The organism is Sphingosinicella xenopeptidilytica (genome assembly GCF_042676985.1).
Classification (GTDB): Bacteria; Pseudomonadota; Alphaproteobacteria; order Sphingomonadales; family Sphingomonadaceae; genus Sphingosinicella; species Sphingosinicella xenopeptidilytica.
In genome coordinates, this window is the sequence record NZ_JBHTIK010000008.1 from 225,909 (window position 1) to 283,579 (window position 57,671).

Below are 57,671 nucleotides of genomic sequence, written 5' to 3' on the forward strand. Positions count from 1 at the left end.
CGTCATCGGAAAGCCGATCGGCGAGGCTTGAGAACGATGCCGGCCGGCTGGCCGGAAAGCTGAAATGGAGGTGGCGGCGTGTGGCTCAGTGAGAAACAGAAAAAGGCACTTGTCGGTGCGGATGAAGTCTCGTCGGGATACCCGATCCCGACCCGCATGATCACCAACGGCGAGTTCATGCCGATCGAGCAGACCGACGACCAGAAGCGCGTCGAACGGGAAATCGAATCGCTGAGCGAGACTTTCGCTTCGAAGAACCACATGCCGCGGCGCTCGTTCCTTGTCAGCGCGGCGGGGATGGCGGCCTCGTTCCTCGCGATGAATCGCGTGTTCGGCGACTTCTTCAATGTTTCGACGGCGGAGGCCGCCGATCTCGGTGAGGCGCTGCAGGTACGCGAACGCTACCGCGACCAGATGATCGTCGATTCGCAGCTCCATTTCGTGCGCAGCGATTTCAAGCCTTCCGAATCCCTCATTGCGCTCGGCGAGTATGCGAAGAAATGGAATCCGATTCTCGAAAAGGAAGGGATCACCAACGATCGCTTCAAGCTCGACAACTTCGCCAAGGAAGTCTTTTTCGACAGTGACACCAAGATCGGCCTGATCAGCGCGGCGCCTGCCGAACATGGCGACAACGTCTTCATGGACAATGCCGCGCTGGCGGCGACGCGTCATGCCTTCAACCGCGTTTCGGGATCACGCCGGATGCTTTGCCATTCCGTGATCTGGCCGGGGCAGGACGGCTGGCTGGACGCGATCGACGAGGCGATCGAAGTGCACAAGCCGGACGGCTGGAAGGGATACACGCTCGGCGATCCGTTCGTGAATTCCAAGTACCCGTGGCGGATGGACGACGAGAAGGTGATGTATCCGGGCTATGAAAAGATGGTCCGGTCCGGAATCCGCACGGTCTGCGTCCACAAGGGCCTCCTGCCGGACAATTACAAGGATATCTTCGACCACTGGCACCACGCCAAGGTCGATGACGTGGGCAAGGCCGCGAAGGATTGGCCGGAGCTGACGTTCGTCATCTTTCATTCGGGCTTTCGTCCGCTGCTGAGCTCGCCGGAGCCGGAACTGCAGCGCTTCGAAAAGGAACAACGCATCGACTGGGTCACCGATCTGGCGGAGATCCCCGAGAAGTACGGCGTCAACAATGTCTATGCCGAGCTTGGAACCACATTCGGCAGCTGCGCCGTCACACATCCGCGGCTCGCGGCCGCGATCCTCGGTCAGCTCATCCAGAAAATGGGGTCCGACCGCGTTATCTGGGGCACGGATTCGGTCTGGTACGGTTCGCCGCAATGGCAGATCGAGGCGCTGCGCCGCATCGAGATACCGGACGATATGCAGAAAGCGTACGGCTTCGCGCCGCTGGGCGCGGCGGACGGACCGGTGAAGCAGGCGATTTTCAGCGGCAATGCCGCGCGCGTGTTCAATCTGGGGAACGACATCGCGAACGGGGCGTGGCGGAACGACAGGCTCAGCGCCGTCAAGACCGACTACCTCGCGAATGGCGGAACGCCGTCCAACACGTTCTACGGTTTCGTTCAGAACCTGAGGAGCGAAGGCGCCCGCTGATCCGCATCGGGCGCTTTCCGGAATTCCGCAAACGGTCAGCCGGCTCAGCCGGTGAATGAAGGGCCTGACCTGCCCGAAAACCAAAGTTGGGGGGAGAGACTATGAAGACTGGAACCATGCCATCCCTGTTGAAGTCCGCTGGCTATGCGGCGCTGCTCGTCGGGGGTGCCCTGTCCGTCTCCGGGCAGAGTTTCGCGCAGACGAACGATACCGTTGATACAGTCGGCCTCGAGGATATCGTCATCACGGCGCAGCGCCGCGAATCCAGTCTTCAGGCGACCGCCATGGCCGTGGCTTCGCTTTCCGGCGATGATCTTGCGCAGCGTTCGATTGCCGACATCGAGGCGCTCGGCCAGCTGTCGCCGAGCATGAACGTCGCCTTCTATCAGGGCGAGGCGCAGATCTTCATCCGGGGCATCGGCTATGCCGGCGTGATCGGCGGCACCGACAGCTCGACCGCGCTCCATGTCAACGGCGTCTACCTGTCCCGCTCGTCGGCCGCCGTGCCGGGCTTTTTCGATGTCGAGCGCGTGGAGACGGTGCGCGGACCGCAGGGCACGCTTTACGGGCGAAATGCCACCGGCGGTTCGGTCAATGTCATCTCGAAGATGCCGACCGACGAATTCAGCATGGATGCATCGCTGCTCGTGGGCAATTACGACCGGTATCAGGTCTTCGCAGCGGCGAGTGGGCCGATCGTCGAGGACAAGCTGCGGGTGAGGGCCGCGGTCCAGCTCGAGGATCGCGACGGCTACACCGTCGTCACGCGGCCTGGCGGCTCGAAGGACCGGATCGAGGACAAGAGCGATATCACCGCGCGCCTGACGCTCGATTACAAGGCGTCGGACACGCTCGATTTCCTTCTGATCGGCGACTATTACAGGGCCGACGATTCCGCGATCGTGTGGTTCTACAACGGGCCGGGCGCTGCCAACAATCCGTTCTATCGCGACTATCTCGCCGACAACGGCGGCGCGCTTCCGGCGCCGGGGTCGCGCCATATCTCGTCCGATATCACGCCGTTCAACAAGCTGGAAATCTGGGGTGTCAGCCTCAAGGGAACCTTGCAGCTGGGCGACTACACGCTGACGTCGCTGACGGCTTACAAGAAGACCAATCCGTACAATTTCAACGACACCGACCTGACGACGGTAAACGCCTTCACGCAGCTGAAGGAGGAAGACCACCGGCAATGGAGCCAGGAGTTTCAGCTTGTTTCTCCGGATACCGGAAACTTCAGCTGGATATTGGGTCTCTACTATTTCCACGAGAAGAACGACATTCGTAACGAGTATTTTCTGAATCATGTCGATGCCCTGTTCGGGTTCCCCGATGATCCGGAGTGCTGCCTGCTGCGCCTGAACGGATCGACCAAGACTGATGCGTTCGCCGTGTTCGGAGAGGCCGAGTACGGTTTGACGGACCGATTGAAGCTGGTGCTCGGCGGCCGCTACAGCACCGAGAAGCGCGACGGCAGCAATGACCTCGTTTTCGTGGACTTCCTGACGCCGGCCCTGGACAACGTGGCACCGTTCGACGCGAAGACGTTCAACGCCTTCACGCCGAAAGTCGGCCTCAACTTCCAGGCAAACGATGAGGTGCTTGTCTATGCCTCGGCATCGCGCGGTTTCAAGAGCGGTGGTTTCAACGCGGGCAGTTATCAGAACACGCCGTTCGATCCCGAGAAGATCTGGGCTTACGAAGCCGGTATCAAGAGCGACCTGTTCGACCGGCGACTGCGGATGAATCTTTCCGCTTTCTATTATGACTATACCGATCTTCAGGTTCTCGATGTCGAAGGCCAGAACACGATTCTGCGCAATGCCGCCAAGTCGGTGATCAAGGGGGTCGAGCTGGAAGGCAAGGCGCTGCTTACGCCTGAATTCGAAATCGATTTCGGCGCGACCTATCTCGACGGCGCGTTCAAGGATACCTGCCTTGCCGATCCCAAGTATCCGCTTCCCGCGCCGGAGCCGGGATGCACGGCGCCAAATCAGAGAAATCTCGACGGCTCTCCGCTGCCGCGCGCGCCGAAGTTCAAGATGGTGCTCGGTGCGCAGTACACGGCCGACCTCGGCGATGCGGGCCGTGTCATCCTTCGCGGCGACTACAGCCTGCAGTCGCGGCAGTACTTCAATGCCTTCAAGATCGAGGAAATGTCGCAGAAGAAGTTCGGCTGGCTGAAGGCCAGGGTGACCTATGTCGCCCCGTCGGAGACATGGAAGATCGCGGCCTTCGTGGACAATATCACGAACGAGAAGGTGAAGACCAGCATGACCTACTGGGCCGATCTCGCCGATGGCATCACCGCGAGCGTGCTGGCACCGCCGCGGACCTACGGCGTGCAGGCCAGCCTTTCGTTCTGATCGGATAGACGGCGGAGCAAGGCGCATCCGGAAGGGAGATTCCTGTGCAAGCGGGTGAAGCGATCGGCGAAGAATGCGAAGGGCCGCTTCACAATCTGGCCGGGAAGCTGGTTTTCCCCGAGGGGCCGCGCTGGCATTCGGGCCGGCTGTGGTTCTCGGACATGGAGGACATGCGCGTCCGGTCTGTCGGCCCCGGCGGCGATGTCCGCGACGAACTCGTGCTCGACGATTATCCGTCCGGCCTCGGCTGGCTGCCCGACGGCACCTTGCTCGTCGTATCGGTGAAACGCCGGCAGGTGCTGGCACTGGCGAACGGCGAGGTCCGCGTGCATGCGGATCTCGCCCGCCATGCGCTCTCCTATGCGAACGATATGGTCGTCGACAGCAAGGGCCGCGCCTATGTCGGAAGCATGGGCTTCGACATCTGGGCCGACCCGGAATTCAAGCCCGGCAACATCTGTCGCGTCGATCCTGACGGATCGGTGCGGGTCGTCGCCGACCGATTGGCCTTCCCCAACGGCAGCGTCATCATGCCGGACGGCCGGACGCTGATCGTTGCGGAAAGCCTGGGCGGAAAACTGACCGCATTTTCGATCGCGGAGGACGGCTCGCTCGGCGAGGCACGTACGTGGGCCGAAATGGAGGGAGAAACGCCGGACGGTATTTGTTTGGATGCCGCCGGCGGAATCTGGGTGGCAAGCGCGATTCCCGGGCGTGTGCTGCGCTACGAGGCGGGCGGGCGGGTGACGCACCACGTTCGCCTGCCGGAAGGCCGCAGCGCCTTTGCCGTCGCGCTCGGCGGCGTTGATGGGCGCGACCTATTCCTCGCGATGTCGTCCGTCCACGGAGACACGCGCGAAGCGCGCCTGTCGAACCGGCCAGGCAGCATCATGGTCGCCCGCGCACCTTATCCGGGCGCGCAGTCCGAATGAGTGATGCGTCCTGAGGCAGGTTGTTGGTTTAAGCGAACCGCCGCTGATCGAGAAGCCGACCGGCGCGATGCTGGCGGAAGCACAGCCGCTTAAAGCAATGGCTCTCTATCGAAAACCTGCTCATCGTTTTAGCGGGCACGCCATGTCCAACGCCCGATGGTATTATCGGTCATTGAACATGGCAGAGAAACCAGCGCGGACGATTAAATTTTCGAAATGCAGGCCCTCAGCGCGGCAGCTGCAGCCACCATGTTGACCAGCGCCGGTTTTACGTCTTCCCATTTTCGAGTCTTGAGACCGCAATCGGGATTCACCCATAGCTGGCTTGCGGACAGGCTTTCGCTTGCCTTGACGAGAAGCGTTTCCATTTCGGCCGTCGAAGGTACGCGCGGTGAGTGGATATCGTAGACTCCCGGCCCGATCTCGTTGAGGTAGCTGTAGGCGGAGAATGCACCTAGAAGCTCCATCTTCGATCGCGCCGTCTCGATCGAGATCACATCGGCATCCATCGCGCCGATGGCGGCGATGATGTCGTTGAACTCCGAATAGCACATGTGCGTGTGGATCTGGGTTTCTGGTTTCACGCCCGATGCAGCGAGGCGAAACGCATCGACCGCCCAATCGAGGTAACACTGCCAATCGACACGGCGCAGCGGCAGGCCCTCGCGTAGCGCCGCTTCGTCGATCTGCACGATCTTCGCCCCCGCGGCTTCAAGGTCCACCACTTCGTCGCGGATGGCGAGCGCGATCTGACGACAGGTATCCGCACGCGGCTGGTCGTCGCGCACGAACGACCATTGCAGGATCGTCACCGGGCCTGTCAGCATCCCCTTCACCGGCTTGTCGGTCAGCGACTGTGCGTAGCGCCACCAATCCACCGTCATCGGCTTCGGCCGCGCGACGTCGCCGTAGATGATCGGCGGCCGCACGCAGCGCGATCCGTAGCTCTGTACCCAGCCGCCGCGCGTGAAGGCGAATCCCGAAAGCTGCTCGCCGAAATACTGCACCATGTCGTTGCGCTCGAACTCGCCGTGGACGAGCACGTCGAGCCCGATTTCCTCCTGCCAGCGGATGGCGCGCTCCGTCTCCTCGCGGAGGAACGCGTCATATCCCACGTCGTCGAGCAAGCCCTTGCCGTGTGCTGCGCGCGCCTTGCGCACCTCTGCTGTCTGCGGGAAGGAACCGATGGTGGTCGTCGGCAGCGGCGGCAGATCGAGGATCGCCCGTTGCGCCGCGATACGCTCGGCGAACGGCGTCGCCCGCACGGACCAGCCCGCGTCCACGCTCGCCAGCCGCGCGCGTACCGCCGGGTCGCGCACCAGCGGCGAGGCCCGCCGCGCGGCGATCGAGGCCGCATTCGCCGCCAGCGCCTCCGCAACGCTTTCGCGCCCATTGTTCAGCGCCTTGCCGAGCAGCGCGAGTTCCTCCAGCTTCTGCACGCCGAACGCCAGCCAGTCCTTCACTTGCGGATCGAGCTTCGTTTCGAGGTCGAGATCGATCGGTGCGTGCAGCAGCGAACACGAAGGCGCGATCAGCAGCTTCGTGCGCCGCGCCGCGACCGGAGCGATCCGGTCGAGCACGGCGGCGAGATCGGTCTTCCACACGTTGCGCCCGTCGACGACGCCGAGCGACAGCGTGAGGTTCGCGGGCGCCTTTTCCACAACGGCATCCAGTTGCTCCGGCGCGCGCACCAGATCGACATGCAGACCCGCGACCGGCAGGCCGACCGCCGTATCGAGATTGTCGCCGAGCCCGCCGAAATACGTGGCCAGCATCAGCTTCAGCCCGGAAACGCGCTCGGCGAATTCGGCATAGGCGGTGCGGAACGCCGCGCGCGCCTTGTCATCGAGGTCGAGCACCAGCGCAGGCTCGTCGATCTGCACCCAGTCCGCACCGGCATCGCGCAGCCGCGACAGCAGTTCGACATACACCGGCAGCAGTTCGCCGAGCAGCGACAGCGGTTCGAATCCTTCCTGTGCGGATTTCGCGAGCAGCAGCCATGTCACCGGGCCGATGATGACGGGCCGCGTGTGGATGCCGAGCGCTTTCGCTTCGCGGAATTCATCGACCGGCTTCGTCGTGGTCAGTTCGAAGCGTTGGCGCGGGCCGATCTCCGGCACGAGATAATGATAGTTGGTGTCGAACCACTTGGTCATTTCCTGCGCGGGCACATCGCCTTTCCCGTGCCCGTTTCCGTGCCCATGCGTGCAGCCGGTGTCGCTGTTCCCCGCCTGCGTGCCGCGTGCCATCGCGAAATAAACGTCGAGCGAATCCGGCGCGCCGAGCGGGCGATAGATCGCGGGAATCGCGCCCAGCATCACGCTGGTATCCAGCACCTGATCGTAGAACGAGAAATCGCCCGACGGCACGACATCGAGCCCCAGCGCCTGCTGGCGCTGCCAGGTCGCGGCGCGCAGCTCTTTCGCGGTGCCGAGCAGCGCCTCGCGCGTGGTCTTGCCGGACCAGCAGGATTCGAGCGCGGTCTTCAGTTCGCGGCGTGCGCCGATGCGGGGAAAGCCGAGGTTGCTGACGTAAACGGGCATGGGAAATCTCCTTCCGGCAAGGCGCTCCGCCTGCCGGTTTCTGGTGTGCGAAAATGCTGCTGGGGAAATGGCGCGCCGCGTCAGCGGGACGCAGCGCGCCTGCTCATTCGGACGGAAAACATCGGACGGGTCATCGGTTCACACCTGCACTATGGGCAGACACACCGATGGGCGCGCGAGGCATGGACCAGCGGCCCGTGCACGGCATCTCGCGCGATCCACCGGGGCACCCCGCCCGAGGAAACGTATCGCGACGAGGCAGGTCTCCTGGCTCGCGGGTCATCGCTGCGGCTCCGGCCTTCCCGACGCAATCACGCGCCAGTGGCATGAAAGGAACCGCCGCTCGCCGCTTACAGTTGCGGGGGCAGCGCCGGATTCCACCTGCACGCAGGCGCCACCGGCTTCCCGTCTTAGCCCGGCGCGCTTGCGCACGCCGGGAACCTCGACCCATGCACCTTACCGTGCCCGCCGCCGGTGTCAACACGAACATAAAGAAATCTTTATATCCTTATTGCGATGGCAGCACCGTCCTCACGATCGAGGCATCCAGCGCCTCATAATCGTGAAGACCGATCGTCTCGTAGAGTTCGGCGCGCGTCTGCATCTCGCCGATCATGTTGTGCGTGCCGCCGTCCTTCGCAATGGCGGCGTAGAGCTTCGCCTGCGCCTTGTTGGCAGCGCGCAGGCTGGAAACCGGCCAGATCACCATCCTGTAGCCCATCTCCTGGAATTCGGAGGCGGTGAAAAACGGCGTCTTTCCGAATTCGGTCATGTTCGCGAGCAACGGCACGCCCGGCATGGCCTTCGCGAACGCCTCGAACATCTCGCGCGTCACCAGCGCCTCGGGGAAGATTGCTTCGGCCCCCGCTTCGACATACAGCTTCGCGCGCGCCACCGCCGCTTCAAAACCTTCGACCCCCGCCGCATCGGTGCGCGCGACGATCACCATGTCCCGCGCGGCCCTTTTCGCGGCGGCAACCTTGGTGGCCATGTCGTGTGCATCGGCGAGTTTCTTGCCATTGAGGTGCCCGCATTTCTTCGGCAGGATCTGGTCTTCCAGATGCACGGCGCCCGCGCCCGCCTCCTCGAAGCTGCGCACCATGTGCATCACGTTCAGCGCCTCGCCATAGCCGGTGTCGCCGTCCACCAGCAGCGGCAGGCCGGATGCGCGCACGATCTGCCGGATGAAGAACGCCACCTCGTCCACGGTGATGATGCCGAGGTCGGGAAGCCCCATGCTTGCGGTCATCGCTGCGCCCGAAAGGTAAAGACCCTCGAACCCGGCCGCCTTCGCCTGCAATGCGGCGTGGCCGTTGTGGGCGCCCGGAAGCTGGAAAATTTGCGGCCGTTCCAGAAGCGCGCGGAACCGTTTCCCCGCACTTTGCTTCGGCAATTCGTCTGCAATCAGATACGGCATATTCGCTCCTTACGCGGCCGGGATCTCGCCGCGCCGCGCGAGCGGCACGAAGGCGAGATTCTCGGGGCCGATATAGTTCGCCGACGGGCGGATGATCTTGTTGTCCTGCCGCTGCTCGATCACGTGCGCCGCCCAGCCGGATGTGCGCGCGATGACGAACAGCGGCGTGAACATCGCCGTCGGCACGCCCATCAGGTGGTAGGAAACGGCACTGAACCAATCGAGGTTGGGGAACATACGCTTCGCATCCCACATCACCTGCTCGATGCGCTCGGCGACCCTGAACTGCCGGTGTGCGCCCTGTTCGTCGGCGAGCGCCTGCGCGACACGCTTGATGACGACATTGCGCGGATCGGCCACCGTGTAGACGGGATGGCCGAACCCGATGACGACCTCCTTCGCGGCGACGCGGCGGCGGATATCGGCCTCGGCCTCATCGGCATTCGCGTAGCGCTTCTGGATCTCGAAGGCGACCTCGTTGGCGCCGCCGTGCTTCGGGCCGCGCAGCGCGCCGATCGCGCCCGCGATGCACGAATACATGTCGGAGCCTGTACCCGCGATCACCCGCGCGGTGAACGTGGAGGCGTTGAACTCGTGTTCCGCATATAGGATCAGCGACGTGTGCATCGCGCGCACGAAGCTGTCGGATGGTGCCCGCCCGCGCAGCAGGTGCAGGAAATGCCCGCCGATGCTGTCATCGTCGGTTTCCACCTCGATCCGCCGCCCGTGGTGCGCAAAGTGATACCAGTAAAGCAGGATCGATCCGAGCGATGCCATCAGCCGGTCCGCGATATCCCGCGCGTCGGGCAGGTTGTGGTCGTGCGTCTCCGGCAGCATGCAGCCGAGCGCCGAGACGCCGGATCGCATCACGTCCATCGGGTGCGCGGCGGCGGGGATCGCCTCCAGCGCCGCCTTCACCGATTGCGGCAGGCCGCGCAGCCCCTTCAGCTTTGCCTTGTACGCGGCAAGCTGCACGGGCGTCGGCAGTTCGCCGTGAACGAGCAGGTGCGCGATCTCCTCGAATTCGCTCGTCTCGGCGAGATCGAGGATGTCGTAGCCCCGATAATGCAGATCGTTTCCCGTACGGCCCACCGTGCAGAGCGCGGTGTTGCCCGCGGCGACGCCCGAAAGCGCCACTGACTTCTTGGGCTTGAACTGGGCTCCCATTTTTTTCTCCGGTTCAGAAGATGCCGGCCGGTGCGGCCGCGCCCAGCCGCTCGGCCGGTACGATGAAATTGAGCTGCGCGACCTCGGCCGCGCTCAGCAGCGGCAGGCGCTCCACGAGGCCGATGAAGCGATCCTGCTCGGCCCGCTCGACGATTCCCTCCGCCAGCGTGCGGAACTTCTCGATGTATTGCGGGCGTGCGAACGGCCGCGCACCTGCCGGGTGGGCATCGGCAACACCGAGTTCGTCGACGATCGAGCGGCCGTCCTTCATCTTGATGATGACCTTGCCGCCGAACGCCTTGTCGCTGCCCTTGGCGTGATAGCGCGCGGTCCACGCCGGGTCCTCCTCGGTGGAGATCTTGTGCCACAGGTCCACCGTGTCCGGTCGCTGCGCGCGTTCGGGGGCGTAGCTCCGCGCGTGGTGCCAGCCGCCGTCCTGCAGCGCGACCGCGAAGATATACATGATCGAATGGTCTAGTGTTTCGCGGCTCGCCTTCGGGTCCATCTTCTGCGGGTCGCTCGCGCCGGTGCCGATCACGTAATGCGTGTGATGGCTGGTCTTGATGAGGATGCTTTCCACATCGCCGAAATCGCCGACCTTCGGCCCCATGCGCTTCGCGAGGTCGATCAGCGCCTGGCTCTGGTATTCGGCTGAATATTCCTTGGTGTAGGTGTCGAGGATCGCGCGCTTCGGCTCGCCCGGCTCGGGCAGCGGCACCTGATAGCTGTGCGCCGGGCCGGAAAGCAGCCACGCGATGAAGCCGTCCTCGCCTTCATAGGCGGGCGAGGGGGCGCCTTCGCCGCGCATCGCGCGGTCCACCGCCTCGATCGCCATCTTGCCCGCGAACGCGGGAGCATAGGCCTTCCACGTCGAAATCTCGCCCTTGCGCGATTGGCGCGTCGTCGTCGTCACGTGCAGCGCCTGCTGGATCGCCTGATACGTCACTTCGGTCGAAAGCCCGAGCAGCGCACCGATACCGCCCGCCGCGCTCGGCCCCAGATGCGCAATGTGATCGATCTTGTGCTCGTGAAGGCAGAGGCCTTTCACCAGATCGACCTGGATTTCATATCCGGCCGCGATGCCGCGCACGAGTGCTGCGCCGTCCAGCCCCTTTGCCTGTGCGACGGCGAGGATCGGCGGGATGTTGTCGCCGGGGTGGCTGTAATCGGCGGCGAGGAACGTGTCGTGGAAATCGAGTTCGCGCACGGCGACGCCGTTCGCCCATGCCGCCCATTCGGGGCTCACCTTCACATCCGGCGGCAGGCCGAACACCGCCGCGCCGCGCGCCGCCTGATGGCCGAGCGCCTGCGCCCGCGCCGAGCGAATCGGGCCGCGCGCCACGGAAGCCGCCGCGACGGCGGCGTTGTCGATGATGCGGTTGCCGATCATCTCGATCACGTCCGCTTCGACGGCAACCGGATCGGTCGCGACGGCGGCAAGTTTCCACGCGAGCTGGTCCTCGCGCGCCAGCGGTTCGGCGGATTTATAGGTGCGGACGGTGTGCAGCTTCATGAATTCACGCTTCCTTCGTTGCGGGGTATTCGGGATCGACAGGTACCGGCCTGCCGTTCGCGTCGACGGCGACCATCTCGAACTGGCCGCGCATCGCCGGTTGTCAGGGTTTCGACCGTCACGGCGACCTCGACGGTCATCGAGGTACGGCCGACGCGGGAGACGTGCGCTGCCAGCTCGACAAGCTGGCCAACCGCGACGGGCATATGGAATGCGACCTTGTCGGAGGTGGCCATCACGACGGTTCGGCGGGCGCGGCGGCTGGCGGCGACGAACGCTGCCTTGCCCATCAGGCTGAGCGCGGTGCCGCCGAACAGCGTGCCGTAGTGGTTCGCCTGCTCGGGGAAGACCATCTCCACGAAGCGGGTCTCGTCCGACCGATCATTGTGCATCCGCATCGCGCTCCTCCGCCGGACGCTTGCCGTCGCAGCAAATTCGCAATATTCACACTCTCGGTGAGTCGATAAGTCCTGAATTTGCAAAGATTTGTGGACGATTTCGACGGAATTGCAAAAATTGCGAAAGAGTCGAAGCGTGCGCAAGGTGTTCATGGGTGTCCGGCTGCAGCGGCTGCGGGAGGAGCGGAACCTCAAGCAGATCGAACTCGCCGCGGCGCTCGGTATCTCCACGAGCTATCTGAACCAGATCGAGCATAATCAGCGGCCGCTGACGGTGCCCGTCCTGCTTCGCATCAACGCCGTGTTCGGCGTTGACGTGCAGCTCTTTTCGGAAGCCGACGAGGCGAGGCTCATCGGCGACGTCCGCGAGGCGCTGTCCGACGAAGCGCAGACCGAGCACGTCTCTCTTGCCGAAGTTCGCGAGCTTGCGGCCGGGATGCCGGCGATGGCGCGCGCGTTCGTATCGCTGCATCATCGCTACCGCGAGGTCGTGGAGCGTGCGGAGGCGATGGCGGCGCAGCTCGGCGACGACTGGACGGGAGATGCGCCCGCGCGCACGCCGTTCGAGCAGGTTCGCGATTTCTTCTACGCGCGCCGCAATCATATCCCCGAGTTGGATGCAGCGGCGGAACGGCTTTACGCCAAAGCCGGTCTCGGGCCGCATTCGGTCCATGCCGGGCTCGTCCGCTGGCTCGATCAGCGGCACGGCATCCGTGTCGTTCCGGACGACACCGATGCCTTGCAGCGCCGGTTCGATCCGCGCGCCCGCACGCTCCATCTCGCCGCGCATCTGCGCCAGGGTCAGCAGGCCTTCCAGATGGCGACGCAGCTCGCCTTCCTCGAACTCGGCGACGTGATCGATACGCTTGCGTCCGACCCCGCGCTCGGCACCGAAGAGACGCAGAGTCTCTGTCGGATCGGTCTCGCCAACTATTTCGCCGGCGCCCTCCTTCTCCCCTACGCCCCCTTCCTCCGCGCCGCCGAAGACGGGCGCTACGACATCGAACGGCTCAGCCGACACTTCGGCGTCGGCTTCGAAACCATCTGCCACCGCCTCTCCACCCTCCAGCGCCCCGACGCGCGCGGCGTCCCCTTCTTCCTCATCCGCGTCGACCGTGCCGGCAACATCTCCAAGCGCCAGTCCGCTACCGACTTCCACTTCTCCCGCGTCGGCGGCTCCTGTCCCTTGTGGAACGTCTACGAAGCCTTCGCCCAGCCCGGCCGTATCCTCACCCAGATCGCGCAGATGCCCGATGGCCGCACCTACCTCTGGATCGCCCGTACCGTGGGGCGCGGCGGCACAGGCTACGGCGAACCCGGCAAGACCTTCGCAATCGGCCTCGGCTGCGACATCCGCCACGCGGACCGGCTGATCTACTCGAAAGGCCTCGACCTGAAAGATTCGAGTTCAGCCACACCCATCGGCGCCGGCTGCAAAGTCTGTGAACGCCCATCCTGCCCACAGCGCGCCTTTCCGCCAATCGGACGATCTCTCGCCTCAGACCTGAACAGAAGTGGGCCCATACCCTATCTTTTCAAGTGATCGCACCAAGGCGAAATGAGGCTTGGAACGAGCGTGGGATATCGTACGAGCAACGTTCGAAGTGCATACGACCGGAGCGGCTGACGCTAACAATTAAGACGTTCAGGGGTGAAATTGCAGCCGCTGATACCTGCCCCTCGTTCACCTTACATGATGCAGGCCACTTCGCGCTTCACGACGGGGGTTAAATGCAGCGTTTTTCGTTCTAAAAAGCGTCTATCGCGCGGACCACGTGCTAGTCTCTTTTGACGGACGATGCGGGGCCATCAGGCATTCGGTAAACCAATCGCGACGACATGCCATGCCGAAGCGGACAGCACACCATCCTCATCGCGTAAAGAATTCGACGGGAATAGAGAGCTCAACGATATCGGGCCTGTCTTCCGAGATCGCCGGAAGTGGCTGCGCGCGACGCAGAGCCGACATGTCTATGTGATGATGAAGCGCAAAGGCTAACAGGTCGGCAAGAACATCGTTTATAGGCTGAACCGTGAGGAAGGCCTAGTTTTGCGTGCAAAACAGCTGCGCAGGCGCAAGATGGTCGTGCATCGGCAAGCCCGGCCCACGCCGCAGCGGCCGAACGGAGCATGGAGTCTGGACTTCTTCTACGACCAACTGAGTGATGGGCAGAAGTTCCGAATGCTGACGGTGGTGGATGTGTTCATTCGCGAGGCGCTGGAGATCGGGGTGGGGCCGAGCATGTGGTCGAGGCTCTCAACCGTCTGGCTCGGCAGCGTGGAGCACCCAAATATTTGTTTGCTGACAACGGAGCAGAATTTACCGACCGCTTGGTGGATTTATGGGCTTACGACCATAGTGTCCGGACCGACTTCAGCTGCCCCGGCAAACCGACAGATAATGCCTATACCGAGACTCGGGCGGGTCGCTCCAAGATGAATGTCTGCCAAAGTGGTGCTAACTACGTAATCGGACCAGTCGTCACGGGCAGTCCAGACCGCGATATTCACGCAGCATCATATATTCTGGAGAGTGACAAATGTTTCTGCGGAGGCCTTTGTCGAAAAGGCCGACAATAACCACCCTGTCGGCGTTCATCCAGTTTTAAATGATTTCAGGTCGCTTTCGGCTCTCACATAGTCCATTGAACAAGATTTCTATAATGGAATCCTCTAAAGAATCTGCATTCTCCTCAGAATTAAGGTCGATGCCTTTCGTTGTATGGGTGACATTCCCTTGAGATACTACTGTGGCGGCGACAGCTGTTATGATCGCACTGACATTGTGAAAGGGAAGGTCTTTAATCGTCTTGTCTTTGAGGGCGTCAGCCAGCATGATGCCGATGACGTCAAAGCCTCTCATGAGATGGCGGTCGAGAAGCCATTCCAGCCTGGGGCTGATCGTGACGGCCTCATGGAGGATTATGCGCGTGAATTGCGGGTTTTGAAGATTGGCGCGAAAGAGACGGCGAACCAGTATCTTCAGCCTTGATACCGCGTCGATGTCCTTTAGATCGTGAGGAACCGTACCGAATACGATGCCTCGGCGTTCGACGATATGGTCGACCGCCGCTTTCCAAAGCGCTTCCTTTGACCCGAAATAATAGTGAACCATCGATTGCGTGAGCCCCGCGGCCTTGGCGATCATGGTCGTGCTGACGGCCGCATAGCCATGCGAAGCAAAAAGTTCAGCGGCCACCAATAGCAATCCGTCACGGGAGCGGTTGGTGTCGGTCAACACGGGTTGCGCCGCAATGTCGGATCGAGACTTTTTCCCGCGGCGAGGCGGCACGCGCTGTGCCTCACGCTGATCGGCGGCCTTGGCCCCCTTTGCCTTTGCCATATCTTCCCCTTGCGGAAACAGAACAACTATGCGGTCATTTTGACCGCTATCGCTTACGTCTTCGATATTCAACCTCTGGGGCCTTTCAGCTTGATCGTCAATTCAGTCGATAGACCTCTCGGCTTCGTGCTGCAGTCTTCTGGCAATTCCAGTTGGCGCTGATCCGATATCACAGTGATTCCGAGCGCCAGTGCGCCTTGCCCTCGACGCGCTACGTACGGCCTGCTTCTCAAGCAACGGATAAATACATCGAATGTGCCGATAAATCTAATGATAAAACGGACAATATGTCAAAGATTCATATGGGAGCGTCCGGCCTGATTGATGGAGCGGAGCCTCTAAACCCAACGCACATACCGTCAAAGGTGCCTAAGTATTCGGCGAATATGCTGAATAATCTTGAGATTGAGAATGGGTGGAAGTCTCGTGCAATCTAGCGCATGGGTGGATGATTGAAGGGCAAATAGGTCTATTGACGATGCGCAGATAGTGATATAGCGTCCGCCCCGAAAAATTAATCAGTCGCACGTGTTTCGGGCGTCGAATCGGGAGAGGGTCCATGGCTGTTACTGAAAAGGTTATTCTGGCGTCCGGAGACGGGCATGTGGGCCCTCAAACCAAGGACTACAGGCCTTATGTCGACCCCGAGTTTCGGGAGGATTTCGACGCGTATTTGGCCAAACATCAATGGATGTGGTCGCCGGCGGAGCCGACGTCGATGCTTCCGGCAAAATGTCATGATAAGCTGCGCATCGACGAAAGCTTCATTCCAGGTGTGGGCAGCCCGGTTGCTTGGGACCCGAACCTGCGGCTTCGTGCCTATGATGAAGAAGGTATAGTCGCCGAGGTTCTGGTGCCGGACGATCAGAACCGCAATGATCCCCCATGGGGTTCTGGGCTTGCTACGAGCGCCGTCGCCAGAAGCAAAGGCGAGAACTACTCGCCCGAGTGGCAGCGGCGTGGTGCCCGCGCCTATAATCGTTGGCTGGCGGATTTTTGCTCTACCGATCCACGCCGTCTCCTCGGCTGCATCATTCTGGGTACGCTCGAAGATGTCGACTGGGCTATCGAAGAGGTTCGGCGCTGTTACGAGGGCGGTCTCCGCACGGCCGTGATGCTTCCGCTCGACTATTATCTGCCCCTTTATCATCACCCTCGCTACGATCCGTTCTGGAGGGTTTGCGAAGAGTTGGATCTCACGATCAATATCCACCTCTCGAAGGGCGGGCCGGATTGGGTTGGCAATAGTTTGAATACGATATCCCTGCTCTGGTTCACGGAAGCCATGTGGTTTGCGCAGCGTCCGCTTTGGTGCGCGATGTTCGGCGGCGTTTTCGATCGTTTCCCGAAGCTGCGTTTTGTTTTCTCGGAAATCGGAGCGGACTGGGTTTCGCCCCTGCTGAGGGACCTCGACGGCTTGGTCACGAATCCGGATGAATTGTTCACGCGCTTTCCCAACGAAAGCGCTCCCGAACTGATTCCTTCAGAATATTGGGCGCGTAATTGCTTCCTGTGTCACTCGGCGACCAATTTTGTCCTTCGGGATGGCCTGGAATCGGGCTTGCTCGACCGTGTCCCCAACGTGATCTGGGGCGCCGATATCGGCCACGGCGAGGGTTTTTGGCCGCAAGGCCGCGAAGTTTTGAGACCCGTGATCGAGCGGCTGCCTGCTCCGAAACTACGGCGCTTCCTGGGTGAGGACTTGCCGCGAGCCTATCCGGCGGCCGGCAACCTGCGGGATATTGTCGATCGTATTGGCCCGACGGTCGATGAACTCGGGCTTGCAGCCTGATCCTATGGCAAAAACGGTATCCAGCGTGAGGTCAGTCGCGCTGGATACCAGCCTTGTGGAGGTGCGAATAATGAATGCAGTTCTTGATGCCGAGGGACGTTCCGCGAAGAAGCCCGGACCTCCTGGCACGCTTCTGTTCGAGAATGCACAAATTCGGATCTGGGAACTCATTCTGGGGCCAGGGGAATATTGTCTTTGGCATGATCACCCGTACGATCATCTCCTGATTGCATACGACGGTGCCAAGATCGAAGGTGTGTACGCGGATGGGGAACGGATCTGCCTGGATGTCGACGACAGGCAAGCTTACTACATACCCAAGGGCGCTCGCACGGAAGCAGCGCGGAATGTCTCCGAGGATAGAACGCTCAGAGAATTGATCGTCGATCTCAAGGTGCCTGCACTCGACAATAACGCTGTTGCGATCGTGAACTTCTTTCGTCCCGAGACACCAACCACCGCGACGGCGACTCCCACGTTCTGACATACGGGCCGTTCTCACTGACACAGGCACTGGGATTTCAGGATAGGCACTTGCATTCGGTCGGACGGGATCGGGCCTGTTCTGACTTGGCTTGAGGCAGCCACCCTAAAGCCGACACTCCTACCATAGGCTTGTGACGAGCGAGGGTCAGTCACCTGCCGCGATCTCGTTTTTATCCGGGGGACGGGGGCCGCGAGTGCTGCCGCTGATCTGGGCACCGATGGGATTGTCATTTTCAGTCATGGAGGTCGGTAGCTTGGCGGTGTTCCCTCCACTCTGTGTACACTGCCGGGCGTGCTTAAGCCTATGCTCCGGCGGGTGGCGGTACGGTGGGCGTCTTGTCATATGTTGCGTCTGGTCGGTGAAGAAATGCGCAGCACCATGTCATTGACGGAAGCGATGTCAGGAATCTAGTGACCGCTGCTTGAGTAACTGCTGAAGGAATAGCTGTTCATGAAAGCATACATCCTGGCCCGTGCGGCGATCTCTGATGCAAATGGATATGCGACCTATTCGGCGGATGTGCCCGAGGTCGTTCGCCGCTTTGGCGGACGTTTCCTTGCCCGTGGTGGCCGGACGGTCGGCCTGGAGGGGGCCGTCTTCGAGGGCCGGGTCGTTATCATCGAATTTCCCGATATGGCGGCTGCTGAGGGCTTCTATAATTCACAGGAATATCAGATATTGAAGAAACGCCGTGCGCCATTTAGCTCGGTGGAGCTTATCGCCGTGGAAGGTGTTTGATGCGGCATCCGATAGCGATACTGCGCAGTTCTTCCTGATGGCCGGTAGTCAGTTCCGAGCAGTTGTGCAAACAGGATATGGCAATTCTTCTGTCCTCGAACTGCGGATGATAAATTCCAGTGATCCTGGGCCAAGTGAAGTGCGTGTACGGCATAGTGCGATTGGCGTGAACTTTCATGACATCTACGTTCGGACGGGTTTGTATCAGACGCTGACGATACCCGGCGTCCCCGGCATCGAAGCGGTAGGCGTAATCATCGCTGTTGGGCCGGGTTCCGGCGATTGGCGTGTCGGCCAGCGCGTCGCCTATGTAGATCGCGGCTATGGTGCCTATTGTGAGGAACGGAACGTCGCTACTTCGCTTCTTGCCGAACCGCCGGAGAGTCTTTCGGACGGCGTTGTGGCGACATCGCTCGTTCGCGGCCTGACCGCCGCGATGCTGTTGGAAGAGGTGTATCAGGTGCGGCCGGGCGATCGCTGCCTGATACATGCGATCGCCGGCAGCATGGGCCAAATGCTGGCGAGCTGGGCCCGGCATATCGGTGCCGCGGTGGTCGGAACGGTAGGTAAGCGGTCGGTTCCTCCCGAGATCGCAGCTGTCTGCGATAACATCTATTCCTATGTCGAAGACGGCTGGAGCGAGCGGCTGGTGGCCGAACAAGGCGCGACATTCGATTATGTCTGCGACTCTGTCGGCACTCCCACTTTCGGCACATCGCTCAAGGCAGCGAAGTCCTGCGGCCATATTGCGCTGTTTGGTCAGTCAGGTGGAAAGGTGGAGCAGATTGACGTCGACAGGTTGGCTGTAAAGTCGCTCACGATAACGCGCCCCATCCTATTCGACTTTATCGCCGACGCCGTTCGGCGTGGCTCGATGATGCGCAGTCTCACAGATATGGTCAACGCCCGCGTGCTGCGCTTTCCCGATCCCCTCTGCCTTCCCCTCGCCAAGGCAGGGGAGGCACAGGCCATGCTCGAGGAACGATCCGTCACGGCACCCATCGCTCTCATTCCGTAGCCGGCCGATTGGCTGTGATATCGTCAGAAGTATCAAGCATGTTCGACACGTCGGATATGGCCATCATTCGTTGGTGTCGGGAGTTTTCATATAAGGCACGGCAATGTCGAATCGGACCGCCGTATACGTATTGACCGGCCGAACGCGTGTTGACACGATCGACCGCAGCTGTTTGGTCGAGCCGCACCATCGCCCATCGCGGTGACTTGAACTATTCCTCTCCAAAAAAGCGCCGGGTGTCTGCGTAGGTCGCCAGATGAGCCGTCGTACCTCCGTCCGCATGGATGATCTGCCCGGTCAGATGCGCGGCGTCGGAGGATGCCAGAAAAGCGACGATCCGGGCGATATCGTCCGGATCGGCAATTCGCCCCGTCAACGAGGCATCCTCGTTGATAGAGATGAAGGCTTCCGGAACCGCGGCCTCGAGCATCGGGGTCCGCACCATCGACGGAGCGATCGCATTGCAGCGGATTCCGCGCCGCCCAAAGCGCGTGGCGACATGCTGCGTGAGAATGTGAATGGCGCCCTTGGAAACGCTGTATGCGGGCATCCTGTTGAACGCACTGACGCCGTACATCGAGGTGGTGTTGATGATCGCGCCGCCGCCGGTCTTCAGCATTTCGATCACGCCGTACCTGCAGCCCAGCATGGTGCCTCGCAGCGTCCCGGCCATGACGGCATCCCATGTCTCGGTCGAGATCGAGAGGATGTCGACATCCTCGCCAAGAACGTGGGTCGGCGCGTAGGCGGCGTTGTTGTGCAGGATATCGATGCGGCCGAACCGTGCCACGGTGGCCTCAACGGCCGCCTTGATGTCGGCTTCCACACGCAGATCCATGTGGATGCTCTCCGCTCTGCCTCCCATCGCGTGGATTTCAGAGGCAACCGCGGCGCCGGCGTCTCGATTGGTTCCCGCAATCATGACGGCCGCGCCACGTTCCGCCATCAGCAATGCCGTGGCACGGCCGATGCCGGATCCCCCACCGGTGATCAGTGCGATTTTGTCATGCAGAGACGACATAATGCGTGTCACCGGTGGGGGAGGGGGGATCAGAAGCTGACGCCGAGCGTCACGCCGTAGGTCCGTGGCGGTGCGGCCCGATCGATATCCGCATTGCCGACTTGTTCGGAGCGTCCGATGTAATACAGCGAGTCCGTGAGGTTGCGGCCCCACACACTTGCCCGGTAGCGCTCATCGGCCGATGTCCAGGACAGCCCCACGTTGAGGACGGCATAAGACGGCTGCCGAATGCGATTGTCGGGATAGTAGTAGAAGCCATCGTTGTAGGAGACGGAAACGTTCGGCGTGAAGGTGCCGATTTCACTTTCGATCTCGTATTGCACGGCCAGATTCCCGGTGAACTTCGGTGTGCTGATCGTCCCGTTGCCGGTCGCGGTTGTCGGCGGCGGGGCCAGTACACCACTGCTGTCGACGTAGGGAGCGTCCGGATAGGACAGATATTTCCCGTCCAGATAGGCGAGACCACCGGTTATCCGGAGCGCGCTGGAAAGCTGGGCTTCGAATTCACCCTCGATGCCGCGAATGCGTGCCTTCGGACCGTTGAGCACCGTGGTGCCTCCGGGAACCGGGATCTGCGCCTGGATATCGCGGTAGTCATACCAGAACGCTGCGAGGTTGAGGCGGAGCTGCCTGTCGAACAGCGTCGATTTCAGACCGACTTCATAGGCATCGTTCGTTTCCGGCTTGTAAGGCGCGTCGGCGGGTGCGGCGACGTTGTAGCCGCCACTTTTGAAACCACGATTGTACGAGGCATAGGCCATCACGTCGTCGTTCAGCTTCTGGTCGAGCGAGACACGCCAGGTGAGACGATTGAAGCGCTGGCGCGCATCCGGCACCGGAATCTCCGCGCCGCCCACACTGAACATGTCCGTGACGAACTTCTGACGTTCCGACGTGTAGCGCAGGCCGGCGGTCACGCGAGTCCCTTCGAAGACTTCATAGGTCGCCTGGCCAAACCCGGCATAGGAGCGGGTCGACTGGGAGTCGTTCAGAACGATGAGCGTGCCGGCGAGGTCGACGGTCGCATCGTCAAAGCCCGCCTTCGCATCGTAGTAGTAACCGCCGACCACCCAGTTGAGTTTGTCGGTGTCACCGCTGAGCTGAAGCTCCTGGCTGAACGTCCTCACCTTTTGCGGGAAGACATCTTCCGTCAGCATTGCCGGCACGCCGTCTTGATTGAGGGACCAGGTTGATTTCAGTTTGCGATAGGCCGTGATGCTGGTCAGCGTTATAGCGCCGATCTCCTGATCGATCCTTCCCGATATGCCGCCGGACTTGCTGCGGGCGAATTCCGGGAAGTTCGAGTTGGCGTTGTAGCGGCCGGGGAATACCGAGCCATCCGGGCCCACGACACCCTTGGCCAGACGATAGGTGTTGTTATCGAATGCGTAGGCATAGTCGCCTGCGATCACGATCTTCGTCGTATCGGTCGGCTCGATCAGCAGTTTGGAACGCAGCGCAATATTGTCTTTGGCCTGCTTGCCGACTTCCTCGCCGTTGAACAGGTTCTTGCCGAAACCCTTGCCCTGATTGGCATAAGATACCGCCAGGTCGATGGCGGCCTTGTCCCCAAGGCCGGTCGTGCCGTAGAAATTGGCTTCGAGAGTATCGTAGTTCCCATATGTGACCTCGGCATTCACCGCCGGGACCATGGATGGGTCCTTTGTGATGATCTGGATGACGCCGCCCGTCGTGTTGCGGCCGAACAAGGTTCCCTGCGGACCTTTCAGAACTTCGATACGTTCAATGTTATTGAAGCTGAACACGCTGGCCTGCGGCGACGCATAGTACACGCCGTCCACATAGATCGCGACGGCCTGTTCGACATTGGGTCCGACCAGATTGGTGCCGACACCGCGCAGATAGACGTTGCCTTCGTTGCCTGTCCTGTTGAAGGTCAGGGCGGGAATGGTAAGCGTCAGGCTCTGGGTGCCGGTCACGCCGGCAACCGCGATCTGGGAACTGGTCACGGCGGCGACCGAGATCGGAACGTCCTGTAGCCTTTCGCTGCGACGCTGTGCCGTCACGACGATCTCCTGGACGCCGAGGTTATTGTCGTTGTCCACGACATTCTCCGTCTGGGCGGCCGCGGCCGACGCGCCGCAAAGCGTGAGTGCGATGGAACTCGCGCCGATCAACGGAACCAGGCGCGGAGACCGGTTCGACCGAGATGCGGTGTCTGTTCGATATCCCTTCAACATATATATCCTCCCCTAAATATTTAATTTTGATACTATTTGTAGATTTGGCCCGTTCGTCTTACCCGGAAGTTCAATCCTGTTTCGGGCTGGGTAGGCCCTTTCCAAATTCCAGATTCAGCCAATGCAATTCCCAAGGGGCATCGATGACCGTGAGAAGGTCCTCGAGAGCCTTGTCATGCGCGGCACTGCTGGAATGAACCTCGAACGCGCTGTCGTCTGCGTAGCGTTCGTAGAACCAGATCGTATCGGGATCGGATTCCGGCAGGTGCATGATGTAAAGAAGCGCGCCGGGTTCCTTGGCGACCTGGCTGAACATTGGCTTCAGCATCTCGATCGCTTCCGCCCGCCGCCCGGGGGCTATCTTGAATTTCGCGATATGTCCGTTTGTCCGTGCCATTTTGTGTTACCCTTGGGAGACGGCCGCTGGGCGTTGCTGCGAGGTGAGTCCGGTGAGTGCGGCGTAGAGTTCATCGAGACCGAGAGTTCCGGGCTTGGAACCGTCGCGAACCATTCGCTGCACGGTCTCGTGCAGAAACAGATTGATCGGCGTCGGTATGCCCAGCTCCCGCCCGATCAGTACGACCTCGCCATTGAGATAGGCCACTTCGCTGCTGGTTCCGCGTGCCATGCTCTGCCAGGATGAGCCCCCGGGAAAGGGTTGCCCGTCGATCGTGCTGAAATTCAGCACGCTGCCAAGGCGCGCTATGACCTGATCGGAAGGAACGTACGAAAGCAAGGCGGCGTCGAGGCACGTCTTGCCTTCTTCACCCGCCAGTCTTGCAAGGTCGACGAGTTCGGCAATCGTGGAGCCGGATACGGCCTGAAGCCCATTGTTGAGGTTCATCAGGAGCTTCGCACGCTTCCAGGCCATGATGTCCGGGCGGGCCACGGCATCGAAGCCGGCCGCCTGGAGATCGCGCGCGATCTGATCCGCCGTGCTGTCCGCCCCACCCGGAACGCGACCGATATCAAGAATGCCCGGCGATGAGCCCGTATAAATATCGACGTGACCGGGTTTCATATGGGCCGAGGCGATGAATACGAAGCCGCCATAGACCTTAGAGAACTGACGAAGCGCCAGTCGTTCGTTCTCAACGCCGTTCTGCGCGCACAGGATTATCGTGTCGGGTACCGCCACGACGAGTTCCTGAAGCGCCGCTGCGGTATCCTGCGTTTTCACCGCCAATACGACGATATCCTGAGCGCCGATGTGGGCTTCATCCGGGCTCCCGACGACATCGACCTTCAGGCGATCGTCGCTGGACGGTGTACGCAGGCGCATACCACCTTCCTTCAGCGCCCGGAGATTGGCGCCGCGGGCGATAAAGGTGACGTCCGCGCCGGCCTGCAGGAGCCGACCTCCGATCGCGCCGCCGATCGCGCCTGCGCCATAAACGATATAGCGCTTCACGATGGCGTTCCCTCGCCGCCACCAAGCCCCTTGTTCTCGATGACAAGAAGATTGGTTTCCTCGACAGCGCTTGTGACCTGGGGCAGAAGGTCGGTCAGCTTCGCATAAGCTGTGCTGGAATGATGGCGAAGACGGGATTCCTCATCGGCGAAAACCGAATACAGCCAAATCGTATCCGGCTTTTCCTGATCCGAATGCACCAGAAAAACAATTGTGCCCGGCTCTTCCGCCTCAACATAAGCGTGCAGATCGCGCATCGCGTCGAGCAATGGCGCACGCCATTCCGCTTGCAGTCTGAAAGACGATATTTTCCCGATCAACGACATATTATCTCAAGACCTCCACGATCTCATGAAACGAGATTCTTTTTGATGAATTGTTCGTCCAGAACGAGCCCATGCCCCGGTGCTTCCGTCAGCACCAGCTGACCGTCTTTCAGCGCTGGCCGTTCAAGGAAGAGATCCTCCGTCCAGGGCATGCCTTCCACGATCTGCCCATTGGGAATGCCGGCGATACAATGGGCATAAACCTCCGGGATGATGTGGCTGGCGATCTGGATTCCAAAGGCTTCCGCCAGTGCGGCAACCTTGCGGAACTGCGTGATTCCGCCAACCCTCAGCAGGTCGACCATCAGGATATCGACAGCGCGCGCTTTGAGGAGCCGAAGCAGGCTGGGCGCGTCATAGTGATACTCGCCCGAGCAGATCGGCGTCGACAGCGCTGCCGCGATCTCCGCCTGACCGTCGATGTCGTGCATCAACGTCGGGTCCTCGATCCAGTGGAGATCGAGATCCTCGAGGGCGCGGCCCATGCTGATCGCGCGGCTTGGCGACCAGGTCTGATTGATATCGTACATGAGGGCGATATCGGGCCCTATGGCATCGCGCACGGCGCGAACCCGGCGAACGACATCGGCCACGGGGCCGAACCGGTCGTTGCCCGGCCTCATCTTCATGGCCTTGTAGCCTGCCTTCACCGATGCTTCCGCCGCGCGTTGCAGTGCGTCGAGATCTTCGGCCAGCAGGCTGCCGCTATCGTAGACGGGCGCAGCGTTCGAGGCTCCGCCCAGCAGCCGCCAGATCGGCTGGCCATAGTCTTTGCCAATGATGTCCCAGACCGCGATGTCGAGGGCTGCGCCGGCGATGTTGAGAAGCCCGCCGGGGCCGATCCAGTTCGCCGGATAGTACATCCGGGCGACGATCTGTTCGGGCTGGCGCGGATCGAGTCCGATCAGGAGCTGGCCGAGTTCTTCCGTGATCTTGCAGAGCGATCCATGAAATTCCGGGTTGAGCGTCAGCGTGTGGCCCACGCCTTCGATCCCGGCGTCGGTGCCGACGCGCACCACCACGGCAGCCAGCGGCACGCTCAGCGCTGCCCGCAAGCTGTCTGGCAAGGACGCAGGCATCGGGCGGGGTACCGCCACGGCCCTGACATCGACACTTGTAATCTTCAATGGACAAAACTCCCCAATACGAACCGCACCAGACAGATGAAGCAGCACATCGACAGTCCGCCAGAAACCCCGCCGGGCCTTCCGCAGAAATCCTCGCCAATGGAATGTCATGAATCGTTGCGCTGAGGTCTGGTGGCCTCATGGCCGCCGCGAAGAGGAAGTCCTTCGCCTTCGGCCGGGTGCAACTGCTCAGTGCACGACAGACTGCCGCGCCAACGCCTCCCCATTCTCCATAGGCCGCCTTGTGGTGGCCGAGCTTATGGGGTGCAGCCTATACTTGCGATCGAATGCATGTCAATAGAACTATCTATATGGCAAATTATGATATCGATAGAGGCTGGAATCGTCTTCCGGAGGCACAGTCGCTCTGCGTTTTCGGCGGCCTTGGTGTGGCGGGCACATATCCCGGCTCCGCGGACGGCATTATCCGGCGCGTGAGACCGTTTATGGTGATTTGACGGGGGCGTCATTCGGAATGTCAATCGGGTTGGCGGCGTATATCCCGCTACTCAGCGCTGCGCCCCGTTCAGATATGTCGGTTCAATAAATCTATTGATACATATGTCTTTCCGCGTTGACAGGGGTCGATCCTCCCCATATTTTCCGTGACTTCAGGCAGTCAAAAATCTGCCTTGTTCAATATCATCATTGGGGAGACGGTGCTGTGAACGCAAAATGGCTCGATCATTATCTGGGCGGCTGGTCTCGGCATTGTGACGGCCAGGATGCGTCTGCCTCTGCCATGGTCGAGGGCGCGAGTCCCGGTATCGTGTATGGCGACATCAATCTGGCCGACGCCTTCGAAGGGCATGAGGGCGTCCGCCAGATGTGCGCCCTGGCATCGGGCCTGCTCCCCGGGGCGTTGATGGTGGTCAAGGAGCGGATCGTCGCCGATGATGCCTGGGTCGTCCGTTGGGAGCTTCAGGGCCGTGCCGCGGAGCAGGATCGCACCTATGCGATCCATGGAACCTCCTGGGGAAGCCTGGATGCCGACGGGAAGGTTCTGTCGCAAACCGACTATTGGAACCCCGGACACTATGAAGTGCAGGTCGGCAAGCCGCTCTTTTGAATGCAAAGGGTTCGCACATCTAAGAGGCCGTTTCTGCCCTGATACTCTGGCGACTTCGGTGCTGCGCACCGTGACGGATTATTCCACACGAATACACAACTCGAGTCCGATCTATCCGAGGTTCGGATGGTTGAGCGGGGCTGAAGGTCACGGCCGAGAAGTACTACTTCGTGTCGGAAGCTGCGGTTTGCTACCTTTGACGCCGGCGACCTGATCAATGATCCCGCTGATGTCGTGATCAAGACAACCGTGATCAAGACAACGACGTCTGGCATCACCCCCGGACAGGCCAGGACTCCGCTAATTTAAGCTGCGAGTTGTGCCGTATCTTCTGACGATGGATACTGCCTGGATTGATTTTGAAGGGGAGAGGAAGATGACGGCTTTGAAAGCGCTCTCGACGAGTGACCTGTCAGCCGAAGCGAGGGCCGCGCTCGACGGGCGCTTTGGAGAGCGCGTTAGCTATTCTGAGGCGATCCGGTTGCAGCACGGCCAGAGCGAGGCTCACTATGCCGCGCGACTGCCGGACGCCGTGGTGTTCGTGGAGAGCAGCGAAGATGTAATTTTCGTTACCCGGCTCTGCACAGAACATGATGTCAAGCTCACTGCATACGGAGCGGGCACCTCGATGGAGGGCAATGCGATACCGCTTAGCGGCGGTATATCGCTCGACATGAGCCGAATGAATCGTATCCTTCGCGTCAACGCAGAAGATTGCGACGTCGTTGTCGAGCCTGGCGTGACCAGAATCGCACTCAACAATCACCTGCGCGATCAGGGACTCTTCTTTCCTGTTGACCCCGGTGCTGACGCAACGATCGGTGGTATGGCTTCAACCCGTGCTTCGGGAACCAATGCCGTCCGATACGGTACGATGCGCGAGGCAGTGCTCGGCCTGCGCGTCGTCATGGCCGATGGTCAGGAAATCCGCACAGCGCGCCGCGCGCGCAAATCCGCCGCCGGCTATGATCTAACCCGCTTGTTTGTCGGTTCAGAGGGCACGCTCGGCATCATAACCGAGTTGACCTTGCGCCTTCACCCGATCCCTGAGGTGATCTCGTCGGCAGTCTGTAGCTTCGAGACGCTCGAAGGCGCAGCGGCGACCGTGATCCAGTCTATCCAATGCGGGGTGCCGCTTGCTCGCGCTGAAATACTCGACGACGTTACGATGGGGGCGGTCAATCGTTGGGCGAAGCTTGACTATCCTGAGAAGACAACCCTGTTCTTTGAGTTCCACGGGTCGCCATCGGCAGTTGCAGAGCAGGTCGAGACTGTGAAGAAACTCGCCACTGGAAACGGCGGTGGCGGTTTTCAGTGGTCCAATCTTCCCGAGGAGCGGGCCCGACTGTGGAAGGCGCGGCACGAAGCTTATTATGCGGCGGTCAATCTGCGTTCTGGCGCGGTCGGCTGGTCGACCGACGTTTGCGTGCCGATCAGCCGACTTCCCGAGTGCATCGCGGAAACAAAGCGCGATCTGGAAGCAGCATCCATTCCGGCGGCGATCCTGGGACATGTCGGCGATGGAAATTTCCACGTAATTTTTTCGCTCGATCCTTCCGCACCCCAAGAAATGGAAGAGGCGGCCGCGATTAACGCCCGCCTGATTGGTAGGGCGTTGTCGATGGACGGAACCTGCACCGGCGAGCACGGTATCGGCCTAGGCAAACAAAAAGCTCTTGTGGACGAACTGGGCGATAGCGTCGATATCATGCGCCGCATAAAGCACGCTCTCGACCCGCGAGGGATTCTGAATCCCGGCAAAATCTTCTTCGGTGAGAAAGGTGGCGCCAATGGCCAGTATCCGGGCGATCGACGGCCTTGAGGTTATCCATAGCCAGCTGCGCGTTCTCAGCTCTGTATCGAACAATGCAGTCGTGCCTTGGAGGTGGTTCTGGGCGGGTAAACGGCGCCTAGATCTTGAGATGGGTTCCGCAGACATAGCCGTCATTCCCTGCTTCGGTTTAGCCCGCCATAAGCTGCCCCACCTTCAGGCACTTGCCGGGGAGGACAACGACGGATTAGAGGCATATCTGCTTATGGGCAAAGTCCTGAAAACCAGACCTCGGATGGCCAATCGTTTCATTATGCTCCGTCAGCCCGTACGAGTCTCTAGGCCGACGCAACTAGGGCAGATAGAAATGACTGCTCTGTGAACTCTGAGAAGTGATCGGAAGCCAAAATTGCTTATTGCAACAGCTTGCCACCTTCACGAGGTTGCGCTTGAAAGATTTCGAGAGCCGATACCACGAAGGCCCATCTGTCAGAGACTTCTCAACAAGAAGCGTTGAACTTTTCCACTTGGTGTCTTCGGCAATTCGCTCACGAACTCGATTTCGCGAGGATAGGCATGGGCCGAAAGCCGCTTACGAACATGCTGCTTCAAACTTTCAGCCAAAGCTGGAGCGGGTTCTATTTCCGGCTTGAGGACGACAAAAGCCTTTACAATCTCGGTGCGCTCTGGGTCTGGTTTTCCGATTACAGCCGCTTCAAGGATTGCCGCATGCTCCGCCAAGACGCTTTCGACGTCGAACGGGCCGATGCGATAGCCAGAAGACGTAATTACGTCATCCGTACGCCCGACGAAGGTCAGGCTTCCGTCTGAACACCACTCGGCAGCGTCCCCTGTACGATAATAGCGGTCGGGACTTGGCGGTGCCTCTCTATAGCCTTGAAACCAGAAAAGAGGCGACTGCGAACGGTCGATCGCCATCTCGCCTGGAACTCCTATTCCCACTTCGCTCCCTGCATCGTCCAATACTGCGACACGATAGCCTGGGGACGGAAATCCAGCCGAACCAGCGCGAGCGAAGCGATCGAAAGCATTGTGATTTGCTACAACCATGCCGAGCTCAGTCTGACCGTAATGATCGTGAATGGCGACCCCAAGATGCTCCTGGAACCAGCGATTTATCTCTGGAGGCAATGGCTCGCCCGCGCTCGAGATCATCCTGAGTTGATCTTTAATTGGCATTACCGCTTCAGCGCCCGCCACCATAAGAAGCCTGAATGCTGTTGGCGAGCCTGCAAGATTAGTGATACCTCTCCGGCGGATGACCCGGATTGTTTTTTCCGCGTCAAACGCGCCGCTGTAAAACGTCGTGGAATGGCCGAGCAGCAAAGGGCCAATCAATGCGTAGTACAAGCCATATGCCCAGCCTGGATCCGCTAAATTCCAGAACCTGTCCTCCGGCATAAGCTCAATGCCCTCACGCATATAGCCGGCAAATGCAACCAGGGCGCGTAGCGGGACATCGAGCGACTTGGGCTTTCCGGTGGTGCCCGACGTGAACATGCGCAAGAATGGGGATTCTGGCATTAAGCCCACGGGTTCGAGGCGAGGCGAAGCTGCATTCAGCTCCGTCCAGAAGTCAAAATCTCCATCTCGCGCACCGGATTTCGAAACTGTGATGACCGTCGGGAGATGGTCAAGGCCGTCTAGTTTGTTCCGGTTGCCCTCGTCCACCAGCAGCAGTCTCGCCTGCGCATGTCGAAGACGATGATCGATGGCGGTGTCGCCGAAAGCCGTGAACAAAGGCAGGAACACAGCGCCCAGGCGCCATGTCGCAACGGCAGCGATCATCAGTTCACAACCACGCGGAACCAGCGCGGCTATGCAATCACCGGGCGCTATATTCTGCCGGGCAAGAAAGTCGGCAAACCTTGCCGATTTGGTCCACAACTCACCGAAAGTGAGGGCGGTCGACTGATCATCGCTTTCGTAAAACAGCGCCGGCGCATCCGGCCTTACCGTCGCATGCCGGTCGCAACATTCGAAAGCGGCGTTGATGCCGGGACGCAAACCATTCGACAGAACATCCGCTGCGATTGCGAGATCAAACGCCTCATAAGCTGCTTTGTAACTCATACGACTCATCTTATGGCTCCACCTCTGGGGCGCGGAAGCGGAACCAGCCGTCCCATGTGATGTCGGTCTCGCTCACAGATTCTGGAAGACGGGTTGGCGACCTTCGGCAAATGCCTCGATGGCCTCTTTGTGCGTCGCGCTGCGAAGCGTCACTGTCTCATAAGCCATGGACGCGTCGAGAATCGAGTGCGCGAGCTGACGCAGCCCGATATTGACACTCACTTTGGTCCACCTGATTGCGTCACGAGGCCCATCGGCGAGACGCTGCGCCATTTTTCGAACCGCATCGTCGAGTTCGGCCGCTGGCAGTACGTGATTGACCAGCCCCATCCGCGCAGCCTCCGGCGCCGTGATCTGATCTCCGGTCATAAGGTATTCCTTGGCACGGGAATATCCGATGAGTTGCGGCCAGATGATCGCACCACCATCGCCGGCTACAACGCCGACACTGACATGCGGATCGGCTATCACAGCATGGTCGGCCATGTAGGTGATGTCGGAAAAAAGCGCGATCGTGGCGCCCAACCCTATCGCGTGGCCATTCACCTTCGCAATGACGGGCTTTTCGAGGTCGAGTAGCCCGTAGACAATTCGCTTCGCGTCGACACTGCTAAGATAATGGCCCGGCGCTCCATAATCCTCGGCATGACGCTGCATGGCCTTGAGATCGCCGCCTGCGCAGAAGGCTTTCCCTGCCCCTGTCAGTACTACGACGGCTGCATTGTCGTCCAGCGCGACATCGTAGAAAATGTCGGCAAGCTCGCGATGCAACTCATGATGTATGGCATTATATTGTTGCGGCCTATCAAGAGTAATGTTCAAAATATCCCCGTCTCTCTTGACGGAAATATATTCGTACCTGTCGTAGTTTACGTTCATACCCAAACCCTTCTATATGAAATATTTAGTTTAGAACTTATACCCTATTGTCACGCCATAGGTCGCAGGCATGCCGGTCAGACGCGCGACGGTGTCGATGACGTGGGTTACACTCTGCAAGTAGAATTTATTCGTCACATTGTGCCCCCATATCTGAGCGCGCCAACGGCCCTTCGTGATACCGGCGCGCAGATCGAGCAGCCCATAGGCGGGGAGACGGAAATCGGGACTGCCTCCGAACGAGGCTACGCTGTCGGATCGATGTGCATAGGACGCGCCGACATAGGCTTCACTGTCGGCAGTGAGCGGAAACATATATTCGCCATCAATCGAATATTGCCATTTCGGTGAGTTGGGAAACTCTTCCCCGCCAAGGTTAACGGAGTTTGCAAAGGGATCATTGGCCAAGAAGTCACCGCGCACCCTGGTTCGAAGATATATTCCGTTGGCCGTGATGGTTATGCCATCGACAGGCTTGAATACGCCGTCGATCTCCACACCAAGCACATCGGACTTGGGGATGCTTATCAATGCCGGGACCTGGCCGAATGCGCCATCGATATAACCGATCAGCTGTTTGCCGCGGTAATCGTAATAAAAGGCTGATCCCGAAAGCTGGACCTTCCTGTCGAGCAGTGACTGTTTGATGCCGACCTCATAGGCTAGGACCGATTCCTGCTCCACGGGATTGAACTGGTCCGGCACGAAGGCAGGTACGGTCGGGAAACTGCCGGCCTTATAGCCCTTGGTCACGTTCGCGTAGAATAGCTGGTTCGATCCCGGCTTGTAGGTCACGCCGAGACGCCAGGAGAGATTATCTTCGCGGAGCGACTTGTTGACCACGGGTACAGCCGTGAAGGTTGTCGGATCGATGGTGACGCAGCTCCCTTCGGAAATGGGGGCAGCAGCTATCAGCGAGAAGGCCGCGGCCAGGAGGCCGTCACCGGTATCGTACAAGCATCCGCTAAAGTTATTGGTCGACGTCGTATAACGTACAGACGCCTGCACGCCGAGCCGGTCGGTCAATGCGACATCAACACTTCCGAAGCCCGCATAGGTCCGCACTTTCTGGCGGTTGCTGTTGATGAATTCCACGAACCGCAGAGGGCCGATACCCGAACTCGTCCCGACATAGTGGCCGGTTTGATTGTCGCTAGAACTGTCGTCCTGAAAATTGCCTCCCACCATCCAGCGGATGCCGCCATCGAGAGTCTTTCCCGATAGCCGCAGTTCCTGGGAGAAGGAACGAATCTTTGCGCGGATCGTCAGCAAGAAATCGTTGACGTTCACTCCGTCTGGATCAATCGGCGCGTTCTGCCGTAAATCCGAATAGGCGGTGATAGAAGTGAGGGTGACGAGGTCCGAAATATCCAGATCCCCCCGCACAGAGCCTTGAAAGAAGCGGTCATCCCGTTGCAGGTTCGTACCGGGATCCCAATCGGCCATTCGAGCGTTGCGTGGCGCTGGCGCATAAGCGGTCAGGGCCGGAACGAGGTCCTGGTAACCGTTGGCGACCGCAGGCGCGAAGCGGACGAACTGCGCCGCCTGGCTATCGCTCTTGTCGCGCCATCCATTGATATTGAATTCGAGGCGAAGCGTGTCGGTCGGCTCCGCATCGATCAGAAAGCGACCAGCGAGGAAATTGCGCGATCCAAGACCATCATCCCGTGTGGCGCTGCGCTGCCATGCGCCACGCTGCTCCGTGCGAACCGCGAGTCTTGCGTTGATTCCGGACGATATGGGGCCGCTTACAAATGCCTGACCATCCAGCTGGTTGAAGCGCCCATAGCTGCCCTCGATCCCCACCTCGAACGATGATGTCGGTTTGGCAGCGATGAAGTTGATAGCTCCCCCCGTGGAGTTTTGTCCAAAGAGCGTACCTTGCGGTCCTTTCAAAATCTCGACGCGCTCAAGGTCTAGAGCGGCGCCGGGGGTCATCGACGAATAAGGAAGGGGCACCTGATCGACATAGACGCTCACGGCGGGCGCGACCGCAACGGAGATGTCCTTGAACCCGATGCCCCGGATGGTGAATACGGGAGAGCCATAGTCGCTAGGCTGGAATGTGAGACCCGGCGCAATCTTGGCGAGGTCAGCAACGTTGGACACGCCCCGCTTGTCGAGCTGCTCACCCGAAGCGGCCGTGATGGACATCGGCACATCGGAAAGCCGTTCTGCCCTTTTTTGTGCGGTGACGATGATCTCGTCGGTTTCCGCAGAAGCAGGGAATGCTGCACCGCGCTCGGACACGGGCTCGGCAGCCTGTGCCGCGCCCGCCGCGAATACACTCGTGGACGAAATTAGAACTGTCGACATCCCTTTTGCAATTTTCATAAGATTCTCTCCCCAACTCCGTCCCCATGGTTGTTCGGGACGTCTTGTTTGTGCTGTTATGCTTATTGCGGCGCATTGCGGCGCGCGCCGCCGGGCCGCTCGATTCCGGCCGGTGCCGTCAAGCCACCTCATGGCGGATTGCAAGATCCTTCAAAATGGAATGCACGGACTCCGTTACGGCGGCATCAGGCTTCGCACCGAGCAGGACGCGAACCACAAGCCCGTGCACGGGATCGTCCAAAACCCGAATCTCGTGTTCGGCCTGGTCGAGAACCGGCGCGAGAAGGTCGACACAGGCCCGGCGCGCGGCGTCGAGGCGAAGCGTCGGCTTGAACACCTTTCCCACCGCGGTCAGCGGTAGGGTGTCCACAAAATATATGTTGGCGGGTGCAGCGGGCCGCTCGGCAACCCGTTCGCGCGCGTAGGCTTGAAGCTCTGCTTCGGTCACGTCGTGTGCCGCGCTCCGGACGACATAAGCTACGGGTAGTTCGCCGGCGTAGCGGTCGGGCTTGCCCACCGCCGCCACGGCAGCAACGGCGGGATGATCAGCAAGAGAATTTTCGACGATGGCCGGATCGATGTTATGCCCACCGCGAATGATGATATCCTTCTTCCGCCCGGTCAGAAACAGGTAACCGCTATCGTCCATGCGGGCTGTGTCGCCCGTGTTGAGCCAATCAGGCAGTGGCCAAGCCTTTGCGTTGGCAGAATGAGGAAGATAGCCTGGCGTTACATTTGGTCCTCGAAGCAGAAGGATCCCGGGTTCGCCAGCATCCGCTTCACGGACGAAACCGCCTTCATCGTCGAGTATAGCGATGCGGACGTCCTGATACGGCGCTCGGATGCCGATCGTCCCGATTCTCTGCTCGCCATTCCGCGGATTTGCGACGGACGTCGAACAGGATTCGGTCATCCCGTACCCTTCGAGGATCGATGCTCCCGTCTTTTCAAGAAATGCGGAAATGATGTTGTTTGGCAACGGCGCGGCACCGCAGATTCCGAAACGCAGGCTGGAAATATCCTGTTGCTGGATCGGACTGTCCAGCAGTGCGGAATAGACCGTCGGCACGGCACAGAAGATAGAGACCCGATAGCTGGCAATGATATCCCAGAAATTCGTGATGGTGGCTGCAGCTCGAAACCCATCGGGACCGCCCATGACAACATGCGCGCCAGCCGCAAATGGAGCCAAGCTCAACAGGATTGTTCCCGTGACGTGGAACAGCGGGGCTGCGTTGAAGATTGTATCGTCAGCGGTATATCCGAACCCGCAACAGCTCTGCCAGGCATTGGCAATCTGGTTGCGATGGGAGTGTGTAACAAGCTTGAGCTCACCAGTGGTACCGCCAGTGTGATAAAGTGCTGCGATTTCCCCGCCGTTTGCCGGCGGCGAAAAATCGAGGCTGTCGCCATTGCAACACGCCAACTCGGCGTGGAATTCGACAAGTTCGCTGTCCAGCGGAGCGTTCGAAACGCTCAAGATGATCACGTCTTGCGGACACCCGGCCTTTGCCTTTTCGTACAGGCCGGATGGGTGCCCCGGCGGCAAGGTGATGACGATCCGGGTTTTCGCGGCGCGGATGATCGCACCGATGGCCTTTGCATCGAGCAAAGGATTTATGGGATTGCCCCGCCCCGCCGCCTCAGCCCCCCATAGCGCAACCTGAAACTCGGGGATGTTTGGCAGCAGGATTGAAACGGACTCGTCCGGCTTTAGACCAAGCCGACGGAACAGGTTGGCTGCCCGGGTGATCTTTTCGAACAGCTGACCATAGGTCATGGTCACGTCGGCGTCCGACGGTCTGCCCAGCGGAAGAGCCGTCAATGCGGGCCGATCCGGAAGCCGTTTGGCGGTGGCTCGGATCACGTCATAAGTTGTCGAGAATGGCATGCGTTCGTCGATCGGCACGCGCTCGATCTCCTCGACGTCGCCGAGGCAGCGCAGAGGGTTCCAATCTCCGTCCAATGCGCCGCTTTCGGGGGTCGTGCCCATCGTCAATCCCAACCTGGCCACGAGAATTCGCCATCCATGGCCTTGCAAAGCCTTAGAAGTATGTCGTGGAATACCTCGCCTGTGCTGTGGCCTTCCATGAAGGCAACATTATCGAGCTCGTCTAGAATGAGGGGCGGAACGCCCGGCATAAGAACCGACTTCGACTGGGCCCATTTCTGGGTCTGATTGCGAAAGCGCTCCGTAATGACAGGCTGAACCGCATAAAATGGATCGCTCATGGCTTCTTCGAGCGATATGAACTCGACCCCGGCGGCGGCAAAGGCGTCGAGAATCTGGCCCATGCATTCACCCGCGATCGGCGATCCGTGCGCCAGCCAGATCTGCGGCGGAATGCGCCCGAACATCGCATGGCCAGCTGCAGTGTGAAGGCGCAACTGATCGATGGCAGTGTCCACGAAGCTTTTGCGAAGAAACGCCAGCGCCTGCTGGTCGCCAAGCTTGTGGGCCCGCCAGAAGGGCACGATCCAGGCATGGTCGTAAAACCAGGCACTCAGCGGACTGGAGGTGAAGCCCTCGCTTTGGAGAAACGCCTCCACGCCGTCCCGTTTCTCCCGGCTGTTACCCCACATATCCATGCAGTATCTGAAATACTTCGTCGGGGCCTGTGACGACCATCTGCCGATAAGCTTTTCGGTTCGTTCGATATCGGCAATATATTTGGGAGCGTCGACCCAGTTGAGACTGCCATGGAGGTGGGTGTGGTTGGCTACATGGTGCCCTTGTTCCACCCAATGATCGAATACCTGATACAGCCTTGGATCGCTCTCCGCGGGCGCCGTGCTCGAAAAACTGTAGACTCCCTTTATACCATGAACTGCAAAGGCTGCGGTCATTTCGCGAGCCGTGCGCGCAGGCGATCTTCCGTCAGGTATCGGTGTCCCATCCCAAAGGAATAAATCATCGATTGTGACAGCCACTTTGACCGGACCATGAGGTGAAATCGGCTGCACTCTCGCTCCCCTCGACAATATGACGTTTTCCGCCATGCGCTTGTTGTGAGGATGCTAAGCTTGACCGCGGCAATTAGCTTCCATGTGAACGCACGATTGTTTTCGCCCGGGCGCACAGCGATTGCGTGAGCGGTAGCTGCGTCTTGGCGGCTCTTATCGGGCGAGCATCCCGTCGCCAGTTGACACTTTCAGGCGGAGAGGTACGTTTGAAGGTTAGCGGAGGCAGGTGGGCAAGAGGCAGAAGATAGCGTGATGACCGCAGTCGGTCGGACCTTCAGCACGTCAGAAGTGGCGCCGGAGGCGCGCACCCAGGCATGGTGCCAGGCCGTCGAGTCATTACATTTTGCAATGTCATTCGAAGCACATGTTCAGACGCCTTACAGAGGAGCTCTCAAGTCCTACGCTACCGCTGATTTTCGCCTCATATCTTTTGACGAGGAGCAGTGTAGTTTCCGCCGCGAACCTGCGCATATCAGGGCTGATCCAAGCACTGATATTGAATTGGTATCGCCGACCTCTGGTGAATGCACTGTCGAACAATTCGGATATGTGGCCGACTGCCGTGCGGGCCAGTTTGTTCTCCTTGATGCAAGCGCGCCATTTCGCATAGTTCAGCCAAAGCGGATGTCGGCATTGATGCTGAAGGTCTCCAGACCGGAAATCGAACGTCGCTTTCCCGATGTCGAAGCTATCTGCGGTCGGCCGATCACATGCTTAGCTGGACTGCCGCGCCTGGCTATCGACCTGTTTCAATCCATCGAGCGCGAGAGCAGCAGCATGGATAATGCGGAATTCCACTCCTCCTGCCATCACCTCGTCGATCTCCTCGCGCTGGCTATCGAAGGCGGGCAGCATGGCTCAAAATCCAATAGCGCGGTCCGTATGGCGACCTTCAAGCGTATCAAATTCCTCATACGTGAGAAAGTCTTCAGCGCAGAGTTCACTGCCCGGGATATCGCAGCTCAGCTAAACATATCCGAACGTTATGTTCAGTCGCTTTTTCAGGATTCAGGAACGACGGTGCGCGACTATCTCAGATCGCTCCGATTGAGCCGCGCTCAAGAGATGCTAAGCAGCCCGCGCTATAACCGCAAATCCATAACTGAGATTGCGTACGAGTGCGGCTTTCCGAGCAGTGCGTATTTCAGCACAGCGTTTCGTGAGCAGACGATGCAGACTCCGACCGAATACAGAAGATCGTTTTGGCGAAATGGAAAACGCCCTTGAGGTGGCCAAAAGTTCGTCGATAGAGCAAGCTTGGCAAGTTGAACCCACTTTATCAGTCGGTTCAAATCGATGTCGTCGTCCGGAAGCTCGAACATTTAGGTATCATTCATTGCGAGCGATCCTTCATCGATCGCGACAAAACTGTGTGCCGTTTTGACGGCAGCTACAGTTTCACCGAGTCCAGCCAGTCTAAATCGCCGCTATTAGTTTCGAAATAGGGCTCACCACTGACTTAGATTCAAGCGCGAGGTTGCCGGCGATCGTCCTCCAGTCGAATGTCTGCTTTCAGATGGTATGGACGGACCGACCATCTGAATGGCCAAGATAGGCGCGAAGCTGATAGGAGCGGTCGCCGCCGGAATGTTCGCTAGCCCGGTCGGCGCCCTTGGAAGGAGGCATTCCGGAGTGTCGAACGAAGCCGTCGTTATGTCTGTTTGCAGAGGAGTTCGATGGCTTCGGCGATGGTGGTGACCTCGGTTGCGATGTCGTGGATTTGTGCGGCGAGGTCTGCGGCCGTGTCGAAGGTCACTGCCTTTGCCTGTCCTTGGGCGGCGAGCATGGCGGCGTCTTCGAGCTGTGCGGTGAGGACGGCGAACAGTCTGCGGATGCAGTTTCGTCGTTCGTCGTGGCGCGCGTCGTCCATATCCTGACGAAGCGTTATGCCGTGCATGAAGTCCATATGCAGCATTTGCGCTGAGTGCAGATTGAGACTGGACTTCCGGTCGGAACAGAGCGTTCTGGGCTCCGTGAGCTGGCGGGGAGAACCCTGCGGCTCCGGCCCCGGCTGAGAACGCCCGGGGCTTCGGCTCGTGGGACCGCCTGCACGGTGCAGGCGCCCTAACGAGAAGGAGCTCCAAGTCATGTCCAGTGTTCGTAAAGTCGTAGCGGTCACCAAGACGGCGGCTGTGCAGAAGATGCTGCGCCGTACCGGCGGCGCGACGCTTGCCGAGATCACCGGCGTCACCGCGTGGCAACCGCACAGTGCTCGCGCATATCTCTCCGGTCTCCGGAAGCGGGGAGAGCTGCTTCGGCGCGACGTCCGCAAGGATGGCACAACCTGCTACCGGCTCGGCGAGGCGGCGGCCTGACCATGGAGAGGATGGGGAGCAGACTGGACCGGCTGGAGACCCTGTCTCCAGCCGCGCTCCGCACCGCATGGCAGGAGCATGTCGGCATGCCGCCGCCACGCCTGCCACACGAGCTGCTGCTGCGGGACCTTGCGTACCGCCTGCAAGAGAAGCGTCATGGTAGCCTTCCGGCGGCAACGCTCCGGGCGCTGCAGCGGACCAGGGAGGGACGTCCCTCAGTCCCTGTCGCCGCGGCGATGGGGGACGGCACACAGTTCGTGCGGACATGGCACGGCCACACCATCGTCGTCACGAAGCAGGGCCGGGACTATGTGCATGACGGAAGGCATTACGACTCGCTGACGCAGGTCGCACGCGAAGTTACCGGGGCACGCTGGTCGGGTCCACGCTTCTTCGGCCTCGTGAAGCGGGGCAGCAAGCCCGCGACGACCATGATGGCTGATGGGAGCGCGGGCTGATGGCAAGGCGGGGCAAGACGTCTGACGGACGGGCTTCGGCGAGGGCGCGTGTGCGCTGTGCGATTTACACACGGAAGTCCACGGAAGACGGCCTCGAACAGGATTTCAACAGTCTCGACGCGCAGCGAGAAGCCTGTACCGCTTATATTCTGAGCCAGCGCCACGAAGGCTGGACACTACTCCCAGGCCTGTATGACGACGGTGGCTTCTCGGGTGGAAGCATGGACCGACCTGGCTTGACGCGCCTGCTGGCCGATGTTGAAGCCGGCAGGGTGGACGTCATCGTGGTTTACAAGGTGGACCGTCTGACCCGAAGCCTTGCCGACTTTGCTCAGTTCGAGCGCGAGGTGACGGGTGAACGTATCCGCGACAAGATCGCGGCCTCCAAGAAGAAGGGCCTGTGGATGGGTGGCCCTGTTCCCCTTGGCTACGAGCTCAAGGATAGAAAGCTCATCATCAACCCTGTGGAAGCCGAGCAGGTCCAGCACATCTTCCGTCGCTACGCGGACCTTCGCTCGCTCCGTGCCTTGGCCGAGGAACTGGAACGGGACGGTCATCGCACGAAGCGGCGCCCATACCGGGATGGACGGATCGTCGGTGGTATCCCGTTCACGGTTGGACCGCTCGCTTACCTGCTGCAGAACCGCATCTACCGCGGCGAGGTCGTGCACAAAGGCTCGGCCTATCCTGGCGAGCACGGCGCCATCATCGACGAAGACCTCTGGAACACGGTACAGCAGAAGCTGGCATTGCGTGGTCCCGGGCTGTTCGCTGGCGAGCGTCGCGCCGGAGGCTCCCGCTGATCGGCCTGCTGCACGATGGTGTCGGGCGCCGCATGACCGCGACCCACGCGAAGAGGGGCAACAGACGGTATCGCTACTATGTGACGCGCGAGCCATCGGGCGAGGAACCGGCGTGGCGCATCGGGGCTCGTGACATCGAGGTGATTGTTGAGGACCGGGTCAAGGCGCTCCTGCTGGACGCAGACCGCGTCCGGCGCATGGCGATCGGTGCCGATCCGCGACAGGCGGAGATAGCGGCACGCGCGGCTACGCAGCTTGCAAGCGCAGCGCTGCTCCCGAGGCTCTTACATCTTGGTCTCCGGCGTATCGATCTCCATGAGGACAGGATCGACATGGTGATCGGGGAGCGGGCGTTACTCGGGGCCTGCAGCATCTTGGTTCCCGATGATCATGACGCGGTGATCGCGATCATGGCTCCGGTCACCCGTGTACGTCGGGGGAGCGAGTTAAAGCTGGTCGTTCCGGGACTCGGCACCATGCCATCACGGGCGCCGGACCCACAGCTCGTTGGGCTCGTCGCGGAAGCCTTCGCCTTGAGGGAGACGATGCTGAAGACCGGCAAGCCGGTGAGCGTGATCGCTGCAGAAGCTGGCAAATGCCGCAAGCGCATGATGCGGTTGTCGCCGCTCGCGTGGCTCGCGCCCGACATCGTTGAGGCCATCGTGCAAGGCTCTCAGCCTGCCACCCTCACGCATCAGAAGCTGCTCAGCACGGTGCTTCCAATCCAGTGGCAAGAGCAGCGTGTGGTGCTGGGGTTTGCATAACGCTTGAACCACAGCTTCAAGGAGATGAATGGCGCCTTCGGGCGCTGTTCTCGTTGCAACGCCGCCCCATCAACCTACCATCGCGTATCCCGCAAATGGGGTCTGAAACATCGCTGACAGAGACGCCGGGGATACTTAGGCGCAGCCGGCCTGAAAGCAGAGACGCTCTCGCCCCAGGGCAGAATGGCCGCATACCCAAAGCCCGCAGAACTGCGCCAGTCCTAGCGCCATTCCGAATCTAAGTGATTGAATATGGGCAATTTTAAAATGGGTGGTGCCGCTTAGGTGACTCGAACACCTGACCCCATCATTACGAATGATGTGCTCTACCGGCTGAGCTAAAGCGGCTTGATCCCGGAAACGGCGGTCCCCTTAACAGTGCTTGCGGGTCAAGACAAGCGCCAAGCTGTGTGCCGGCTCATGCAGCGAGGCTGGTGGTGAAGCTGTGCACAGCCTGCTGGAGCGCGGCGAGGTCGTCGTCGACGCTGCGGAACGAGGTCTCCACCATGTCCATTTCCGAGGCCATGGCTTCGGTCGTCTGACGGATGCGGGCGATGGCGTGGGACATGGCGTCAGCGGAAAGTGCGGTTTCGTCGACCGAACCGCTGATCGTGGTGACGGTGGCGGCCTGGCTGTCCATCGCGGTGCGGATGCTGTCGGCGGAAACGCGGACGCCGTCCACGGTGCGCCGGATGGCACCGTTGGCGTTCACGGTGTTGCGCGTCGCTTCCTGAATGGCGGCGATCTTGGCGGCGATTTCGTCGGTAGCGCGCGCGGTCTGGCCGGCGAGCGACTTCACTTCGGAGGCGACCACGGCAAAACCACGGCCGCTTTCGCCCGCGCGTGCTGCCTCGATCGTGGCGTTGAGCGCGAGGAGGTTCGTCTGCCCGGCGATGTCGCGGATCAGGCTAACGATCGATTCGATCGCCTGCCCGTGGCTTTCGAGCATGGAAACGGTGGTTGCGGCGGCGTCGGCCTGCGCGGTCGCCTCGTTGGCGATGCCGGTGGTGGCGTCGACATCGCGGCGGGTTTCTTCGATGACGCGAATGAGGCTCGCGGCGGTTTCGGCGGCCTGACGCATCGCGACGGCGGACTGCTCGGCGGCTGAAGACACTTCGGCGGCGCTGCCCAGCATCTCGCGCGTGCGTCGCGCGGCGGCCTGCGAGCGTTCACGAAGCGCGCGGCTCTGTGCGCCTGCGCGCTCGACGACAGCGGCGATCTCTTGCCGGAAACGGTTGGCCTGTTCGCGGAGCAGCGTGTCGACACGCGCGCGTTCAAGGTCGTGAAGCGCGGCGATAAGGACGCTCGCTTCGTAGGAGGCAAGGCGCATCAGCGCCGTCGTGGCGCGTAGCAACTGTGCGGGCGTGTCGGCGAGGGCGACGGTCAGGTGCCGCAACACGGCCTCGTCGCTCGCCTGATAGCTGGCCAAAACGACGTGGTGTGGGATGCCGCGCCGGTCGATGGCACGCGCGGCGGCGGCGAGCCGCTCGCCGAACGCTGAACCGAACGGGTCGCACCATTTCTCTCGTGCGTAGGCGACGCCCTCAGCGAGTTTGCGGCCGTGCGGGTCGTCGGCGCGGGCATGGCCGGGGGCGAGCCGGGCGAAATGATCGATGTAGGTGCGCACGAACGCGTCGATCTGCGGCTCTACGTGCGGCCAGAACTCGGCGAGCGTGGCAACGAGCGTGCCCTCGGGGTCGATCGCCTGTCGCCGGTCCGCCACGTTGAGCTGTGGTGTCGACGGTGCCGATACGATCACGCCGGCCCCGCCCGATTTCGCCCAGTCCTGAATAGCCCGTGTCACCCGCTGCGCCCCTGAATCACCTGATGGGCGGACGCTAGCGGAGATTTCTTAACGAGGCTTTGACCATGCGGCGGATGGGGGCGGCGAAACAGGCTGTTAACCATTATTCAACGGCTTCGCGGGCATGGTCCGTACTGTTCAGCACAGCGGGGCGAATTGGGTTCGAAAATGAGCGACATGAGCGAAGACTTTCTCGATCTTTCCGAGCCGGATTTCGAGGCGCCGCCGATTTTCGCCGATCAGGACGAGCGGCGGATGCACGTGCGCGCTTACAACTACTGGGCGTCGCTGCTGCGCGGGCGCGAGTTTCCGAGCGTGACCGACCTTGATCCGGCGAGCCTCGACGATTTCGGACCGCACTCGATCCTGCTCGATTTCACGGAAGACCGCGAGAACCCGCGCCTGCGCTACATCGGGACGCTGCTGCGCGAGGAGTGCGGGCTTTCGAGTGCCGACATCGCGCTCGACCACGTGCCGAGCCGCTCGCTCGTCTCGCGGCTGACCGACCATTTCTTCGAGATCATCGCCAATCGCGCGCCGATCGGCTTCGAGGCCGAGTTCGTGTCGCAGCGCGGGAACAACACGCTGTATCGCGGCATTCTGATGCCGCTCTCATCGGACGATGACAGCATCGATTTCATATACGGCGTGATCAACTGGAAAGAACTGGCGGGCGCTGAGTTCGAGGCGCAGCTGGCGTTCGAGGCACATGAAGCCGACGGTGACGAACCGATCATCGTGCAGAAGGCCGAAGCCGCGGTCGTCGAGCTGGAGCCGGGCGATCTTGCGGGCCGGCTCGCGGTGGCGCGTGCCAATGCGGCGGCGGTGCAGACGGCGGACCAGCGTTCGCGCGCCGCGCTCTATCGGGCGCTGGGCAATGCTTATGATTTCCACCTTGCCTCTGAGGAGGATGCCGAGGGTTTTGCGAGGCTGCTCGCCGAGGCCGGGCTCAAGGTTCAGGCGCGGGCGCCGTTGACGGCGGTGGCGAAGCTGGTGTTCGGTTCGGACTATGACAAGACGCGGCTTACCGAGTTCGCGTCTGCATTGGGCGCGGCGGTGCGTGCCGGGATTCCGGCGGGTGGGTTTATTGCTTTTGTCGTGAGTGCCGAAGGCGGGCTCAAGGGGCTGGTGCAGCGGGAGCGGGCGGCGAAGGCGAAGCCGGCGCCGATCAAGACGACCGAGACGGTGCGGGCACGGCTGCGTGCGACCGAGCCGCTTGCGCATATCGATCTGCAGTCGGACGAGGAGTTTGTGTTGCTCGTTGCGAAAAAGAGCGATTCGGGCGGAATTGATGTGCTGGAAGCGGTTCCGCACACCCAAAATCTGCTCGAAGTGGCCCTGAAACGCCTCGCCGCGCACTAAACTTGCCTCGCGGGAGGCAAAATCGCATAAGGCCATTTCATTCTCTATCCGGAGTGTTGAGATGGCGACCGCCGCGGCGACCAACGAAGCGCCGAAACCCAAAGTTTCCCGTACCCTATTGAAATCACTGGAAAAAGCTCTCTTCGACCACGCGCTTCCGGGCGAAACCGAAGATTTGGGCAAGGGGGCTGCGAGCGCCATCGTCGATTTCGCGGCCGGGCTGTTCGACGCCCGTACGCCGGGTACGCCGGTTATCGAGATCGCCTCTTCCGACGGTGAACCGGGCCGCCGCCGCACATGGATTGGCATCCTCAATGACGACATGCCGTTCCTCGTCGATTCCGTTTCCGCCGCGCTCACCCGCAGCGGCATCACCATCCACCGGCTGCTGCACCCCATACTCGCGGTCGAGCGCGACAAGGCCGGCAAGCTGAAAGCCCTCGCGCCCGCGCGCGGCGAGGCCGACGGCAAGCTTCGCGAGTCCTTCATCTATGTGGAGGCCGACCGCGTCGGCGCGCGCGGGCGCACAGCGCTTGCCGAAGATCTCGCGCGTGTGCTCGCCGAAGTGCGCGTTGCGGTCGAGGACTGGCGGGAAATGCTCACCCGGCTCGGCGATGCGCGCGCCGAACTCGGCCGGTCGTCGATCCCGGTGCCTGCCGACGACGTGATGGAGGCGAAGGCCTTCCTCGACTGGCTGGGGCAGGACAATTTCACACTGCTCGGCGCCTGCGACTATGAGTTTGGTCGCGCGCTCACGGATACCAAGGCTGAGCCGAAGGCGGGCGAGGGGCTTGGGCTGCTGCGCGACCCGGCGTTCCCGCTGTGGCGCGGCGCCGAAGGCTTCGAGGTGCTGCCCCCGGCGCTGCGCGCCTACATGGCGACGCCCGATCCGCTGCTCGTCACCAAGGCGAACACGGTCTCTTCGGTGCACCGCAACGCCTTCTACGATGTCGTCAGCGTCAAGCGTTACAACGACAAGGGCAAGGTGATCGGCGAACGCCGTTTCGCGGGCCTGTTCACCTCCGCCGCGCTCGCGGCCTCGCCGAAGTCGATCCCGATCGTGCGCCGCAAGGTGGAACGCGTCGAAGCGGCGCTCGGCTTCGATCCGCGCAGCCACACCGGCAAGGCGCTCGCGCACATCATCGACACGTTCCCGCGCGAGGACCTGTTCCTCGTCGACGCCGAGCGCCTGACCGGCATGGCGCTCGGGATGCTGTCGCTGCTCGAACGCCCGCGGCCCAAGCTGTTCACGCGGCTCGACCCGTTCGGGCGGTTCGTATCCGTGATCGTCTACGTGCCGCGCGATGCCTATCACAGCGGCATTCGCGAGCGTGTCGGCGCGATGCTGGAGGATGCCTTCCAGGCACGGCTTTCGCGCTATGACGTGGAACTGCGCGCCGAAGGGCTCGCGCGCGTCCAATATTATCTCGGCACAACGCCGGGGCAGGTGCCTGAGGTCGACGAAGCTGCGCTCGACGCGCGGCTGACATCGCTGGTGCGCGGCTGGGAAGAGGCGCTGGAAGCGGCGCTTTCCGAGCGCGCGGGCGCGACCCGCGCAGCACGCCTCGCGCTCAGCCACGGCCGCAGCTTCACGGCATCGTACCGCGAGCAGTTCAGCGCCGACGAGGCGGCCGAGGACGTGATGCGCCTCACCGCGCTCGAAACCGGCGACGACCGCGACGTGTTCATCTATCGCCGCCCCGGCGACGCGGAAAACCGGCTGCGCATCAAGATCTACCGGCTCGGCGAGATCATTCCGCTTTCGGAGGTGGTCCCGGCGCTCGAGAACTTCGGCTTCCGCGTGATCGAGGAATATCCGTTCGACCTCGCGGGCGGACGGCTCGGCTGGATCCACGATTTCATGGTGGAAAGCGGCCGCGGCGAAGCCATCGACATGGCGTTCGTGAAGGAACGCGCCGAACCCGCGCTCCGTTCGGTCCTGAAGGGCGAGCAGGAAAACGACGTATTCAACGCGCTCGTCGTTGGTGCGGCGCTGCCGATCGGCAATGTCGTGTGGCTGCGTGCGTATTTCCGCTACATGCGGCAGACGGGCGTCTCCTACAGCCAGCAGACGGTGGTGGATGCACTGCGCGCGCACGGCGCGATCACGGCGGCGCTCGTCGATCTGTTCCGCGCGCGTTTCACGCCGGGCGTGAAGGGGCGTGAGGCAGCGATGGGCGAAGCCCGCGCGCGGATCGACGGCGGCCTTGCCGATGTCTCCGCGATCGACGAAGACCGCATCATCAGCCTCTACCGCGACATCATCTCGGCGACGCTCAGAACCAATGCGTTCGTGAACGGCACCGGCGCCGGGCCGGAAGCGCTGGCGTTCAAGCTCGATTCCCATGCCGTGCCGGGCCTGCCGCCGCCCGTTCCCTATCGCGAGATCTGGGTCTATTCCCCGCGCGTGGAAGGCATCCACCTGCGCGGCGGCCGCATCGCGCGCGGCGGCCTGCGCTGGTCCGATCGCCGCGACGATTTCCGCACCGAGGTGCTGGGCCTCGTGAAGGCGCAGATGGTGAAGAACGCGGTGATCGTTCCCACCGGCTCCAAGGGCGGCTTCTATCCCAAGCAGCTGCCGCCGGCATCGAACCGCGAGGCGTGGCTTGCCGAAGGGCAGGAGGCGTATCGCATCTATATTCGCGCGCTGCTTTCGGTGACGGACAATATCGTGGAGGGCAAGGACGTGCCGCCCGCGGGCATCGTCTGCCACGATGCGCCCGATCCCTATCTCGTCGTCGCCGCCGACAAGGGCACGGCGACCTTCTCCGACATCGCCAATGCGATCAGCGTCGATCACGGCTTCTGGCTGGGCGATGCGTTCGCGAGCGGCGGCGCCAACGGATACGACCACAAGGCGATGGGCATCACCGCCAAGGGCGCGTGGATTTCCGTGCAGCGGCATTTCCGCGAGCGCGGCGTCGATGTGCAGAAAGACGCGGTCCGCGTGATCGGCGTCGGCGACATGTCGGGCGACGTGTTCGGCAACGGCATGTTGCTTTCGAAGACGCTGAAGGTGGTCGCGGCGTTCGATCACCGCCACATTTTCCTCGATCCCGAACCCGATGCGGCGAAAAGCTGGAAGGAACGCGACCGGCTGTTCAAGCTGCCGCGATCGTCGTGGGACGATTACGACAAGAAACTGATTTCGAAGGGCGGCGGGGTCTTCCCGCGCAGCCAGAAATCGATCGCACTCACCCCCGAGGTGCAGGCGATGCTGGACGTGGACGCGAAGAGCCTGTCGCCAAGCGACCTCATTCACGCGATCCTGAAGAGCCGCGCCGATCTCTGCTGGTTCGGCGGCATCGGCACCTATGTGAAAGCGGCGACGGAATCGAATGCCGATGTCGGCGACCGCGCCAACGATCCCGTTCGGGTGAATGCCGAGGAGATGCGCGTACGCGTGATCGGCGAGGGTGCCAACCTCGGCGTCACGCAGCAGGGCCGCATCGCGTTCGCGCGGGCCCACGGCCGCATCAACACCGACTTCATCGACAATTCGGCGGGCGTCGATTGTTCGGACAACGAGGTGAACATCAAGATCGCGCTGCAGCCCGCGCTCGCTTCCGGCAAGATGAGCATGGCGGCGCGGAACACGCTGCTCGAATCGATGACCGACGACGTCGGCCAGCTCGTGCTGCGCGACAACGTGATGCAGACGCAGGCGATTTCGGTCGCCGAGAGCGGCGGCAGCGGTGCGCTGCCCGCCTATCAGCGCGTCATCCAGCTCTTGGAAGCGAGCGGGCGGCTCGACCGCGTGGTCGAAAACCTGCCGAGCGACGAGCAACTGACTCAGCGCGCGCTTGCCGGCGGCGGGCTCGAACGGCCCGAACTCGCCGTGCTGCTCGCCTATGCGAAGATGGCGCTTTACGACACGATCGTGGAAAGCCCGCTGCCCGATGATCCGCTGCTCGTGCAGGATCTCGAAATGGCGTTTCCACCTGCCGTTCTGAAAGCCTTCAAGGCGGGCGTGACCGGCCACCGGCTGCGCCGCGAGATCATCGCAACGAAGCTTGCGAACCAGATCGTCAACCGCGGCGGCATCACGCTCGCGTTCGAGCTTTCGGAGGAGCAGGGCACCAGCCTTGCGCATGTCGCCTCCGCCTTCGTCATGGCGCGTGAGCTGTTCGACCTTCGCGATCTGTGGCGGACGATCGACGCGGCGGCTGTGGATGCGCGCACGCACATCGTGCTGCACGCGAAATCGATCCGCGGCCTGCGCGCCCAGATGGCGGATGCGCTCCGCGCTTCGGCGCCGGGCGATCTGCCCTCCGCCTGCATTTCGGCGTGGAAACCGGGTATTCAGCGGCTCGCGAAGCAACTCGACAAATTGCTGCGGCCGGAACCGCGCGCGCAGGTCGAGCGGCTGCGGCAGGAACTGCTGCGCGACGGCGCGCCCGCCGAAATCACCGAGCGCCTCGTCGAACTCGAAGGTCTCGACGGGGCGATCGGCAACGCGCGGCTTGCATCCGAACTCGGCGTTCCCGAGCGCGCCATTGCCGATGCCTACACGCGTGTCGGCGAGACGCTTGGGCTCGATTGGGCGAAGGGCGTTACCGCGCAGCTTTCACCGTCCGACCCGTGGGAACGGCTGCTCGTCGCGGGCCTGCTGCGCGATTTCGAGCAGCTGCGCATCGACCTCATCAAGCGCCAGACGAAAAAGGGCGGCGATCCGGTGAAGGCGATCGAGGCGTGGAGCGCGGCCAATCCGGTCCTTATCCAGCGCATGGCGGACGCCACGGCGCGGGCGCGCAAGTCCGGCGTCGTCACCACCGCGATGCTCGCGCATCTCGGCAGCCAGGCGCGTGCACTCCTTGTGAGCTGAGCCAAAAGTTCAGGCACTGTTCACGCCGCGCGGCGTTGGGTAAGGGTGAGGACGCCGTCCACCAGCGGGCGGCGGCGGAAAGGAACGTGATGATTCGTCTGGCACTGGTTGCAGCGATTGGAATGGCGGGCGCGGCCGTATCCGGTACGGCGCTGGCTCAGGCCGCCCAGCCGGAGAGCGCCAAACCGCCGGTGACGAACAGCGGCGTTCTGAAGCGCGTGCCGCTCGACCAGTGGATGCCGGAAAACTGCCCGAATCCGGAGCGCCGCGGCGAGATCGTGGTCTGCGGCCGCCCCGACGAGGAGCCGACGGTGGAAACCCCGCCGGAGCCGGGCGAGCCGGGCACAGACGTTCCGAGCGAGCGGCTGAAGCTCACCGAGCCGGGCAATGTCGCGCCGAGCAGCGCGTGCAGCGCGGTCGGCCCTGCGGGCGATGTCGGCTGCAGCCGAAACGAATACGAGCAGTGGCGCCGCGAGCGCGAACTCCAGAAGGCGCGCGAGAAGGTTCCGAAGCCGAAGTAAAACGGCCTTTTAGAAATCCAGCTTGTCGTAGTGCGCGGGCGGCGAGAGGCCGTCCATGCGCTCTGAGAGGAGCGCGCGGAACGTAGGGCGCGATTTGATCGCCGAATACCACTGCTTCGCGGTTGCGTGGCCGTGCCAATCGAGCGCGGAGAGATAGTCGATCACCGAAAGATGTGCGGCCGCCGCGATATCGGCGAGGCCGAACGTCGTGCCCGAAAGCCAGCGGCGGTGATCGAGCAGATATTCGATATAGCCGAGGTGATGTTCGAGGTTGCGGCCCGCCGTGCGGAGCGCGCCGCCATCGGGCGATGCACGCTGCACGATGCGCTTGAACATGCGCTCGGCGAGCAGGATGTGGCCGACTTCCGCGTAGAATTTCTGATCGAACCACACGCACAGGCGGCGCACCTCGGCACGGTCTGCGGCGCTCGCACCGAGCAGCGGCATCCGCTCGATGGTTTCCTCGAAATATTCGCAGATCGCGGTGCTGTCGATGAGCGCCGCGCCGCGATCGCCGATCAGCACCGGGGTCTGCCCGGCCGGGTTCAGATCGACGAATTCATCGCGTCGCGCCCACGGCAATTCGGGAACGAGTTCGACCTCGACGCCCTTCTCGGCAAGCGCGAGGCGGACCTTCCGGGAGAACGGGCAGAGCGGATATTGGTAAAGGCGCCACATGGTTAAGCCCGGTGATACGGGGAAGCCCGCGGCGCTGCAACCTTACTCCGCGGCGACCACGCTTTCCGCATCCTCCAGCGGATGCTTGATGCGGCTCACCATCTCCTTCGGGCAGACCTGCACGAAGCGGGGAAGGGCGGTTTCCCAATCCTCGAGGATCGTCTGCGCCCATGCGGAATCGGTTTCGCGATGGTGGGCTTCGATCGCGGCGCGGAGCACGCCTTCCCAGTAGGCGGCGCGCACCGGCTGCCAGATCACGCTGTCCGGGTTGACGCGCGTGTCGAAGTCTCCGGCCGTGTCGTAGACGAACGCCATGCCGCCGGTCATGCCCGCGCCGAAATTGTCGCCCACGGGGCCGAGGATCACCGCCATGCCGCCGGTCATGTATTCGCAGCCGTTGGCGCCGCAGCCCTCGACAACGACCTCGGCGCCCGAATTGCGCACGGCGAAACGCTCGCCCGCCTGTCCGGCCGCGTAGAGACGACCCGAGGTGGCGCCGTAGAGCACGGTGTTGCCGATGATCGTATTCTCGTTCGACTTCAGTGGCGAGGAGACGAGCGGGCGCACGACGATCGTGGCGCCCGAAAGCCCCTTGCCGACATAGTCGTTGGCGTCGCCGAACACCTCGAGCTTCAGGCCCTGCACGGAAAAGGCGCCGAGCGACTGGCCCGCCGAACCGCGCAGACGCACGTGGACATGGCCGGGCGCGAGGCCGTTCATGCCGTACTTGCGTGTGATCGCCGAGGAGAAGCGCGTGCCGACGGCGCGGTGCGTGTTGCGGACCGAGTAGGTGAGCTGCATCTTCTCGCCGCGGTCGAACACCGCCTTGGCATCGACGAGCATCTGCGCATCGAGGCTGTCGGGCACCTCGTTGCGGCGCGTCTTCAGGTTGAAGCGACGCTCGCTGTCGGGGGCGTCCACCTTGGCGAGGATGGGATTGAGGTCGAGGTCGTCGAGATGTTCGGCGCCGCGGCTCACCTGGCGGAGAAGCTCGGTGCGACCGACAATCTCGTCGAGGCTGCGGAAGCCGAGGCTCGCAAGGATGTCGCGGACCTCCTCGGCGATGAAGCTCATCAGGTTGATGACCTTCTCCGGCGAACCGGCGAACTTCTGGCGCAGCTTCTCGTCCTGCGTGCAGACGCCGACGGGGCAAGTGTTCGAATGGCACTGGCGGACCATGATGCAGCCCATCGCGACGAGGCTGAGCGTACCGATGCCGAACTCCTCGGCGCCGAGGATCGCGGCGACGACGACGTCGCGGCCGGTTTTGAGGCCGCCGTCGGTGCGGAGCTTCACGCGGCCGCGCAGGCTGTTCAGCGTCAGCACCTGGTTGACCTCGGTAAGGCCCATCTCCCACGGCGTGCCCGCGTACTTGATCGAGGTCTGCGGAGACGCGCCGGTGCCGCCGACGTTGCCGGAGACGAGGATCACGTCCGCGTGCGCCTTGGCGACGCCCGCCGCGATCGTGCCGATGCCGGCTTCCGAGACGAGCTTCACGCAGACGCGTGCGTCGGGGTTGATCTGCTTCAGGTCGTAGATGAGCTGCGCGAGATCCTCGATCGAATAGATGTCGTGGTGTGGCGGCGGCGAGATCAGCATCACGCCGGGGGTCGAGTGGCGGAGGCGCGCGATCATTTCGGTGACCTTGAAGCCGGGAAGCTGGCCGCCCTCGCCGGGCTTGGCGCCCTGCGCGACCTTGATCTCGATCTCTTCGCAGGCGTTCAGATATTCGGCGGTGACACCGAAACGGCCAGACGCGATCTGCTTGATGACCGAGTTCGCATTGTCGCCATTGGGATAAGGCTTGTAGCGCGAGCGATCCTCGCCGCCTTCGCCTGAAACCGCCTTGGCGCCGATGCGGTTCATCGCGATCGACAGCGTCTCGTGCGCCTCGGGCGAGAGTGCGCCCAAGGACATGCCCGGCGTCACGAAGCGCTTCCGGATCTCGGCGATCGACTGCACTTCTTCCACCGGCACGGCGGGGCGGGTGTGATTGAATTCCAGAAGATCGCGCAGATAGATCGGCGGCAGATCGCGCACGCCGCGACTGAACTGCAGATAGGTGGAATAGCTGTCGCTCGCAACCGCCTGCTGTAGCAGATGGATGAGGTTCGCCTGGTAAGCGTGCGGCTCGCCGTTCGCGCGGTAGCGATAGAGGCCGCCGACGGGAAGCGCCGTCACTTCCTCGTCATAGGCGAGTGCGTGCCGGTCGCCCGCGCTCACATGCAGCGACGAGAAACCCTCGCCCGAAATCTTCGCGGGCATACCGGGGAAGAAATCGGCAACGAGCGCGCGCGACAGGCCGACCGCCTCGAAATTATAACCGCCGCGATAGGATGAGATGACGCTGATGCCCATCTTGCCCATGATCTTGAGCAGGCCGTCCTCGATCGACTTCCGGAACCGGTTCACGCAGGTGGTGAGGTCCATGTCGCCGAACAGGCCCTTGGCGTGGCGCGCCGCAATCGATTCCTGCGAAAGCCACGCGTTCACCGTGGTGGCGCCGACGCCGATCAGCACGGCGAAATAATGCGTGTCCATGCACTCGGCGGAGCGCACGTTGATGCTGGCGAACGAACGCAGGCCCTTGCGCACGAGATGCGTGTGCACGCCCGCCGCCGCGAGGATCATGGTGATGCCCGCGCGCGTCTTCGAAACGTTCTCGTCGGTGAGGAAGAGCTGGCTCTTGCCCGAACGCACGAGATGCTCGGCCTCGGCGCGCACGCGCGCGATCGCTTCGCGAAGCGCGGCGGGGCCGCCCCCAACCTCGTACGTGCAATCTATGATTGCCGCCTGGTCGCCGAAGTGCGCGAGAAGCCGCGCCCAGTCCCGGTTCGTCAGCACGGGCGATTCCATCACCACGACGCCCTGCTGCTTCGCATCCTTGTCGAGGATGTTGGCGTAGTTCGAGAAGCGGGTTTTCAGGCTCATCACGCGCGTCTCGCGAAGCGAGTCGATCGGCGGGTTTGTGACCTGGCTGAAGTTCTGCCGGAAGAAGTGCGACAGGCAGCGCGGGTTTTCGGAGATGACCGCGAGCGGCGTGTCGTCGCCCATCGAGCCGACCGCTTCCTTCGCGTCCTCCACCATCGGCGCGAGGATCAGTTCCATGTCTTCCATGGTGAGACCCGCGGCGACCTGACGGCGGCGGAGTTCATCGGCATCGAGCGTCTGCCCCGGCTCCGGCGTGTCCGCGCCCGGCACGTCGGCGAAGTTGCGGAAGCCCTTCACGAGCGATGCGTAATCCGCCTCACCCGCGATGCGATCCTTGATCGCCTTGTCGTCGTAGTAGCGCGCCTCATCGAGATCGACCGCGATCATCTGGCCCGGCCCAAGCCGTCCCTTCTCGATCACGGTCGCCTCGGGCACCACGACCATGCCGGTTTCCGAGCCGACGATGAGCAAGTTGTCGCTGGTGCGCGTGAAGCGCATCGGGCGCAGGGCATTGCGATCGACCGCGGCGGCGATCCAGCGCCCGTCGGTCATGGCGAGCGCGGCGGGGCCGTCCCACGGCTCCATGACGCTGGCGAAGAAGGCGTACATGTCGCGGTGCGCCTGCGCGAGCGTCGTGTCCTTGTTCCACGCTTCGGGCACCAGCATCAGCTTCGCGGTCGGCGCGTCGCGGCCCGAGCGCACCATCACCTCGAACGTCGCGTCGAGCGCGGCGGTATCGGATGCGCCCGCCGGGATCACCGGCTTGATGTCTTCCGAAAGATCGCCGAAGGCCTGCGCGGCCATCTTGATCTCGTGGCTCTTCATCAGGTTCTTGTTGCCGCGAACCGTGTTGATCTCGCCGTTGTGCGCAAGGCAGCGGAACGGCTGCGCCAGCCACCACGTTGGGAACGTGTTCGTCGAATAGCGCTGGTGATAGATCGCGAAGCGGCTGACGAACTTCTCGTCCTGCAGATCGGGATAGAAGACGGAGAGCGCCTCTGCGAGGAAAAGGCCCTTGTAGATGATCGAGCGCGACGACAGCGAGCAGATGTAGAAATCGCGAATCTGCGCCTCGATGATCTTCTTCTCGATGCGGCGGCGGATCAGATACAGATCCTTCTCGAACGACGCCTGGTTCTCGTAGTTCTCGCCGGGCTGCGGTCCCTTGATCATGATCTGCTCGATCTCGGGGCGCGTCAGCTTCGCCTTGTCGCCGATCACCGAGCTGTCGACGGGCACCTGCCGCCAGCCATAGATTTCGTAACCGAAATCAATGATCTCGGATTCGACGATGCTGCGGCAGGTTTCCTGCTCGGCAAGGTTGGTGCGCGGCAGGAAGACCTGCCCCACGGCGAGCAGGCGGTCGATACGATGCTTGTGGCCGGCGTGCTCGATGTGCTTCGAGAAGAAGGCGATGGGCAGCTCGACATGGATGCCCGCGCCGTCGCCGGTCTTGCCGTCCGCATCCACCGCGCCGCGATGCCAGACCGCCTTCAGCGCATCGATGCCGAGCGCCACCACGCGCCGCGACGGCTTGCCGTCGGTCGCCGCGATGAGGCCCACGCCGCAGGCATCGGATTCCATATCCGGGCGGTACATGCCCTCGCGGGCGATGCGTTCACGTTCGGCCGAGTTGATCATTTCGCTTCATCCAGCATTTCGCGCTGCGCGCGGGCAAATCCGTTCGAGACCGCGGCCATTCCCGCAGTCATTCCGGCGCGTTCGCCGATGGCTTTCATGCTCGCCTGGGTCTGTTTCTCGGCGGCGATGAATTTCTGTCCGGCCGGGCTTTTCAGGAAGGCGATTGCGGCATCGAGTTCGGCCGGCGAGAGTGCGCCCCGATAGGCCGCCGTGAAATCGGCGAGCATCGCCGGATACGCCTTGCGCAGTTCGGCGAGGAATTCCTCGGCCAGAATCTTCTGCAGCCGCTCCCGGCCGCCGCGACCGTTCTCGATGAGATTGCGAACGGCGCCGCTGGTGCCCTTGTCGCTTTCGAGCTGCGCGACGACCTGCGTGCCGAACATCGGTACGAGCGCGCTGAAAACCTCGTCGAGCTTCGCTTCGACACCCATGAGGGCGACGAGCTGCGACGCGCGATCAGGCTCTGCCGCAAGGGCAGGGGGCGCGGCGAGCAGAAGCGCTGCCGTGAGCGTGAGGAGACGGAGCTTCATGCGGCGGCTTTCTTGGCTGACGCGCCCGCGCGGGCGGCGAGATACGTGTGCATCGTCTTCGCGACGTCGCGGCCGTCGCGGATTGCCCAGACGACGAGGCTTGCGCCGCGCACGATGTCGCCGGCGGCGAACACGCCGTCCACGCTCGTCATCATCGTCTTGTGGTCTGTACGCAGCGTGCCCCAGCGTGTGACGGTAAGATCGGGCGCGCCGAACAGCTGCGGCAGGTCTTCGGGATCGAAGCCGAGCGCCTTGATGACGAGATCGGCCTCGACGCGGAAATCACCGCCCTCAACGACTTCAGGCGCGCGGCGGCCCGAGCCATCCGGCGCGCCGAGGCGCATCTGCTGCGCGCGAACGCCCGCGACCTTGCCGCCCTTGTCGTCGAATGCCTGCGGTGCGGAGAGCCAGACGAACTCGACGCCTTCTTCTTCGGCGTTGGCCACTTCGCGCTGCGAGCCCGGCATGTTGGCGCGGTCGCGGCGATAGAGGCACTTCACCGAAGCCGCGCCCTGGCGCACGGCGGTGCGCACGCAATCCATAGCCGTGTCGCCGCCGCCGATGACGACGACGTGCTTGCCTTCCGCATTCAGCGATCCGTCCTCGAACGCGGGGACGCTGTCGCCGAAGCTCTTGCGGTTGGAGGCGATCAGGTAATCGAGCGCGGGGATGACGCCGCTTGCGCCGACGCCCGGCGCCTTGATGTCGCGCGCCTTGTAGACGCCGGTGGCGATGAGCAGCGCATCGTGCTTCGCGCGGAGCGCGGCGAGCGTCATGTCGCGGCCGACCTCGAAATTATAGTGGAAGACGATGCCGCCTTCCTCGAGCCGCGCGAGGCGGCGCATCACGACCTCCTTTTCCAGTTTGAAGCCGGGGATGCCATAGGTGAGGAGGCCGCCGCCGCGATCGTGACGATCGTAGACGTGCACTTCATAGCCGCGGCGGCGCAGATACTCGGCGGCGGTGACGCCCGCGGGGCCGGCGCCAATGATGCCGACGGACTGGCCGGAACGGTCGCTGAGCGGACGCAGCGGGCGGACCCAGCCTTCCTTCCACGCAGTATCGGTGATGAACTTCTCGACCGAGCCGATGGTGACGGCGCCGTGGCCCGACTGCTCGATCACGCAATTGCCTTCGCACAGCCGGTCCTGCGGGCAGATGCGGCCGCAGACCTCGGGCATGGTCGATGTGGATTCGGAAAGCTCGTACGCCTCCTGAAGCCGGCCTTCGGCGGTGAGGCGCAGCCAATCCGGGATGTTGTTGTGAAGCGGGCAGTGGACCTGGCAGAACGGCACGCCGCACTGCGAGCAGCGCGAGGCCTGCTCCTCGGCCTTCGCAAGGATGTAGGTGCGGTTGATCTCGAGGAAGTCGTCGTCGCGTTCGGCGGCCGGGCGTTTTTCCGGAAACGCCTGCGCGAGCCCAACGAACTTCAGCATATCCTTTTCGGCCACCCGATTTCCCCTTGCGGTTCCGGCGCGGCTTTTACGGTCGCAAACGGCGCTTGTCACGCAATTTTCGGCAGATAGGTAAGTTATTATTACCTAATATGGGCTGAAAATGGCCTTATCAAGAATCGTTCTCAGGTTCGAAGGGTATATAAATGGCCATTTCGGTCCTAACTCCTGGGAGGACGGCGCGAATCGGGTGTGCTATTTCCGCGCGACCTTGTCGCCGGAGGGCTCATGTCGTTTCTGCAATTGCTCATTATCGCCATCGTTCAGGGCGTTACCGAATTCCTGCCCATCTCATCCTCCGGGCATCTGATTCTGATCCCCAAGCTCACCGATTTCCCCGATCAGGGCCCGATGATCGACGTTGCCGTGCACGTCGGCACGCTCGCGGCGATCATCGTTTACTTCTGGCGCGATGCGCTGGGGCTTGTGCGCGGCGGACTCTCCAACGTCGGCATCGTGAAAGCGCCGGCCGAGCGGAAACTCTTCTGGTGGATCGTGATCGGCACGATCCCGGCGGTGGCGTTCGGCTTCTTCCTGAAGAGCGGCGGCTATCTTGAAGGCTTTCGTTCCACGCATCTCGTGGCGATCAACCTCATTGTCTACGGCCTGCTGCTGTGGGCGGCGGACCGCTGGGGCAAGCAGGTGAAGGCCTATGAAGACCTGACGCTGAAGGATGCGGCACTCGTCGGCCTCGCGCAGGCGCTCGCGCTCATTCCCGGCACGAGCCGCTCCGGCGTGACCATGACGATGGCGCGCCTCCTTGGCTATGCGCGGCCCGAAGCGGCGCGGTTCTCGTTTCTGCTCTCCATGCCCGCCGTGCTCGGCGCGGGGCTGCTCGCGGCGTTCGACCTCGCCGACGCGTCGGCTGGGATGCAGCGCGACGCCGTGATCGCGGGCGTGCTCACCTTCTTCGCGGCCGTGGCGACGATGGCGTTCCTGATGCGCTTCCTGCGCCGCGGATCGATGCTGGTGTTCGTCGTCTACCGCGTGGCGCTGGGCGTCGTACTGCTCGCCTTCTTCTAGGCGACGCTGAAGCGGCCGTGCGGGCGGAACCGCACGAGCCAGCCCGGAGCGACGGCCGCCATCGGCGTCG

The 57,671-nt window shown here is 61.9% G+C and carries 44 protein-coding genes, 1 tRNA gene and 1 riboswitch (2 of these 46 cut by a window edge); of the genes, 20 read left to right on the forward strand and 25 right to left on the reverse strand.

From position 1 onward, the window contains the following. The 4 genes from ACFQ00_RS13620 to ACFQ00_RS13635 all read left to right on the forward strand — a co-directional run. Positions 1–31, forward strand: the end of a protein-coding gene (locus ACFQ00_RS13620; protein ID WP_381491812.1) for an enoyl-CoA hydratase. 857 nt of this gene lie to the left of the window's left edge; only the last 31 of its 888 coding nucleotides appear in the window; its start codon lies off the left edge, out of view; the stop codon is at positions 29–31. 47 nt (positions 32–78) lie between these two features. After that, positions 79–1,581 (forward strand): amidohydrolase family protein, encoded by a 1,503-nt coding sequence (locus ACFQ00_RS13625; RefSeq protein ID WP_381491814.1) that lies wholly within the window; start codon positions 79–81, stop codon positions 1,579–1,581. 101 nt (positions 1,582–1,682) lie between these two features. Continuing rightward, the gene (locus tag ACFQ00_RS13630; RefSeq protein ID WP_381491816.1) at positions 1,683–3,947 is read left to right on the forward strand and encodes a TonB-dependent receptor; all 2,265 of its coding nucleotides are present in this window, start codon (positions 1,683–1,685) and stop codon (positions 3,945–3,947) included. Between the two features lie 44 nt (positions 3,948–3,991). Next, entirely contained in the window at positions 3,992–4,879 is an 888-nt protein-coding gene (locus tag ACFQ00_RS13635; protein WP_381491819.1) for an SMP-30/gluconolactonase/LRE family protein, read from the forward strand. Positions 4,880–5,082: 203 nt separating this feature from the next. Here the strand turns inward: ACFQ00_RS13635 and metE are convergent, their stop codons facing one another. The 5 genes from metE to ACFQ00_RS13660 all read right to left on the reverse strand — a co-directional run bounded on the left by metE (position 5,083) and on the right by ACFQ00_RS13660 (position 11,917). Then, positions 5,083–7,422 carry a 5-methyltetrahydropteroyltriglutamate--homocysteine S-methyltransferase gene (gene metE, locus ACFQ00_RS13640; protein ID WP_381491821.1) on the reverse strand — a complete coding sequence of 780 codons (2,340 nt, stop codon included), beginning with the start codon at positions 7,420–7,422 and terminating at the stop codon, positions 5,083–5,085. A 240-nt stretch (positions 7,423–7,662) separates the two neighbouring features. After that, positions 7,663–7,882, reverse strand: a riboswitch (cobalamin riboswitch). A 48-nt stretch (positions 7,883–7,930) separates the two neighbouring features. Next, positions 7,931–8,839 (reverse strand): methylisocitrate lyase, encoded by a 909-nt coding sequence (gene prpB, locus ACFQ00_RS13645; protein ID WP_381491824.1) that lies wholly within the window; start codon positions 8,837–8,839, stop codon positions 7,931–7,933. Between the two features lie 9 nt (positions 8,840–8,848). Next, a complete protein-coding gene (prpC, locus tag ACFQ00_RS13650) occupies positions 8,849–10,006 on the reverse strand; it encodes a bifunctional 2-methylcitrate synthase/citrate synthase (protein WP_381491826.1) in 1,158 nt (385 codons plus the stop codon). A gap of 13 nt (positions 10,007–10,019) precedes the next feature. After that, positions 10,020–11,519: an MmgE/PrpD family protein gene (locus ACFQ00_RS13655; protein WP_381491829.1), complete on the reverse strand. Its 1,500-nt coding sequence runs from the start codon at positions 11,517–11,519 to the stop codon at positions 10,020–10,022. Then, positions 11,516–11,917, reverse strand: a complete 402-nt coding sequence (locus ACFQ00_RS13660) for an acyl-CoA thioesterase (RefSeq protein ID WP_381491831.1) — start codon at positions 11,915–11,917, stop codon at positions 11,516–11,518. The genes ACFQ00_RS13655 and ACFQ00_RS13660 overlap by 4 nt, the downstream gene beginning before the upstream one ends. A gap of 136 nt (positions 11,918–12,053) precedes the next feature. Here ACFQ00_RS13660 and ACFQ00_RS13665 point away from each other — a divergent pair, with 136 nt between their 5' ends. Further along, on the forward strand, positions 12,054–13,460 hold the full coding sequence (locus tag ACFQ00_RS13665) for a short-chain fatty acyl-CoA regulator family protein (RefSeq protein WP_381491834.1): 1,407 nt from the start codon (positions 12,054–12,056) through the stop codon (positions 13,458–13,460). A 1,062-nt stretch (positions 13,461–14,522) separates the two neighbouring features. Here the strand turns inward: ACFQ00_RS13665 and ACFQ00_RS13670 are convergent. Beyond that, positions 14,523–15,332, reverse strand: a complete 810-nt coding sequence (locus ACFQ00_RS13670) for a TetR/AcrR family transcriptional regulator (protein WP_381491837.1) — start codon at positions 15,330–15,332, stop codon at positions 14,523–14,525. A gap of 487 nt (positions 15,333–15,819) precedes the next feature. Between ACFQ00_RS13670 and ACFQ00_RS13675 the strand changes: the two genes are divergently transcribed. From ACFQ00_RS13675 to ACFQ00_RS13690, 4 genes are all read left to right on the forward strand, one after another. Further along, positions 15,820–17,052 carry an amidohydrolase family protein gene (locus ACFQ00_RS13675; protein WP_381491840.1) on the forward strand — a complete coding sequence of 411 codons (1,233 nt, stop codon included), beginning with the start codon at positions 15,820–15,822 and terminating at the stop codon, positions 17,050–17,052. 70 nt (positions 17,053–17,122) lie between these two features. Further along, complete coding sequence (locus ACFQ00_RS13680; RefSeq protein ID WP_381491843.1) at positions 17,123–17,536, forward strand: hypothetical protein; 414 nt, start codon at positions 17,123–17,125, stop codon at positions 17,534–17,536. Positions 17,537–17,989: 453 nt separating this feature from the next. Next, on the forward strand, positions 17,990–18,277 hold the full coding sequence (locus tag ACFQ00_RS13685) for a DUF1330 domain-containing protein (protein ID WP_381491845.1): 288 nt from the start codon (positions 17,990–17,992) through the stop codon (positions 18,275–18,277). Further along, positions 18,270–19,295: an alcohol dehydrogenase catalytic domain-containing protein gene (locus ACFQ00_RS13690; RefSeq protein ID WP_381491848.1), complete on the forward strand. Its 1,026-nt coding sequence runs from the start codon at positions 18,270–18,272 to the stop codon at positions 19,293–19,295. The genes ACFQ00_RS13685 and ACFQ00_RS13690 overlap by 8 nt, the downstream gene beginning before the upstream one ends. Positions 19,296–19,506: 211 nt before the next feature. Here ACFQ00_RS13690 and ACFQ00_RS13695 read toward each other — a convergent pair whose 3' ends face one another. The 6 genes from ACFQ00_RS13695 to ACFQ00_RS13720 form a co-directional block, all read right to left on the reverse strand. Continuing rightward, on the reverse strand, positions 19,507–20,316 hold the full coding sequence (locus ACFQ00_RS13695; protein ID WP_381491850.1) for an SDR family NAD(P)-dependent oxidoreductase: 810 nt from the start codon (positions 20,314–20,316) through the stop codon (positions 19,507–19,509). 29 nt (positions 20,317–20,345) lie between these two features. Continuing rightward, positions 20,346–22,454 (reverse strand): TonB-dependent receptor, encoded by a 2,109-nt coding sequence (locus tag ACFQ00_RS13700; protein WP_381491853.1) that lies wholly within the window; start codon positions 22,452–22,454, stop codon positions 20,346–20,348. A 133-nt stretch (positions 22,455–22,587) separates the two neighbouring features. Then, a complete protein-coding gene (locus ACFQ00_RS13705; protein ID WP_381491856.1) occupies positions 22,588–22,914 on the reverse strand; it encodes a putative quinol monooxygenase in 327 nt (108 codons plus the stop codon). A 6-nt stretch (positions 22,915–22,920) separates the two neighbouring features. Beyond that, positions 22,921–23,928, reverse strand: coding sequence for a ketopantoate reductase family protein (locus ACFQ00_RS13710; protein WP_381491859.1), 1,008 nt, complete (start codon positions 23,926–23,928; stop codon positions 22,921–22,923). After that, complete coding sequence (locus ACFQ00_RS13715; RefSeq protein WP_381491862.1) at positions 23,925–24,254, reverse strand: putative quinol monooxygenase; 330 nt, start codon at positions 24,252–24,254, stop codon at positions 23,925–23,927. The genes ACFQ00_RS13710 and ACFQ00_RS13715 overlap by 4 nt, the downstream gene beginning before the upstream one ends. 23 nt (positions 24,255–24,277) lie before the next feature. Further along, entirely contained in the window at positions 24,278–25,381 is a 1,104-nt protein-coding gene (locus tag ACFQ00_RS13720; protein ID WP_381491865.1) for a mandelate racemase/muconate lactonizing enzyme family protein, read from the reverse strand. Positions 25,382–26,045: 664 nt separating this feature from the next. Between ACFQ00_RS13720 and ACFQ00_RS13725 the strand changes: the two genes are divergently transcribed. Both ACFQ00_RS13725 and ACFQ00_RS13730 read left to right on the forward strand, forming a co-directional pair. Beyond that, a complete protein-coding gene (locus ACFQ00_RS13725) occupies positions 26,046–26,450 on the forward strand; it encodes a nuclear transport factor 2 family protein (protein ID WP_381491868.1) in 405 nt (134 codons plus the stop codon). A gap of 376 nt (positions 26,451–26,826) precedes the next feature. Beyond that, positions 26,827–28,272 (forward strand): FAD-binding oxidoreductase, encoded by a 1,446-nt coding sequence (locus ACFQ00_RS13730; RefSeq protein WP_381491871.1) that lies wholly within the window; start codon positions 26,827–26,829, stop codon positions 28,270–28,272. 438 nt (positions 28,273–28,710) lie between these two features. On the opposite strand, the gene ACFQ00_RS13735 is transcribed toward ACFQ00_RS13730, so the two are convergent. The 5 genes from ACFQ00_RS13735 to ACFQ00_RS13755 all read right to left on the reverse strand — a co-directional run bounded on the left by ACFQ00_RS13735 (position 28,711) and on the right by ACFQ00_RS13755 (position 36,528). Then, a complete protein-coding gene (locus ACFQ00_RS13735; RefSeq protein WP_381491874.1) occupies positions 28,711–30,315 on the reverse strand; it encodes an AMP-binding protein in 1,605 nt (534 codons plus the stop codon). A 72-nt stretch (positions 30,316–30,387) separates the two neighbouring features. Continuing rightward, positions 30,388–31,194: an enoyl-CoA hydratase/isomerase family protein gene (locus tag ACFQ00_RS13740; protein WP_381491877.1), complete on the reverse strand. Its 807-nt coding sequence runs from the start codon at positions 31,192–31,194 to the stop codon at positions 30,388–30,390. Positions 31,195–31,224: 30 nt separating this feature from the next. Then, complete coding sequence (locus ACFQ00_RS13745; protein WP_381491879.1) at positions 31,225–33,528, reverse strand: TonB-dependent receptor; 2,304 nt, start codon at positions 33,526–33,528, stop codon at positions 31,225–31,227. 118 nt (positions 33,529–33,646) lie between these two features. Continuing rightward, positions 33,647–35,521 carry an acyl-CoA synthetase gene (locus ACFQ00_RS13750; protein ID WP_381491882.1) on the reverse strand — a complete coding sequence of 625 codons (1,875 nt, stop codon included), beginning with the start codon at positions 35,519–35,521 and terminating at the stop codon, positions 33,647–33,649. Positions 35,522–35,523: 2 nt separating this feature from the next. Beyond that, positions 35,524–36,528 (reverse strand): polysaccharide deacetylase family protein, encoded by a 1,005-nt coding sequence (locus tag ACFQ00_RS13755; RefSeq protein ID WP_381491887.1) that lies wholly within the window; start codon positions 36,526–36,528, stop codon positions 35,524–35,526. Positions 36,529–36,744: 216 nt separating this feature from the next. On the opposite strand from ACFQ00_RS13755, the gene ACFQ00_RS13760 reads away from it, so the two are divergent. Beyond that, the gene (locus ACFQ00_RS13760; RefSeq protein ID WP_381491889.1) at positions 36,745–37,719 is read left to right on the forward strand and encodes a helix-turn-helix domain-containing protein; all 975 of its coding nucleotides are present in this window, start codon (positions 36,745–36,747) and stop codon (positions 37,717–37,719) included. A 424-nt stretch (positions 37,720–38,143) separates the two neighbouring features. On the opposite strand, the gene ACFQ00_RS13765 is transcribed toward ACFQ00_RS13760, so the two are convergent. Continuing rightward, positions 38,144–38,398 carry a hypothetical protein gene (locus ACFQ00_RS13765; protein ID WP_381491892.1) on the reverse strand — a complete coding sequence of 85 codons (255 nt, stop codon included), beginning with the start codon at positions 38,396–38,398 and terminating at the stop codon, positions 38,144–38,146. Between the two features lie 181 nt (positions 38,399–38,579). Between ACFQ00_RS13765 and ACFQ00_RS13770 the strand changes: the two genes are divergently transcribed. Genes ACFQ00_RS13770 through ACFQ00_RS13785 form a run of 4 tightly spaced genes read left to right on the forward strand, consistent with a single transcriptional unit; the run spans position 38,580 to position 40,832 of the window. Continuing rightward, the gene (locus ACFQ00_RS13770; RefSeq protein ID WP_381491895.1) at positions 38,580–38,807 is read left to right on the forward strand and encodes a DUF3489 domain-containing protein; all 228 of its coding nucleotides are present in this window, start codon (positions 38,580–38,582) and stop codon (positions 38,805–38,807) included. A gap of 11 nt (positions 38,808–38,818) precedes the next feature. Beyond that, complete coding sequence (locus tag ACFQ00_RS13775; RefSeq protein WP_381491898.1) at positions 38,819–39,265, forward strand: DUF2924 domain-containing protein; 447 nt, start codon at positions 38,819–38,821, stop codon at positions 39,263–39,265. After that, positions 39,265–40,068, forward strand: coding sequence for a recombinase family protein (locus tag ACFQ00_RS13780; protein ID WP_381491902.1), 804 nt, complete (start codon positions 39,265–39,267; stop codon positions 40,066–40,068). Before ACFQ00_RS13775 ends, ACFQ00_RS13780 begins: the two co-directional genes overlap by 1 nt. A gap of 32 nt (positions 40,069–40,100) precedes the next feature. Further along, the gene (locus ACFQ00_RS13785; protein ID WP_381491904.1) at positions 40,101–40,832 is read left to right on the forward strand and encodes a hypothetical protein; all 732 of its coding nucleotides are present in this window, start codon (positions 40,101–40,103) and stop codon (positions 40,830–40,832) included. A gap of 272 nt (positions 40,833–41,104) precedes the next feature. On the opposite strand, the gene ACFQ00_RS13790 is transcribed toward ACFQ00_RS13785, so the two are convergent. Then, positions 41,105–41,180 (reverse strand) — tRNA-Thr (locus ACFQ00_RS13790). Positions 41,181–41,250: 70 nt separating this feature from the next. Next, positions 41,251–42,636: a methyl-accepting chemotaxis protein gene (locus ACFQ00_RS13795; RefSeq protein WP_381491906.1), complete on the reverse strand. Its 1,386-nt coding sequence runs from the start codon at positions 42,634–42,636 to the stop codon at positions 41,251–41,253. 168 nt (positions 42,637–42,804) lie between these two features. Here ACFQ00_RS13795 and ACFQ00_RS13800 point away from each other — a divergent pair, with 168 nt between their 5' ends. From ACFQ00_RS13800 to ACFQ00_RS13810, 3 genes are all read left to right on the forward strand, one after another. Further along, positions 42,805–43,998: a PAS domain-containing protein gene (locus tag ACFQ00_RS13800; protein ID WP_381491909.1), complete on the forward strand. Its 1,194-nt coding sequence runs from the start codon at positions 42,805–42,807 to the stop codon at positions 43,996–43,998. Positions 43,999–44,059: 61 nt separating this feature from the next. Further along, complete coding sequence (locus tag ACFQ00_RS13805) at positions 44,060–48,823, forward strand: NAD-glutamate dehydrogenase (protein ID WP_381491912.1); 4,764 nt, start codon at positions 44,060–44,062, stop codon at positions 48,821–48,823. An 86-nt stretch (positions 48,824–48,909) separates the two neighbouring features. Beyond that, complete coding sequence (locus tag ACFQ00_RS13810; RefSeq protein ID WP_374595219.1) at positions 48,910–49,344, forward strand: hypothetical protein; 435 nt, start codon at positions 48,910–48,912, stop codon at positions 49,342–49,344. Positions 49,345–49,353: 9 nt separating this feature from the next. On the opposite strand, the gene ACFQ00_RS13815 is transcribed toward ACFQ00_RS13810, so the two are convergent. From ACFQ00_RS13815 to ACFQ00_RS13830, 4 genes are read right to left on the reverse strand one after another with little or no spacing between them, the layout of a single operon-like run. Then, positions 49,354–50,022, reverse strand: coding sequence for a glutathione S-transferase family protein (locus ACFQ00_RS13815; protein ID WP_374595217.1), 669 nt, complete (start codon positions 50,020–50,022; stop codon positions 49,354–49,356). Positions 50,023–50,064: 42 nt separating this feature from the next. Further along, positions 50,065–54,594 (reverse strand): glutamate synthase large subunit, encoded by a 4,530-nt coding sequence (gene gltB / locus ACFQ00_RS13820; protein WP_381491916.1) that lies wholly within the window; start codon positions 54,592–54,594, stop codon positions 50,065–50,067. Continuing rightward, complete coding sequence (locus ACFQ00_RS13825) at positions 54,591–55,124, reverse strand: DUF2059 domain-containing protein (protein ID WP_381491919.1); 534 nt, start codon at positions 55,122–55,124, stop codon at positions 54,591–54,593. Before ACFQ00_RS13825 ends, gltB begins: the two co-directional genes overlap by 4 nt. Next, positions 55,121–56,575, reverse strand: coding sequence for an NAD(P)-dependent oxidoreductase (locus tag ACFQ00_RS13830; protein WP_381491922.1), 1,455 nt, complete (start codon positions 56,573–56,575; stop codon positions 55,121–55,123). The genes ACFQ00_RS13825 and ACFQ00_RS13830 overlap by 4 nt, the downstream gene beginning before the upstream one ends. Positions 56,576–56,806: 231 nt before the next feature. On the opposite strand from ACFQ00_RS13830, the gene ACFQ00_RS13835 reads away from it, so the two are divergent. Then, entirely contained in the window at positions 56,807–57,601 is a 795-nt protein-coding gene (locus ACFQ00_RS13835; RefSeq protein ID WP_381491925.1) for an undecaprenyl-diphosphate phosphatase, read from the forward strand. Here the strand turns inward: ACFQ00_RS13835 and ACFQ00_RS13840 are convergent. After that, positions 57,598–57,671, reverse strand: the end of a protein-coding gene (locus tag ACFQ00_RS13840) for a complex I NDUFA9 subunit family protein (RefSeq protein ID WP_381491928.1). Its footprint extends 859 nt past the window's final position; only the last 74 of its 933 coding nucleotides appear in the window; the start codon falls outside the window, past its right edge — the gene reads right to left on this strand; its stop codon occupies positions 57,598–57,600. The genes ACFQ00_RS13835 and ACFQ00_RS13840 overlap by 4 nt on opposite strands.

Coding starts and splice junctions, on each gene's coding strand:
- ACFQ00_RS13630 (WP_381491816.1), top strand. CDS start 1,683: ATGAAGACTGGAACCATGCCATCCCTGTTGAAGTCCGCTGGCTATGCG.
- metE (WP_381491821.1), bottom strand. CDS start 7,422: ATGCCCGTTTACGTCAGCAACCTCGGCTTTCCCCGCATCGGCGCACGC.
- prpB (WP_381491824.1), bottom strand. CDS start 8,839: ATGCCGTATCTGATTGCAGACGAATTGCCGAAGCAAAGTGCGGGGAAA.
- prpC (WP_381491826.1), bottom strand. CDS start 10,006: ATGGGAGCCCAGTTCAAGCCCAAGAAGTCAGTGGCGCTTTCGGGCGTC.
- ACFQ00_RS13655 (WP_381491829.1), bottom strand. CDS start 11,519: ATGAAGCTGCACACCGTCCGCACCTATAAATCCGCCGAACCGCTGGCG.
- ACFQ00_RS13660 (WP_381491831.1), bottom strand. CDS start 11,917: ATGCGGATGCACAATGATCGGTCGGACGAGACCCGCTTCGTGGAGATG.
- ACFQ00_RS13675 (WP_381491840.1), top strand. CDS start 15,820: ATGGCTGTTACTGAAAAGGTTATTCTGGCGTCCGGAGACGGGCATGTG.
- ACFQ00_RS13680 (WP_381491843.1), top strand. CDS start 17,123: ATGAATGCAGTTCTTGATGCCGAGGGACGTTCCGCGAAGAAGCCCGGA.
- ACFQ00_RS13685 (WP_381491845.1), top strand. CDS start 17,990: ATGAAAGCATACATCCTGGCCCGTGCGGCGATCTCTGATGCAAATGGA.
- ACFQ00_RS13695 (WP_381491850.1), bottom strand. CDS start 20,316: ATGTCGTCTCTGCATGACAAAATCGCACTGATCACCGGTGGGGGATCC.
- ACFQ00_RS13705 (WP_381491856.1), bottom strand. CDS start 22,914: ATGGCACGGACAAACGGACATATCGCGAAATTCAAGATAGCCCCCGGG.
- ACFQ00_RS13715 (WP_381491862.1), bottom strand. CDS start 24,254: ATGTCGTTGATCGGGAAAATATCGTCTTTCAGACTGCAAGCGGAATGG.
- ACFQ00_RS13730 (WP_381491871.1), top strand. CDS start 26,827: ATGACGGCTTTGAAAGCGCTCTCGACGAGTGACCTGTCAGCCGAAGCG.
- ACFQ00_RS13735 (WP_381491874.1), bottom strand. CDS start 30,315: ATGAGTTACAAAGCAGCTTATGAGGCGTTTGATCTCGCAATCGCAGCG.
- ACFQ00_RS13740 (WP_381491877.1), bottom strand. CDS start 31,194: ATGAACGTAAACTACGACAGGTACGAATATATTTCCGTCAAGAGAGAC.
- ACFQ00_RS13745 (WP_381491879.1), bottom strand. CDS start 33,528: ATGAAAATTGCAAAAGGGATGTCGACAGTTCTAATTTCGTCCACGAGT.
- ACFQ00_RS13750 (WP_381491882.1), bottom strand. CDS start 35,521: ATGGGCACGACCCCCGAAAGCGGCGCATTGGACGGAGATTGGAACCCT.
- ACFQ00_RS13755 (WP_381491887.1), bottom strand. CDS start 36,528: ATGGCGGAAAACGTCATATTGTCGAGGGGAGCGAGAGTGCAGCCGATT.
- ACFQ00_RS13760 (WP_381491889.1), top strand. CDS start 36,745: ATGACCGCAGTCGGTCGGACCTTCAGCACGTCAGAAGTGGCGCCGGAG.
- ACFQ00_RS13765 (WP_381491892.1), bottom strand. CDS start 38,398: ATGGACTTCATGCACGGCATAACGCTTCGTCAGGATATGGACGACGCG.
- ACFQ00_RS13770 (WP_381491895.1), top strand. CDS start 38,580: ATGTCCAGTGTTCGTAAAGTCGTAGCGGTCACCAAGACGGCGGCTGTG.
- ACFQ00_RS13775 (WP_381491898.1), top strand. CDS start 38,819: ATGGGGAGCAGACTGGACCGGCTGGAGACCCTGTCTCCAGCCGCGCTC.
- ACFQ00_RS13780 (WP_381491902.1), top strand. CDS start 39,265: ATGGCAAGGCGGGGCAAGACGTCTGACGGACGGGCTTCGGCGAGGGCG.
- ACFQ00_RS13785 (WP_381491904.1), top strand. CDS start 40,101: ATGACCGCGACCCACGCGAAGAGGGGCAACAGACGGTATCGCTACTAT.
- ACFQ00_RS13800 (WP_381491909.1), top strand. CDS start 42,805: ATGAGCGACATGAGCGAAGACTTTCTCGATCTTTCCGAGCCGGATTTC.
- ACFQ00_RS13805 (WP_381491912.1), top strand. CDS start 44,060: ATGGCGACCGCCGCGGCGACCAACGAAGCGCCGAAACCCAAAGTTTCC.
- ACFQ00_RS13815 (WP_374595217.1), bottom strand. CDS start 50,022: ATGTGGCGCCTTTACCAATATCCGCTCTGCCCGTTCTCCCGGAAGGTC.
- gltB (WP_381491916.1), bottom strand. CDS start 54,594: ATGATCAACTCGGCCGAACGTGAACGCATCGCCCGCGAGGGCATGTAC.
- ACFQ00_RS13825 (WP_381491919.1), bottom strand. CDS start 55,124: ATGAAGCTCCGTCTCCTCACGCTCACGGCAGCGCTTCTGCTCGCCGCG.
- ACFQ00_RS13835 (WP_381491925.1), top strand. CDS start 56,807: ATGTCGTTTCTGCAATTGCTCATTATCGCCATCGTTCAGGGCGTTACC.